This is a genomic window from Brevibacillus sp. AF8 (genome assembly GCF_021270385.1).
GTDB lineage: Bacteria > Bacillota > Bacilli > Brevibacillales > Brevibacillaceae > Brevibacillus.
The window spans coordinates 1-56,260 of sequence record NZ_JAGQDN010000016.1; the positions used below are offsets into that span (position 1 = coordinate 1).

At 45.9% G+C, this 56,260-nt stretch carries 63 protein-coding genes, 2 pseudogenes and 1 other annotated feature (1 of these 66 cut by a window edge); of the genes and pseudogenes, 38 read left to right on the plus strand and 27 right to left on the minus strand.

The genetic code is table 11. The annotated features are described in order from the left end of the window. Positions 1–53 precede the first annotated feature (53 nt). Positions 54–428: pseudogene (locus KB186_RS19225) on the plus strand (sigma-70 family RNA polymerase sigma factor); the annotation flags it as partial. A 156-nt stretch (positions 429–584) separates the two neighbouring features. Here the strand turns inward: KB186_RS19225 and KB186_RS19230 are convergent. Next, complete coding sequence (locus KB186_RS19230; protein WP_232774189.1) at positions 585–707, minus strand: DUF2834 domain-containing protein; 123 nt, start codon at positions 705–707, stop codon at positions 585–587. 832 nt (positions 708–1,539) lie between these two features. Here KB186_RS19230 and KB186_RS19235 point away from each other — a divergent pair. Both KB186_RS19235 and KB186_RS19240 read left to right on the plus strand, forming a co-directional pair. Further along, positions 1,540–3,420, plus strand: coding sequence for a S8 family peptidase (locus KB186_RS19235; RefSeq protein ID WP_232774190.1), 1,881 nt, complete (start codon positions 1,540–1,542; stop codon positions 3,418–3,420). Between the two features lie 151 nt (positions 3,421–3,571). Further along, positions 3,572–3,634 (plus strand): annotated as a pseudogene (locus KB186_RS19240) (sigma factor-like helix-turn-helix DNA-binding protein); the annotation flags it as partial. Between the two features lie 137 nt (positions 3,635–3,771). Here KB186_RS19240 and KB186_RS19245 read toward each other — a convergent pair. The 3 genes from KB186_RS19245 to KB186_RS19255 all read right to left on the minus strand — a co-directional run bounded on the left by KB186_RS19245 (position 3,772) and on the right by KB186_RS19255 (position 5,379). Then, entirely contained in the window at positions 3,772–4,104 is a 333-nt protein-coding gene (locus KB186_RS19245) for a DUF2834 domain-containing protein (protein WP_173611551.1), read from the minus strand. Positions 4,105–4,302: 198 nt separating this feature from the next. Further along, a complete protein-coding gene (locus KB186_RS19250; RefSeq protein ID WP_229088210.1) occupies positions 4,303–4,767 on the minus strand; it encodes a DUF421 domain-containing protein in 465 nt (154 codons plus the stop codon). A 231-nt stretch (positions 4,768–4,998) separates the two neighbouring features. Further along, complete coding sequence (locus KB186_RS19255; RefSeq protein ID WP_173611550.1) at positions 4,999–5,379, minus strand: DUF1259 domain-containing protein; 381 nt, start codon at positions 5,377–5,379, stop codon at positions 4,999–5,001. 770 nt (positions 5,380–6,149) lie between these two features. On the opposite strand from KB186_RS19255, the gene KB186_RS19260 reads away from it, so the two are divergent. Both KB186_RS19260 and KB186_RS19265 read left to right on the plus strand, forming a co-directional pair. After that, positions 6,150–6,575 (plus strand): hypothetical protein, encoded by a 426-nt coding sequence (locus tag KB186_RS19260; protein ID WP_173611549.1) that lies wholly within the window; start codon positions 6,150–6,152, stop codon positions 6,573–6,575. Between the two features lie 357 nt (positions 6,576–6,932). Further along, positions 6,933–8,123 carry a hypothetical protein gene (locus KB186_RS19265; RefSeq protein WP_232774191.1) on the plus strand — a complete coding sequence of 397 codons (1,191 nt, stop codon included), beginning with the start codon at positions 6,933–6,935 and terminating at the stop codon, positions 8,121–8,123. A 207-nt stretch (positions 8,124–8,330) separates the two neighbouring features. Here the strand turns inward: KB186_RS19265 and KB186_RS19270 are convergent, their stop codons facing one another. Beyond that, complete coding sequence (locus KB186_RS19270; RefSeq protein ID WP_173611547.1) at positions 8,331–8,516, minus strand: hypothetical protein; 186 nt, start codon at positions 8,514–8,516, stop codon at positions 8,331–8,333. 115 nt (positions 8,517–8,631) lie between these two features. Here KB186_RS19270 and KB186_RS19275 point away from each other — a divergent pair, with 115 nt between their 5' ends. Both KB186_RS19275 and KB186_RS19280 read left to right on the plus strand, forming a co-directional pair. Next, complete coding sequence (locus KB186_RS19275; RefSeq protein WP_232774192.1) at positions 8,632–9,087, plus strand: hypothetical protein; 456 nt, start codon at positions 8,632–8,634, stop codon at positions 9,085–9,087. Between the two features lie 1,062 nt (positions 9,088–10,149). Next, positions 10,150–10,602, plus strand: a complete 453-nt coding sequence (locus tag KB186_RS19280) for a hypothetical protein (protein WP_232774193.1) — start codon at positions 10,150–10,152, stop codon at positions 10,600–10,602. A gap of 445 nt (positions 10,603–11,047) precedes the next feature. Here KB186_RS19280 and KB186_RS19285 read toward each other — a convergent pair whose 3' ends face one another. Beyond that, positions 11,048–11,476 (minus strand): NucA/NucB deoxyribonuclease domain-containing protein, encoded by a 429-nt coding sequence (locus KB186_RS19285; RefSeq protein WP_232774194.1) that lies wholly within the window; start codon positions 11,474–11,476, stop codon positions 11,048–11,050. 184 nt (positions 11,477–11,660) lie between these two features. Between KB186_RS19285 and KB186_RS19290 the strand changes: the two genes are divergently transcribed. Next, positions 11,661–12,059: a hypothetical protein gene (locus KB186_RS19290; protein ID WP_232774195.1), complete on the plus strand. Its 399-nt coding sequence runs from the start codon at positions 11,661–11,663 to the stop codon at positions 12,057–12,059. A gap of 204 nt (positions 12,060–12,263) precedes the next feature. Here KB186_RS19290 and KB186_RS19295 read toward each other — a convergent pair whose 3' ends face one another. From KB186_RS19295 to KB186_RS19305, 3 genes are all read right to left on the minus strand, one after another. Continuing rightward, positions 12,264–12,509, minus strand: a complete 246-nt coding sequence (locus tag KB186_RS19295; protein WP_173611542.1) for a hypothetical protein — start codon at positions 12,507–12,509, stop codon at positions 12,264–12,266. A gap of 254 nt (positions 12,510–12,763) precedes the next feature. Next, positions 12,764–12,916: a hypothetical protein gene (locus tag KB186_RS19300; protein ID WP_173611541.1), complete on the minus strand. Its 153-nt coding sequence runs from the start codon at positions 12,914–12,916 to the stop codon at positions 12,764–12,766. 423 nt (positions 12,917–13,339) lie between these two features. Beyond that, entirely contained in the window at positions 13,340–14,131 is a 792-nt protein-coding gene (locus KB186_RS19305) for a DUF2935 domain-containing protein (RefSeq protein WP_232774196.1), read from the minus strand. A gap of 177 nt (positions 14,132–14,308) precedes the next feature. On the opposite strand from KB186_RS19305, the gene KB186_RS28315 reads away from it, so the two are divergent. After that, entirely contained in the window at positions 14,309–14,431 is a 123-nt protein-coding gene (locus KB186_RS28315) for a hypothetical protein (RefSeq protein WP_255675679.1), read from the plus strand. Between the two features lie 212 nt (positions 14,432–14,643). Here the strand turns inward: KB186_RS28315 and KB186_RS19310 are convergent, their stop codons facing one another. Further along, on the minus strand, positions 14,644–15,450 hold the full coding sequence (locus tag KB186_RS19310; RefSeq protein ID WP_173611539.1) for a DUF2935 domain-containing protein: 807 nt from the start codon (positions 15,448–15,450) through the stop codon (positions 14,644–14,646). A gap of 131 nt (positions 15,451–15,581) precedes the next feature. On the opposite strand from KB186_RS19310, the gene KB186_RS19315 reads away from it, so the two are divergent. The 5 genes from KB186_RS19315 (at position 15,582) to KB186_RS19335 (ending at position 18,454) form a co-directional block, all read left to right on the plus strand. Continuing rightward, complete coding sequence (locus tag KB186_RS19315; protein ID WP_173611538.1) at positions 15,582–16,076, plus strand: DUF1648 domain-containing protein; 495 nt, start codon at positions 15,582–15,584, stop codon at positions 16,074–16,076. A 135-nt stretch (positions 16,077–16,211) separates the two neighbouring features. Further along, complete coding sequence (locus tag KB186_RS19320) at positions 16,212–16,637, plus strand: DMT family transporter (RefSeq protein ID WP_173611537.1); 426 nt, start codon at positions 16,212–16,214, stop codon at positions 16,635–16,637. 23 nt (positions 16,638–16,660) lie between these two features. Beyond that, complete coding sequence (locus KB186_RS19325) at positions 16,661–17,359, plus strand: Crp/Fnr family transcriptional regulator (protein ID WP_173611536.1); 699 nt, start codon at positions 16,661–16,663, stop codon at positions 17,357–17,359. Between the two features lie 21 nt (positions 17,360–17,380). After that, positions 17,381–17,848, plus strand: coding sequence for a DMT family transporter (locus KB186_RS19330; RefSeq protein WP_173611535.1), 468 nt, complete (start codon positions 17,381–17,383; stop codon positions 17,846–17,848). 102 nt (positions 17,849–17,950) lie between these two features. Beyond that, a complete protein-coding gene (locus tag KB186_RS19335) occupies positions 17,951–18,454 on the plus strand; it encodes a CarD family transcriptional regulator (protein WP_173611534.1) in 504 nt (167 codons plus the stop codon). 65 nt (positions 18,455–18,519) lie between these two features. Here KB186_RS19335 and KB186_RS19340 read toward each other — a convergent pair whose 3' ends face one another. After that, a complete protein-coding gene (locus KB186_RS19340) occupies positions 18,520–19,488 on the minus strand; it encodes a GNAT family N-acetyltransferase (protein WP_173611533.1) in 969 nt (322 codons plus the stop codon). A 150-nt stretch (positions 19,489–19,638) separates the two neighbouring features. After that, positions 19,639–20,706 (minus strand): CapA family protein, encoded by a 1,068-nt coding sequence (locus tag KB186_RS19345; protein WP_229088012.1) that lies wholly within the window; start codon positions 20,704–20,706, stop codon positions 19,639–19,641. A 154-nt stretch (positions 20,707–20,860) separates the two neighbouring features. On the opposite strand from KB186_RS19345, the gene KB186_RS19350 reads away from it, so the two are divergent. Next, positions 20,861–22,027, plus strand: a complete 1,167-nt coding sequence (locus KB186_RS19350) for a UDP-N-acetylmuramoyl-tripeptide--D-alanyl-D-alanine ligase (RefSeq protein ID WP_370646707.1) — start codon at positions 20,861–20,863, stop codon at positions 22,025–22,027. Positions 22,028–22,158: 131 nt separating this feature from the next. Next, positions 22,159–22,509, plus strand: coding sequence for a transporter (locus tag KB186_RS19355; protein WP_173611530.1), 351 nt, complete (start codon positions 22,159–22,161; stop codon positions 22,507–22,509). Positions 22,510–22,568: 59 nt separating this feature from the next. Here KB186_RS19355 and KB186_RS19360 read toward each other — a convergent pair whose 3' ends face one another. From KB186_RS19360 to KB186_RS19385, 6 genes are all read right to left on the minus strand, one after another. Next, entirely contained in the window at positions 22,569–23,330 is a 762-nt protein-coding gene (locus KB186_RS19360; RefSeq protein ID WP_232774197.1) for a FixH family protein, read from the minus strand. A gap of 6 nt (positions 23,331–23,336) precedes the next feature. Continuing rightward, the gene (locus KB186_RS19365) at positions 23,337–23,951 is read right to left on the minus strand and encodes an SCO family protein (protein WP_232774198.1); all 615 of its coding nucleotides are present in this window, start codon (positions 23,949–23,951) and stop codon (positions 23,337–23,339) included. Between the two features lie 33 nt (positions 23,952–23,984). Next, complete coding sequence (gene ctaG, locus KB186_RS19370; RefSeq protein ID WP_173611527.1) at positions 23,985–24,854, minus strand: cytochrome c oxidase assembly factor CtaG; 870 nt, start codon at positions 24,852–24,854, stop codon at positions 23,985–23,987. Positions 24,855–25,027: 173 nt separating this feature from the next. Beyond that, positions 25,028–25,498 (minus strand): thioredoxin family protein, encoded by a 471-nt coding sequence (locus KB186_RS19375; protein ID WP_173611526.1) that lies wholly within the window; start codon positions 25,496–25,498, stop codon positions 25,028–25,030. A gap of 3 nt (positions 25,499–25,501) precedes the next feature. Next, positions 25,502–25,930 carry a disulfide oxidoreductase gene (locus tag KB186_RS19380; RefSeq protein ID WP_047072664.1) on the minus strand — a complete coding sequence of 143 codons (429 nt, stop codon included), beginning with the start codon at positions 25,928–25,930 and terminating at the stop codon, positions 25,502–25,504. 169 nt (positions 25,931–26,099) lie between these two features. After that, on the minus strand, positions 26,100–26,885 hold the full coding sequence (locus tag KB186_RS19385; protein ID WP_232774199.1) for a metallophosphoesterase family protein: 786 nt from the start codon (positions 26,883–26,885) through the stop codon (positions 26,100–26,102). 178 nt (positions 26,886–27,063) lie between these two features. Here KB186_RS19385 and KB186_RS19390 point away from each other — a divergent pair, with 178 nt between their 5' ends. From KB186_RS19390 to KB186_RS19405, 4 genes are all read left to right on the plus strand, one after another. Beyond that, the gene (locus tag KB186_RS19390) at positions 27,064–27,819 is read left to right on the plus strand and encodes a cupin domain-containing protein (RefSeq protein ID WP_232774200.1); all 756 of its coding nucleotides are present in this window, start codon (positions 27,064–27,066) and stop codon (positions 27,817–27,819) included. A gap of 98 nt (positions 27,820–27,917) precedes the next feature. Next, on the plus strand, positions 27,918–28,640 hold the full coding sequence (locus tag KB186_RS19395) for an NAD-dependent deacylase (RefSeq protein WP_232774234.1): 723 nt from the start codon (positions 27,918–27,920) through the stop codon (positions 28,638–28,640). Between the two features lie 264 nt (positions 28,641–28,904). After that, the gene (locus KB186_RS19400) at positions 28,905–30,821 is read left to right on the plus strand and encodes an ABC transporter ATP-binding protein (protein WP_221868925.1); all 1,917 of its coding nucleotides are present in this window, start codon (positions 28,905–28,907) and stop codon (positions 30,819–30,821) included. Positions 30,822–30,911: 90 nt separating this feature from the next. Next, positions 30,912–31,133: a hypothetical protein gene (locus tag KB186_RS19405; RefSeq protein WP_056490961.1), complete on the plus strand. Its 222-nt coding sequence runs from the start codon at positions 30,912–30,914 to the stop codon at positions 31,131–31,133. Between the two features lie 49 nt (positions 31,134–31,182). Here KB186_RS19405 and KB186_RS19410 read toward each other — a convergent pair whose 3' ends face one another. Both KB186_RS19410 and KB186_RS19415 read right to left on the minus strand, forming a co-directional pair. Further along, the gene (locus tag KB186_RS19410) at positions 31,183–31,554 is read right to left on the minus strand and encodes a L,D-transpeptidase (RefSeq protein WP_056491162.1); all 372 of its coding nucleotides are present in this window, start codon (positions 31,552–31,554) and stop codon (positions 31,183–31,185) included. 78 nt (positions 31,555–31,632) lie between these two features. Next, positions 31,633–31,878, minus strand: a complete 246-nt coding sequence (locus KB186_RS19415; protein ID WP_007727802.1) for a hypothetical protein — start codon at positions 31,876–31,878, stop codon at positions 31,633–31,635. 201 nt (positions 31,879–32,079) lie between these two features. On the opposite strand from KB186_RS19415, the gene KB186_RS19420 reads away from it, so the two are divergent. The 4 genes from KB186_RS19420 to KB186_RS19435 all read left to right on the plus strand — a co-directional run bounded on the left by KB186_RS19420 (position 32,080) and on the right by KB186_RS19435 (position 36,543). Further along, positions 32,080–32,838 carry a DUF4931 domain-containing protein gene (locus KB186_RS19420; RefSeq protein WP_173611522.1) on the plus strand — a complete coding sequence of 253 codons (759 nt, stop codon included), beginning with the start codon at positions 32,080–32,082 and terminating at the stop codon, positions 32,836–32,838. Positions 32,839–32,860: 22 nt separating this feature from the next. Beyond that, positions 32,861–33,721 carry a GNAT family N-acetyltransferase gene (locus KB186_RS19425; protein WP_221868926.1) on the plus strand — a complete coding sequence of 287 codons (861 nt, stop codon included), beginning with the start codon at positions 32,861–32,863 and terminating at the stop codon, positions 33,719–33,721. A 102-nt stretch (positions 33,722–33,823) separates the two neighbouring features. After that, entirely contained in the window at positions 33,824–34,954 is a 1,131-nt protein-coding gene (locus tag KB186_RS19430; protein WP_173611520.1) for a virulence factor, read from the plus strand. Between the two features lie 293 nt (positions 34,955–35,247). Further along, complete coding sequence (locus KB186_RS19435; RefSeq protein WP_221868927.1) at positions 35,248–36,543, plus strand: phytoene desaturase family protein; 1,296 nt, start codon at positions 35,248–35,250, stop codon at positions 36,541–36,543. A 106-nt stretch (positions 36,544–36,649) separates the two neighbouring features. Here KB186_RS19435 and KB186_RS19440 read toward each other — a convergent pair whose 3' ends face one another. Then, the gene (locus tag KB186_RS19440; protein WP_173611518.1) at positions 36,650–37,462 is read right to left on the minus strand and encodes a serine hydrolase; all 813 of its coding nucleotides are present in this window, start codon (positions 37,460–37,462) and stop codon (positions 36,650–36,652) included. Positions 37,463–37,573: 111 nt separating this feature from the next. Between KB186_RS19440 and KB186_RS19445 the strand changes: the two genes are divergently transcribed. From KB186_RS19445 to KB186_RS19465, 5 genes are all read left to right on the plus strand, one after another. Continuing rightward, positions 37,574–39,199, plus strand: a complete 1,626-nt coding sequence (locus KB186_RS19445; RefSeq protein ID WP_173611517.1) for a peptide ABC transporter substrate-binding protein — start codon at positions 37,574–37,576, stop codon at positions 39,197–39,199. A 27-nt stretch (positions 39,200–39,226) separates the two neighbouring features. Then, positions 39,227–39,964 (plus strand): gamma-glutamyl-gamma-aminobutyrate hydrolase family protein, encoded by a 738-nt coding sequence (locus KB186_RS19450; protein WP_232774201.1) that lies wholly within the window; start codon positions 39,227–39,229, stop codon positions 39,962–39,964. Positions 39,965–40,234: 270 nt separating this feature from the next. Continuing rightward, positions 40,235–40,675, plus strand: a complete 441-nt coding sequence (locus KB186_RS19455; RefSeq protein ID WP_173611515.1) for a peroxiredoxin — start codon at positions 40,235–40,237, stop codon at positions 40,673–40,675. 73 nt (positions 40,676–40,748) lie between these two features. Then, complete coding sequence (locus KB186_RS19460) at positions 40,749–41,801, plus strand: DNA polymerase IV (RefSeq protein ID WP_232774202.1); 1,053 nt, start codon at positions 40,749–40,751, stop codon at positions 41,799–41,801. 13 nt (positions 41,802–41,814) lie between these two features. Next, on the plus strand, positions 41,815–42,003 hold the full coding sequence (locus tag KB186_RS19465; RefSeq protein ID WP_048032230.1) for a hypothetical protein: 189 nt from the start codon (positions 41,815–41,817) through the stop codon (positions 42,001–42,003). Positions 42,004–42,065: 62 nt separating this feature from the next. On the opposite strand, the gene KB186_RS19470 is transcribed toward KB186_RS19465, so the two are convergent. The 3 genes from KB186_RS19470 to KB186_RS19480 all read right to left on the minus strand — a co-directional run bounded on the left by KB186_RS19470 (position 42,066) and on the right by KB186_RS19480 (position 44,387). Next, the gene (locus tag KB186_RS19470) at positions 42,066–42,503 is read right to left on the minus strand and encodes a GNAT family N-acetyltransferase (protein WP_232774203.1); all 438 of its coding nucleotides are present in this window, start codon (positions 42,501–42,503) and stop codon (positions 42,066–42,068) included. Further along, positions 42,500–43,717: an MFS transporter gene (locus KB186_RS19475; RefSeq protein ID WP_232774204.1), complete on the minus strand. Its 1,218-nt coding sequence runs from the start codon at positions 43,715–43,717 to the stop codon at positions 42,500–42,502. Before KB186_RS19475 ends, KB186_RS19470 begins: the two co-directional genes overlap by 4 nt. Positions 43,718–43,823: 106 nt before the next feature. Beyond that, the gene (locus KB186_RS19480; protein ID WP_142064592.1) at positions 43,824–44,387 is read right to left on the minus strand and encodes a TetR/AcrR family transcriptional regulator; all 564 of its coding nucleotides are present in this window, start codon (positions 44,385–44,387) and stop codon (positions 43,824–43,826) included. 196 nt (positions 44,388–44,583) lie between these two features. On the opposite strand from KB186_RS19480, the gene KB186_RS19485 reads away from it, so the two are divergent. The 9 genes from KB186_RS19485 to leuS all read left to right on the plus strand — a co-directional run bounded on the left by KB186_RS19485 (position 44,584) and on the right by leuS (position 52,643). After that, positions 44,584–45,108, plus strand: a complete 525-nt coding sequence (locus KB186_RS19485; protein WP_088906841.1) for a YqeG family HAD IIIA-type phosphatase — start codon at positions 44,584–44,586, stop codon at positions 45,106–45,108. Continuing rightward, a complete protein-coding gene (gene yqeH, locus KB186_RS19490; protein WP_173611509.1) occupies positions 45,105–46,226 on the plus strand; it encodes a ribosome biogenesis GTPase YqeH in 1,122 nt (373 codons plus the stop codon). The genes KB186_RS19485 and yqeH overlap by 4 nt, the downstream gene beginning before the upstream one ends. 75 nt (positions 46,227–46,301) lie before the next feature. Beyond that, positions 46,302–47,153, plus strand: a complete 852-nt coding sequence (locus tag KB186_RS19495; protein ID WP_047072628.1) for a shikimate dehydrogenase — start codon at positions 46,302–46,304, stop codon at positions 47,151–47,153. 29 nt (positions 47,154–47,182) lie between these two features. Further along, positions 47,183–47,473, plus strand: a complete 291-nt coding sequence (yhbY, locus tag KB186_RS19500; protein ID WP_007727776.1) for a ribosome assembly RNA-binding protein YhbY — start codon at positions 47,183–47,185, stop codon at positions 47,471–47,473. Between the two features lie 14 nt (positions 47,474–47,487). After that, complete coding sequence (locus tag KB186_RS19505) at positions 47,488–48,081, plus strand: nicotinate-nucleotide adenylyltransferase (RefSeq protein WP_173611508.1); 594 nt, start codon at positions 47,488–47,490, stop codon at positions 48,079–48,081. Next, a complete protein-coding gene (gene yqeK / locus KB186_RS19510) occupies positions 48,065–48,655 on the plus strand; it encodes a bis(5'-nucleosyl)-tetraphosphatase (symmetrical) YqeK (protein WP_232774205.1) in 591 nt (196 codons plus the stop codon). Before KB186_RS19505 ends, yqeK begins: the two co-directional genes overlap by 17 nt. After that, a complete protein-coding gene (gene rsfS / locus KB186_RS19515) occupies positions 48,655–49,011 on the plus strand; it encodes a ribosome silencing factor (RefSeq protein WP_232774206.1) in 357 nt (118 codons plus the stop codon). The genes yqeK and rsfS overlap by 1 nt, the downstream gene beginning before the upstream one ends. Before the next feature lie 6 nt (positions 49,012–49,017). After that, positions 49,018–49,767, plus strand: a complete 750-nt coding sequence (locus KB186_RS19520; RefSeq protein WP_232774207.1) for a class I SAM-dependent DNA methyltransferase — start codon at positions 49,018–49,020, stop codon at positions 49,765–49,767. 39 nt (positions 49,768–49,806) lie between these two features. Next, positions 49,807–50,051: a binding site (T-box leader), on the plus strand. 174 nt (positions 50,052–50,225) lie between these two features. Then, the gene (leuS, locus tag KB186_RS19525) at positions 50,226–52,643 is read left to right on the plus strand and encodes a leucine--tRNA ligase (RefSeq protein ID WP_173611504.1); all 2,418 of its coding nucleotides are present in this window, start codon (positions 50,226–50,228) and stop codon (positions 52,641–52,643) included. A 93-nt stretch (positions 52,644–52,736) separates the two neighbouring features. Here the strand turns inward: leuS and comER are convergent, their stop codons facing one another. From comER to asnB, 3 genes are all read right to left on the minus strand, one after another. Beyond that, positions 52,737–53,570, minus strand: coding sequence for a late competence protein ComER (gene comER, locus KB186_RS19530; protein ID WP_173611503.1), 834 nt, complete (start codon positions 53,568–53,570; stop codon positions 52,737–52,739). A gap of 66 nt (positions 53,571–53,636) precedes the next feature. Further along, entirely contained in the window at positions 53,637–54,341 is a 705-nt protein-coding gene (locus KB186_RS19535) for a ComEA family DNA-binding protein (protein ID WP_173611502.1), read from the minus strand. A 120-nt stretch (positions 54,342–54,461) separates the two neighbouring features. After that, positions 54,462–56,260, minus strand: the 3' portion of a protein-coding gene (gene asnB, locus KB186_RS19540; RefSeq protein ID WP_173611501.1) for an asparagine synthase (glutamine-hydrolyzing). 127 nt of this gene lie beyond the right edge of the window; 1,799 of the gene's 1,926 nt are visible here — the last part of the coding sequence; its start codon lies beyond the right edge, outside the window — the gene reads right to left on this strand; it ends in the stop codon at positions 54,462–54,464.

Below are 56,260 nucleotides of genomic sequence, written 5' to 3' on the forward strand. Positions count from 1 at the left end.
TGGAGATATACACGTTCTAAGTCCGTTTATGCTCCTCTTTTGACATTTAGATTGAAATCCTCATGCATCTGAGAAGTTTGAAAAAAACCAAAAAAGATGTTTCCTTGCACGACCCAATCGGGACGGATAAAGAAGGCAATGAAATCACCTTAATCGACGTCCTTGGCACAGAAACCGACGAAGTGGTCGACGCTGTGCAGCTCAAGTTAGAGTCCAGTAAAATTTATCAGCACATACACATCCTCGATGAGCGCGAAAAAGAGGTGATCATCGGCAGGTTTGGGCTGGATCAGGACAAAGAAAAGACACAGCGTGAAATTGCACGTGAGCTGGGCATATCTCGTTCGTATGTATCCCGTATCGAAAAGCGAGCGTTGATGAAGTTGTTTAATGAGTTTTATCGAACGAAACAGCCGCAGGGAAGATAAAAGGTAAGGGAATAAAGGAGAATCATTTGGGGAAATCACCCGTAAGAGAGGCATTCTTTCAGCCAGCCATCTTACGGGTGATTGCTGTGCGAATAGCTCAAGTATGATTGTATCCGCATAGAGTTTTTCAAGAGGAACGATAGCTATCCTTCCCATTTATGGTTTTTTGTCCGATGTAAAGAGCTTGATATCTAATACATTTGCATGAAGGAACGAAATGAAATAACTGTAAGGCAAGACAGCTCCCAAAATTGCCAGTAACAAATATAGGTTTTTCATTCTTTACTTCCCCCTTTTTGGGAGATACCGTCTATTCCTTATCAATGGCGTACCTGAGCAAATCTGTGACCTTAACGAGAGGGGGACATTTTGAGCCTGAAGGCACAAGTTGCGACGAGCGTAGCAGGGAACCATGCAATTATTTCTTTTTTGCATTGTCTTACAGTGGTTTTCAATTTTCGGGAATCTCTCTCGGAACTTGGAACTTGGAAAATCGCGAATTAATCTGCTGGGATTTACCGGACAAGGGACTACATGCGAGGCCTACGGCTCCGGCCACTCGCCCCTTCTTCAGTATCTCTCATATTCGTATACGTCAATTCTGTCTCAAGTGTGCCGAATTACCTGCTGCATCACCTCTACAGCCTGTGACCGCAGTAGGCGTAAGGATTCTCTTGCGGCGGAGGCCTCTGCCGCAAGAGTGGAGTTTTTGATATAGACAAGCGCCTGCCATTACCTCAGAATGGAAGTATAGGGGGTGATATTTTGCCAGAAGTTTATCTTGGAATGTCAATACCTGAAATTGTTGTTAGTTCGAAAATTATTCTTCCAAGTATCGCAGGGGTTTTTGTCACAGCGATACTAATAAGAAATAGTTTAAATTAAGCACCTACGCGGTGCTTTTTCTTTTGAAAACCAAGTTCAATATGGTGGGCTTACTAGGTTGACATTTAATTACATAAGTTTACAGTGCAGTATGATTCTGCAAGCTAACAAGACTCTTTGATAAAATGGGGACAAGCAAATAAGAAATACGCCACTCGGGAACACTGGGTGGCTTTTCTTTTTGCTATCTGATCAGAAAATTCACAAATCAAAGGAGAGAAAATTTATGAAGAAAAAAATTTACTTGGTCTCTTTTAAGGAGAAACCGTTCAAGAGAACGACATTAAAAGAAGTACATGAAAGTAACATGCAAAAGTTAATTAAGCACGGAGCCAAAGTACAAAAAGAACTCAAGAATTTACCTCGTACCTTTATTATCAGTGATCCAGATGAAAGTTTACTTGTTTCGTTAAGAAATGACCCGGACATTCTCGCGGTGGAGGAGAATATTGAAGACCAGCACTTAATGGCACAGAACCCACCAGAATGGCCATCTGCATTAATTGGTTTACCAGAATTCGTTTCTAAAGGATACACGGGTGCAGGTGTAAAAGTGGGTATTATTGACTCAGGTTTCGCAAATCATGAGGACATTGTATATGCAGGCCGTTATAACGCTTATGCAGCAGTCTATGGATATACAACGCCACCAGAGTCTGATTACCTGGGTCACGGTACATCAGTTGCAGGAATTATTGGCGCGCGTAACAATGATAAAGGTTATGTGGGAATTGCTCCAGGAGCGTCTCTTTATTGTGCAAAAATTACCCACGAAACTGGAAATGGTTTGGACGTAGCAGCTCAAATCGAAGCAATAGAGTGGTTGGTTAGCCAAGGAGTAAAAATTATTAATTGCAGCTTTGGTGGAATTGTAGATGTGGAAAACCGTAAGATCGCCTTTCGAGATGCTGCATTGTTTCATGACATTCTAATAATTTGTGGTGCGGGTAATGAAGGAAATGTAGGCGGGGCAATGAATGACAATATGATTTATCCAGCAAGATACGATTTTGTATTATCTGTAGGGTGTCTAAAGGCTAATAAAGAACCTGCCGTATATTCAAGTCGTGGTCCGGAAATGGATGTGTCTGCTCCTGGTCATAATGTGATGACAACCATTCCTTCAAGCGCCAATAGAAATGGGATTAATCATTATGATATTTCTAAGGAGTACGGATTATTTCATGGTACTTCTTGTGCAACTCCTCACGTAACAGGACTAGCTGCCTTGTATTGGCAAATGAATCCTTCTTATACGGCTAGTCAAATTAAAAATTTGATTTTGTCAAATGTAGAAGAGTTGGGGAAAGATGGCATGGATGTCGTCTTTGGAAAGGGAATGGTTATTTCCCCGTGGACCTCACGAAATGCATATACAGGGAAATTAACGTCTAGCGCTACTACCATTACAGGTTCTCATACTAATAGCAATTTAGTTAATGGTGGTGTAAAACATTTTAAATATGTGGCTCCAATATCCGCCAGATACTTGTTTAAAATAACTAATCAAATGAAAACTCATATTCGTGTTTATGATGAAAGTTATAAATTGCTAGGGTTTAGTCCGTATGGAACAGTGACAGGAGTAACGAATGCAGCTGTATTTCTTGATGCTGGAAAAACTGTTTTCATTAGCGTTTCTGGAGAAGATGACTCTCAAACAGGTCCTTTTACATTAGAACTGTATAGCTCAACTCCAACTGTAGTTAAGGAGGACTTTGAAGATGCACAACATGCATTTGACTTCTCGGGCGACTGGGTACGTACCAATTTAGATCGATATGATGGCACATACAGTTTTACCAATAAAGATATTTCCGACGGACAAGAATCCAGAGTTAGTTTTAATTTAAGTATTCCTACAACTGTCTCTAGTGCAATTTTGTCTATGGATTATAAAGTTAGCTCAGAAAGTAACTACGATTTTTTTGAAATTTTGATTGGAGGAATGAAAGTTCTGAGTGTATCTGGTAACGTTTCTTGGTCAAAGTTCGAGACTCCGATTCAATTCGGACTCCATACAATTACTTTAAGGTATGTAAAAGATGGTAGTGGGAGTAGTGGATCTGATTCAGCTTTTGTCGATAATATTACACTAAAATGGTAACGTGCGAGTTTTATCATGACATTTCAAAGAAAGGGAGCTATATTTGAATCCCTAAAAGCTTCCTTATTTAATCAGAAAGGAATTTCATCTACACTCTGACCCGTCTCTGGACGGGGCTTTTTTATTGGGAGGCTTTCGACAGAATCACGACCGTGAGCTGGGTATATCTCGTTCGTATGTATCCCATATCGAAAAGCGAGCGTTGATGAAGTTGTTGAAGATAAAAGGTAAGGGAATAAAGGAAAATCACTTGGAAAAATCACCAGTGAGAGAGGCATTCTTTCAGCCAGCCGTCTTACGGGTGATTGCTGTGCGAATAACTCAAGTATGATTGTATCCGCACAGAGTTTTTCAAGAGGAACGATAACTATCCTTCCCATCTATGGTTTTTTGTCTGAAGTAAAGAAACAGAGGAAAAGCAAATGATAGCCCAATAGTTAAAGTTGCGACTATGTAAATCCACCAATGCTTAATGTGATGCTTTCGAACTTCTTGAAAAAGGAATACCCAGAAAATTAGGCATGAGATAAGAAAATCGGTTGCAAAAAACGAAGAAATGTCGTTTGCAAAAAGTTCCGATGTAAAGAGCTTGATATCTAATCCATTTGCACGAAGGAACGGAATGAAATAACTGTAAGGCAAGACAGCTCCCAAAATTGCCAGTAATAAATATAGGTTTTTCATTCTTTACCTCCCCCTTTATTTTTGGGGATATTATACAGTCAATAAAGAGTCAACTTCAATTCGTTTTAGAGTTATTTTTTTGCAATTTAGGGAATGTTCGCATTGCTCAAAATACTAAATACCATGGTGAACAATTATGTAGTTAACATGAAAAGCCTTGAAGGGATCCAACGAAGAGAGTATGAACAAAATGTGTACTTAGTCAATAACGAAGAAATCATCAGGGAAATAGAGAGCGGCAAAACTATCTTGCAGCCCTGGTAGAATGCGAATGCATGCTTGCTGGAGATTGGTTGGGTGTGGATTTTGATGTCCATATTTAATCTCTGAAAAAATGTTATTGGGTACAAAGGGTTCTGTATGTGGAATTCGGTTCTCAAGAACATCAATTAACCTTTGGATGTCTTCTTTCGTAGCAGGTTGCTTTTCCAATTTAAGTTGATATCCTAAGTTCCCACTAACTTCAATTGTAGCCCACTCAACATCAGAGATACTTGAGATTCCAGCTTGCCGTAGTCTCATTTCAAGCTTATCAGCTGTTAGCCTGAGTTTGCGCATGTTACTTTCAACCAATTGCCCATTTTCAATTACATGAACTGCCTTGCCCGTAATAAAAGTTTCGAATCCGTTAGACTTAATCTCCAGGTATTCCATCAACATCATGACCACGACCAAAACTGCTGCTAATAGAAAAGTTTAATACCTCCGCATTCATGATGGTATAGGTTGCCCAATTGGCAGGAAGAATTTTTAAACCACACGATTTACTAAAAGGGGGGAAGACGATGAAAGTATGTAGCAAGGAGACGAGTAGGCAACAAAACAATCGAAACGATAACGGCAGGCAATGAAAGAGGCGCTAAGCTTTTATACGCTTAGCGCCACTAGGGTTAGTTATTTCAGTACATTCAAAGCACGTCGTAGCTTCTTTGCAAACTCTATGGGGGGTTCAACGGATTCAATATGCAAATACATGAGACGTGGCTTATCAAAGAGCCAGTGATTGTGCAGGGCAGAAACGATAAACCCTTCCTTACGAACAGCGTCAATAAATTTTTGGACTTCGTTTTGCAGGAGTGTAAATTCCCCCGTATTCAAGGTATTTCCTTCTTTATCGAGGGATTCAATGGTAATTTCATGCTCAGTATCATATGGTTTGCCCAAGATTGTTGCATTGAGATTACGCTGAATCGTGATAGAACAAGTATCATTTGACATGCCTGTCCCACCCAGAATTTTGGCTATACGATCGCATAAACTTTTCGGTATCTTCAAGTGTGATCCTCCTTTTCTTGATTTAATGCATTCTATGTAGAAGAGAATAAGAGGTTCTGGACAGAGGTAAAAAAGGGTGCATGTACAAGTGAAATGATAATAGCAATGGGATTACTACATTAATTGCTATTGGAGAAAAGGAATTTGAGACGCGTAGCTGGGGAAGAAGGTATCGAGGAGAAATATCTTAGCTAATCAGGGGTAAAAGATATCAATCCTTTATCTTGAAATGGGTTTGACCAAGGACAGGTATTACGAAAGAAAAAAGATGCTATACGTCAAATTGCTCTGGCACTCGGGATGATCTGAGTGTTTTTTTTATGGCAGAAAGACCGAAAAAAACCTAGATAAAACCCTGAGAAAATCGGGGATAAAAGGCAGGGCGATTTAAAATGGTGCAATCGGTAATTTTGAGTCAAGAGCAAGCGAAAGTAGTATTTCGGAGATACCGTCTATCCCTTACAATAGCGTACCTGAGCGAATTCATGGTGATGAAGAATGTGAACTTACGAACGGGGGACATTCTGAGCAGAGTAAGTTCTTGGCTCGAGTCGGAGACCTTTGCCGAAAAAAATCCTGGAATAATTTTAAAAAATACACTTGTACTATTTAAGGGCGCGTGTTACGATGTTTTTGTAAAAAATGGTAGGAGATGGAAAAAGAAAAAGTTCTCTGTAACATTTGAATGTCGGCAACCAAGTCCACTCCCCCGTTAACTTGCTTCTCTTCTGAGGGCGGGTAAAAATAAGAAATAGAAGGAGTGTTTTTCGATGAAAAAGTTTCTGACTAGTTTAGCAACATTGGCACTATTGACTTCAGCTGTACCTGCATTTGCACAGGAGGGACAGCAATCACCTGCACTTTCTGCAAGCGCTAAATATTCACCATCAAAAATATCTTCTAACGAAGATGAAAAGTATGAAGATATGTTTCAAGACATTGGGGTGAAGTTTAATTATATTCCAGGTGCAGATAGATATAAGTGGGTTCGGTACAATGTAACCGATGGATACGAGGATATGACTGGTACTTCTTACACTACTAGCTCAAAAATTTATAGTTTGAGAATTGGAAAACTATACAGAATACATGCTTATGCTGTAGACGAAAACAATAGAGTACTCGCAGTATCAGCTCCGGTGGAAATTAGAGGGGAAAAAGGTTGGGATACGGTTATTAATTTTTGGTTAAAATAATTGCTAACTGAATATATAGACATAAAAGCACCCACGCGGTGCTTTTTTTTTGCAAAATTAGCTCATTAAGCAAAGGTTCCAGTCCTAGCCTCTTGTTCTGTACTTCTCATATTTCGAATACGCCGATCCTGTCACAATGTGCAGATTTATCTTCTGCACCACCTCTTATAACCTGTGGCCGCAATAGGTATAAGGATTGGCTTGCGGCGGAGACTTCTGCCCGGAGGTTGGATATCTTCGGGGAATTATGGGTGTGATGTAACTTTATTCAAGAAAGGTGCGTCTAACAAATGTATTTTGCAAACACCCGTGAATCAAATTCCGATACCCTTGCCCCAATGAGGAGGTAACAAATACATGAAAAAGGTTGTGTTTATCGCTGCAATCGCAGCCGTTCTGTCTGTCGGGCAGATCGCCTATCCAATTCAAGAGGCAGCAGCGGCAACGGTGGCCTCTTATCGCATTGCCTACAAAATGCCAACGGTCAATACACTGGAAGAAAAAGAAGTTTTTCATTATCTCCTAAAAGGAGCGCTCAAGATCAAAAATCCGCATCCGGCCAGCATCTTGGACAAAAACAGAAGAGACCTCACGGAAATCGTCGGCGATCTAAACGGTACAGACACGCCGCGCGGTTTCATGATCGATGAATTCAGCGTCTCTAAAGATGGGTATTTACTTGCCCTGTACAATGAGATCGGGATATTGGATCCCGTCTATCCCCAAGGATATGATCCGGCTGCCATCAGCAAGCAAATATTGGACCAGCAAGCATCTGGTCAATGGGGAGGCGAGTTGCGGCAAAAGCGGGGGGAAATAGAATTAAAAGCGCGGATAAACGCACTTGTCCAGGCGGGGTACGTACAGCCTGAGGAACTGAAAGATCAGCGGCTTACGAAGCAATTTGTTGCGGAGACGTTGTACCGCATGTACAAGAAAGCGAGGCCTTATAAGGGGAGTGTAGCTCCCAAGGACAGCCAAAGTGAAGCGGTTCGCTGGGCAATAGAGGTGGGAGTGCCGGGATTCCAGGTCGATGCAAAAGGGTATGTGTATCCGCAGTCACAGCCGTACTACACAAATATGCTCGACTTCATCCATCTGTTTTTGCCTAGTAAAAAAACGGCGACTGGATGGGAGTATTTTCAATACGAAGTCAATCAGGACTTATTGCTAGAGGCTGTGCATAACTCTTCAGGCGAATTGTTGCATATCAACAACAAGCCGCTGTCTTCCCTACCTAACTATGTGATGCTATCTGATCTTCCAGAGAAGAAAAAAGCCGAAGCACAGCTCAGCGCCTCTCTTGCACCAAAAGTAATAGAGATGGTGGAACAGGTCCGGCGAGAAGTCCAAAAACCGCGCGTGTGGGACTGGCGAACAGACGTAATCCGGCATCCTTCCTTCACCAAACTTGTGAGTGAGTACCGGAAAACGAAGAGCCAAAAAGCGCTGAATCAGGTATATCAAACAGTCAAGGCCCGCTACAATTTATTCGACCGGCAGGACTCGCCGCAGGTCATGAAAAGCGTCCTGGACCATATTCGGTGAGCTTACGACGCATCTATAAACTTTATGTAAAACATTATGATCTGTACCATTATCAAACAAAAGCACCCGTGTGGTGCTTTTTTTATGTTTCCTTCCTACTTTTTACAAGCCGTATGAGCGGAGGAGGATGGACAAAAAAAGACCCACCCTATAGCACATTCACTATGGGTGGGAGTGGGAAGTGTTACCCTGCCTATGGCTCACTCTTTAGGGATTCGATCCAGTCAGCATGACAGGTATCGCATAATAGTTCATCGCGATCCTGCTTACCTTGGAAAAACGTGATTTGGCGAACGCTGTCGGTTTCACGTTCACAGTAATAACAGCGATATTTCCCCAATTCGTTCCCTCCTTGAAGAGTTTTTCAAGAGTAACGATAGTTATCTTCTCCATCTATGGTGTAATCTAACACACTTGGGATTTTTCAAATGATCACAAACTCACGGTTTAACGACGCTTTTTAACTTTCTCGGGAGTCTTGTTAAATGTAAAAAGGGAGAGGGATAAGATGTTGAGAGGCAAATTTAAAAATACTCTGTTATGTGCTGTTGCTGCTTCCGCTTTAACAATTGGTACTCAAGCTGCATTTGCGAGTGATAGCACACAGAATTCGATCCAGAAACTCAATCAAAAGAAAGTCCAGGCCAATGCCCAAGGTCAGGTTCTTATTTCTTTTGATATTTCTAGAGTAGATCGTTGGCACAACTCAGAAACATTTACGGTAGACTCTACAAAATCAGTAAAGTTGAAAGTCAATACAGCTAATATCATTTGGGCTCCGGTTTATCCAGATTCAAAGGTAAGTATTATTAGACTCGGTGACAGAAAAAGTGTGTCTATGTCGATAGTGGCAAGAGATTATAAGGAGGAGGACTTTATTCTGGAGCCCGGGACATATTACCTGGAGTTTGCTAATTATGCAAGCGTTCCGGTTTATATGAGGGGTTCGGTAGTTGAAAATTAATTTTGGGTGACTTGGAGTATGCCAGCATGTTCACTCAGCAACAGGGGAAATTTACTACACTGATGAAGTGCTTCGTCGGTCGAGTGAGCGACTGGGCTGCATATTGGATCAATGTAGAGGACCTCGTGAGTGTAGTGAAGTAATTGCAAATAAATGAGCTTAAAAAACAAAGGAGGCATGTTGTTTGGACACGTCCCCTTTGTTTTTTAATTGTTTTGAAGTTGTTTTTTTCTAAATGTAAGTACTAAGTCAATCAATAGTCCAAACAAGAAGTAAGTAATGACATGCAGTAGATACCCAGTAGGAAGAATGGTACTATTAGCATCCTGATGCACTTCCATTATCCAATGTTTGAACGATTCCATATAAACGATTTCATTGAGGATGGGGTTTGTCACCATAAATAAGATGTGTTTCGTATCATTCGCTAAAAAATCGAATAGGCAAATCAAAATACTGACCAAAGTTAGCCAAAGACTGAACTTTTTAAGCAGGATCATTTTGTTCTCACTCCTAAATATGGATTCGGATCTTTCGGACTATGGTCATGACATATCACTTTCGTGCGTGTACCAGCATCTTATTACACCGACATGTTAGAAAGCAGGTTTTAAACAAGTAAGTGCAGACGATGTCTTAAAAATGAACGAAATAGTTTTGGATATTTTGATACGTTCATTGATTTGTTGCCGAATACAGGAAACTGGACGAAAGTTAAAAAGCTACTTCAGACTGACTATGTGAGCCAATAACCATCTTGAATCATGAGTCGTTTTTTTTATTGGCACGTTCTTCTCATGTTCACAGGCTAAGACATGCTATTTATCAGCAAAAAAGAAGCGACTTCCAAGAAGAAATTGGGGACTAGTCGTGAAACAAAAGAGAGAATCATTCGTCAAAGTAAGTGGGGAAATTACATATATTTACATGTAGAAATGCTGTAGTATTCTACTTTTTTAACAAAATAGAAACGGAGGAAGTCTCCGTACGCTGGATCCAAACTCTTATTACATGGTTGATATGAGTTCATGTAAAAAAGAAATGGGAAGGACGAAAAATGAAATGAAGAAAAATAGACAATTTATATTATCAACACTAATAGTAGGTTTTCTTTTTGGCGGGGGCTATCTATTTTTAGATTCTTATAAAATCCAAACGATTCGTGCTTACGACCAAACATCTCATAAACCAGCAAAAAGTGATAAGCAGACTATAAAAAAAGTAGATGTATTGGGAGAGGTCGTAGAGGACTTCGACAGTATACAAAAGCTTAATGAAAGCGCTGAAGTGATTGCCAAGGTTGAAATCAATGTATCGGAGAGCTTCCAGTATAAAAACGTCGTATTTACCCTTAGTGATGCAAAAGTCAAACATGTGTATAAGGGTGATGTAGAGCCGGAAAATGTGATCAAAATACTAGAGACCGGCGGATATAAAGATCGAACAGAGTATACTTTTGAAGGTAATGAGGTATTCGAAACAGGTGAAAAAGCGTACGTATACTTAGAAATATGAAGGTCCCGTTGCCAAAGATGCGTACGTAATTAAAGGGGTTTATCAAGGGAAATTCCTCGAAGAAGAAGGTGAATTGCAGTCTCCTAATGGAGTGGCCAAAGGATTGCAGGTAAATAACGAAAGTCAATTACAACTTGATTAAAATTAATGACATTAGACACGTTCCCCCCGCAAAATCGAGAGGGAAAGTGTTTTAATCCTGCAAACCTACTTAATTTTTCCGTATATGATTGCAGCAATTGTAACAGACAATTTAACAGTCGTGTATATAGGAGGACACCGTGACCTGCACAAACATCACAACAAAGCCAGTAATGGTTGGCAGTCCAAAAACGATATGTTCGAATGGAATCTAAAAATAGCTAACCCGTCTCTGTTTTAAGGAGACGGGTATTTTACTGTGAAGTGTTTATTCGTATCAATGCAAGTTCACAAAATAGAGACCTTATTTGTCCAAGATTTCAACCTTGGTTCCATCTGGAAAATCCTCAAGTTGATTGGAAATCCACGATCCAGCTCCGCGATTATCTGAAGGAGATATGTATTCGATATGTGCCCCTGTTCCACCCTCAGCACACATCGCCATCGGCCATTCGTCTCGATCGAACCCCTTTTTTGTAGGTATGCCTTTGAGTGATTCTTCGCGATTTTCATGTGCTCCACTGCGGTCAATTGTGCATACAGCTGACTTCCCAGAGGCAACCGCTTCTTTAATATGCTTTGCAGTCTGAGGGTATCGATCAGACGGAAAAACAATCGTATGGTCTACGTTCCCGTTGCTGACTGTTTTGTTCTCTATTGGAACAAGCCCAAAGAAATAGGCGGCGCCGATCATTAACGCCACAATCAACACCAGCATTTTTTTCTGTGTCATGCTTTTGTCCTCCAATGTAAGTTCTTTATCAATAATAACACCGCCAAACATTATATCGAAGCGTTGTGAATGCTTAAAACCCTCTGTTAACCTTTATCAGAGGTGGGAAGTGTTATGGTTACTTGAGTTATCGTGTGTACTTTTCATTAAGGAAAAAGCTTATTCAAAAAACAGATAAAGACGTATGGTGAATGAAATCACCTTAATCGACGTCCTTGGCATGGAAACCCACGAAGTGGTAGACGCTGTGCAGCTCAAACTGGGGTCCAATAAAAGTGCGCAGAACTCCATCGTCAACGTGGAGTTATTTAAAGGGGGTCCGATCACCGTGGGGATTACAAAAACAGGAGCAGCAGATTTTACGAAAGAAGTTAACACGGGGGAATCGATCAAAGAATCGATAAATACAAAAGAAGGCATAGATTACACGAAGTATATTCGCTTGTTGTATCGGTTCGAAGAGGATATGGCAGAAGATGTCGCGCGTTTTTTGGAGCGAGGAAAGTTAGCACCCGAACAATATGTGGGGATTACCGGTGAAGGATACGAAGCATCCGTAGTTGATCAGCAGGTTGTCGGATAGTCAAACGGATGCTTGAAATAAACTTTGTAATTGATCAAATCCCAAGGAACAATACTTGAAACATCTTGCTGAATAAAAGGAAATGGCGCTCCCATAAGTACATGGTCAAGTTGCTTAACGTCAGTAATGGTGACTGGAAAAATAAGTGGAGTGAAAGCGACTAAATCACAAGAAAACCTTGTGAATAGTATTTCAACAAAAAAGTTATTTTGTAGCGGTGACATAAAACATCTCTGCCAACACGAAAACCTGAAAAGCAGCTACACCAAACAGAGCAAAGGCCATCTTACGGTTTTTCTTCAGTTCAAATGATCCTAAAGAAGCCATGACAACGGCAAGGCATATCATCGTTACTATTCTTAAAAAAGCCACATGTGTAAAAATATTCACTACTGCAATAGAGAAGGCAACGACTGAAAAGATATGGAACCAAAGAGGTCTATTTTTCATAAAGGATCACCAACAATTCCCTTTTTACAACAATTTTAACAGATAGACTGATTAAGTCCACTTAACACAGGGGTAATTATAAATTTTGTCATGGTGAATGCCATTAGACCGATCCATTTAGCAGGTGGATCTGGAAACATAGAAAAATGAAAATGTCAAAGAGAATGGTGATAAGAAAAACTCCCTAATAAGCAGGGAGTGGTAATAGTACAACCAATGCTGGTTAGCATGGTGTTTATTGGAGCAGGCTCACATTACATCTCGCGTTCCGGACACCACCAACCGCACCCATGACGCATGCAAATCCAGATACACCCTCCAGCTTGAGCTGGATAATAAGATGAATATTGCACCAATTGACCATTTACTTTCTTGTATTTCTTAGAATTAGCTTTCTTTTTTTTCATGGGATATGTCCTCCTTTAGGATGGGTCTAAAATAAGGTATTAACATAATTTTCCTTTTGACTGTACGAGTGTTCTCAAGTGACAAAAATGGACGGAATAAACCGTTTTAAGTAATTTGGATCTTTGTAGTAACGGGCATTATGTATTCATATTTGGTACCCAGATTTTCTTAGTTAATAATACAATGAGGCACCATCCTGTCTGATAGGAGGTGCCTCTTCGTGTTTTTTGGTATATTCCATCACTTCAAACCAGGCTAATTGAATCGTATACTTTCCCGCTCCTGTTTTTAGGAGACGGGTTCAAAAGTATCCTATATATCGAAAAGCGAGCGTTAAAGACGTGCTCGTAAGATACACTTTTCATTAATTGACAAGCTTACGGGTGAATTTTATTTAGATTGAAGATGTTCCTCTTGTTTCACTACTTTGCGTGTGTAAGGGATACTTCAAAGGCATCTAAAATCTCTAAAAAATGCGAGGCTTCTCTAAATACATGGTCAGCGAGCAATGGGGGGATTATGCTCTTAATTTTGCATTCCTCAATGAGATCACGAGCTGTTTTTTTGAAGTCACGCAATTGGCGGACAGATACACGATTTTGATCGACAAATTGATTCAGTAGCGGCTTCGTTTGAGACTGGGGACGCATGGAATCAAGATCCTGAGCTTGGAACAATAAGTGATCAAAATCATGGCTGAATTCTCTAGCTTGATCCACTAGCTTTCTTTCGGAAGGATCGAGCAAATGGTTAATAAATTTCGCATGGTCAGCCATGATTCGTAGGAAAAAGACATTTTCATTAATCACCGCATCTGGTAAGGGATCAAGGTTTCCCGTATTCAATTGTTCTAATCGATTCCGAAAATAGGCAGCTTCCCTGCTCACATGATCGACCAACAGCGGAAAGTTGTTACCACCGATTTTGCAATGAATAATAAGTCCGAGTACTTTGCGTTTGAAAGCCCAAATATAGGAAACGGCATTGTGAACAAGCTGATTAAAGTCATAGATTCGTTGAGGGTCGATGTCAGAAGAAAAGGCAAGTGATTGGTTTTCAATTTCTTCAAAAATACTGTAAAAGCGATTCGCTTCTTCAATCAATTTTGTGTCTTCGCAGTTAAAGCCCAATTTGAGAAACAGGGAGTGTTCTTTCATGATACGAGACCAAAAACGTATTTCCTCTAATGATCGATCAACAAAAACATTTGTCATGTAGTACCTCCGGATAGGATTTGAGCAGTTCATAGCCCATTTTCCACTTTTGATCACACATAATGTATGTCTATGCGTTTACCCAGTTTCGTGAATGGGCAGGAGCACAGAATTAAAAAAATTCTGGTGTTTTCTGGCTTGTCCCACGAAAAAAACTCCCTGTAACGGGAGTTTTCCATGTCAAAAACGACGCATCGAATGCATTTGCGTTCTGTGGTGATGGGCCCTCATGCGATGGAAGTGTTCTCTTTCTCGAAAGGTATGATGACGCAGTCGATCATGACGATGTTCAAAAGCTAGAGAGCGAAAACGTTCTGCTTGCCGCATGTGGTGATGCATACGCTGTCTATGATGCTCAATTGGATCCATGACACTACCCCCTTAACGTTGGTACTAATAGGATATGAGGACAGCTTCCTGCTTGCTTATGCATAAGTGGATATCGTAAAGAAAGAATGAAAAAGAGGCGTAAAGCCTTTCGCTTTCGCCTGGTGATGAACAAGGTTAATCTTTTACTCGATTCGCGGTCTGGTGGGGAAACAGTCTGGTGACGGCACGTCGGAAACCTCAGATAGCTTCATCAAATAGTAGCATTCTTCTCGAGACATATGGTCGGCCATGAGCGGGGATAAAACTCCAAGCAATTCATCACGCATCCGCATCTCTTCCAATTCATGCAAAAATACCTGAAAAAGCTTCATTTCCATTTCTGCTTGATGGTTAAAACGGCGTAATGCCGGGAAGTTATTCAAGTTTGTTCGGAGATACCCGGCTAATTCCACCGCTTTTAGGTAAAAATGCTCGAACTGTTTGGTAAATTGTTCACTTTTAAGCTGATAGTCTTTTTCCACCATGTCCAAAAGGGAAGTGATGGTGGCTGCATGCCCGACCGCATCGGATAGCCACAAAAGATGGAGCTCTACCGGGTGATTGGCAGGTGGCAAGCCTCCGGAGAGAAAAGCATGCAAAATTCGTTCATACTCTTCTAGTTCATTGACCATGTGGTTCATAAACGTTGGGGGAAGACTGATCGATATTGTACTGATGAGGTGCCTTTCCAGAATGTGGAGTTTAAAATCACGCAGTTGTTGCGTGAGTTCACTTGCCTGCTGGTTGAGTGTGTGCAGTTCATCGGAAGACAGCTTCTGCCTGGCGTTATCCAGCAAGTTATCGAATGACATGATATAGTATACGGATCTTTCAATTTCCTGCTCTTCATTCGGAGCGAGTGATTGAAAAATAAAGCGGGCATGATCGCCCAGAATTTGTAGCCAGAAACGATGCTCAAACAACATACTTTCTCTTAAAGGTTCATTCACTGTTGTTCCCTCCTTACTCCCCATCAAGATATGTAAAAGCGCCCAGAAGTGTGTGACGGATTGACCTTGACTCCCAAATGGACATAAATGGTAAAATACTTGTAGGAGGAGCAGCGGTAAGGGGGGAGAAAATGAAGAGACCAATCAAAAATATACCAAAGACAGGCAGCGAATGGCTATGGGATGTAGTTGGTTGTTTATTTTTCGTAGGATCACTATTCTTTTTAGTCATTGTATGGAATAAGCTTCCTGACGAGGTGCCTGCCCATTATAATGCTTTGGGGGAAGTAGATCGCTGGGGCTCAAAATGGGAACTGCTTCTTTTACCCGGGATTGGCGTCTTTATTGTTTTCCTCATGAAGGTACTCGAAAAACATCCAGAGCTCCATAACTATCCGGCACGCTTCTCTGAATCGAATGCCGAGCAGTTTTATTTGCACAGTCGAAAAATCGTGAACCAAATAAAAAATAGTTGCTTAATCATTTTTTCCGTAATCCTGTTGGAGTCAGTTTCTATTGCTCAAGGATGGGGAGGCGGCTTTGGGAAGTGGTTTCTGCCGATCACCATCATTGGGATGATCGTTCTGCTTGTAATAGGAATCGTGAAACAAAAAAAGATTCAATGAGAAGCATGAGCGAGGGGGCCTTCTAACGGAAAGGGCCTCTTCTTGGTTTGAAACGAAAATGATGAGGACATATGTCCTTCCCTATCTACCTTGCCATCCTTTTTAATTAGGAACAGATTAGTGTGAGGTGAGAGGATGAAAGGAATTATTTTTGCTATTTTGGGCGGTGTTTTCATTACCTTGCAAGGTGTAGCGAACGCAAGAATCAGTCAAGATATTGGTACTTGGCAGACCGCGACACTTACGCAGTTAACGGGCTTCCTCACGGCTTTAGTACTCCTGTTGTTTTTTCGAGACGGAAAATGGCAGGCATACAGGCGAGTGAAACCGTTATATTTGACAGGTGGGGCATTCGCTGCGTTTATCATTTTTAGCAATGTTACGGCTATCCAGCATATCGGGGTAACCATGACGATTTCAGCTCTCTTGATTGCGCAGTTAAGTCTGACTTTTCTCATTGATAGCAATGGGTGGTTTGGTGTCGATCAACAAAAGATGAGGCTGCCGCATTTTATCGGGATCGGGATGATGATTCTGGGTGTGCTGATTCTGAGGGTCTGATAGCGAGAGGATGAAACAGAGGGATGAAGGAAATCGAAAATCGTGAGCTTTTGCAACAATATCTCCATGACCATCAGTTAGCGACTGTCTTTCATGAGCCTTTTCTGCCGCATTTGTCCTTGTACCAATTTGATCAAGGAGAGCTCATTTGTGCCCAGGGTGAAGCGACCTGTCACCTGTATGTTTTGGTGAAGGGCAAAGTAAAGATTTTTACGACTTCCCCTGAAGGAAAAACACTGATCCTTTCTTTTAAAAAGCCGCTTGAAGTGATCGGAGATATTGAGTATGTCAGAGGGATTTCTTATCTTAATTCGGTTGAAGCGGCCTCGTCTGTTCAGATGATCGGGATTCATTATCGCTGGTTGAAAAAATACGGGACAGACTACGCTCCACTCCTGCAATTTTTACTGCAAATCATTACGAATAAATTTTGTGTGAAGTCCAATACATTAAGCATCAACCTTCTGTACCCAGTAGAAGTACGTTTCGCTCGTTATTTGTTGTCCGTTTCGATAGAGGAGTGGAATCCTGCCAACAAAGAGCAGATCCGTACAAGCAATCTCTTGGATGCAGCGAATATGATTGGAACGAGCTACAGACATTTGAATCGGGTCATTCAACAGTTCTGCAAGGAGGGACTGATTGAGCGTGCCAATGGATTCCTTCTGATCAAGGATAGGGAAGGTTTAGCTAAAATGGCGAGCGAGACTCCGAACGAATAAGGAGACAGGAGTGTCAAAATCATGGTAGTCGGGCTATTCTTCGCGTTACTGGCTGGCTTGTTGGTCAGCCTGCAAAATATTTTCAACAGGAAAGTAAGTGAACAGGCAGGAACGTGGTCTACGACGACTCTCGTGCTTGGGATGGGATTTCTGTCGTCTTTGACGATGGGTCTTATTTTTGAAGGCGATCAGTTGTTTTCGTTTCGAGCTATGCAGACGTGGTACTGGTTCAGTGGCATGATCGGCGTTGGGGTGGTCTTTTGCCTGGTACAAGGAATGAGACTGCTTGGCTCAACGTATGCTATTTCTATTGTTCTCACTGCCCAGCTCGGTTTTGCTTTGTGGTCGGATTCAATCGGCTGGCTAGGGTTGGTTCAAGTGCCGATGACATTTACGCAATTGTTTGGAGTTTTGGTCATTGTCGGGGGTGTCATTGTATTTAAACTAGGTGGCGAATGGCAACAGAAACGCTCCATAAGTAAGATGTAAATTTATTATTGACTTAATTTTAAACGTCATGTTAAAATAAAAAATTTTAAATTCGATTTTTATGTTATAATGGATATAGATTGCTTTGAAGGAGGTGGACGTATGTTTCAAGTTGGAGACAAGGTTTTTTATCCGATGCACGGGGCAGGCGTAATCGAGGCGATGGAGGAGAAAGAGTTTCTGGGTGAAAAACACCTCTATTATGTGCTCAACATGATGCTGAAAGAGTTAAACATCATGGTCCCGGTTGAAAAGATGTCCGCTCTGGGTATTCGAAAGGTGGTCGAAGCCAACATTCTCGAGAATGTTTTGGCCGCCATACGAGAGGGGCAACGCGACACCGCCTTGAATGCAGCGCAGCGCTACAAGCTTCATACAGAAAAAATGAAGAGTGGCGATATTTACGAGCAATCTGAGGTCATCCGCGATTTGTTTGGAATGAGTAAAGAAAAAGTATTGGGAACGAGTGACAAAGTGATGCTGGATAATGCGCAGCAGCTCTTCATTAGTGAGATTGAACTGGTAAAAGACGTAGATACGGAACAGGCAACAGAAATGCTAAAGCAAGCTATTTGCCCAGAAGAAATGTCTGAGATTGTCCCATAAATGCCATACAAGGGAAGTAAGGGGAGTGATTGTTATTGCAATCGCCCCCCTTTTTTGTATATCCGTCAGAGCAACAGGCCACGATCCAGGGTAAATTCTTGGCGACTGGCAAACTGGTGGTATCCAGCACGTAAAAAGGCTTTGGCCATTGGCGTGTTTTTTATATCGGTATCCGCGCGGATGTAAGTTTCGCCAGCTTGTACAAGAACGTCTGTGGCCTGTTTCAGCAATTGATCAATATAACCGTGTCCTCTTTGCTCGGGGAGAACACCGATGTATCCAATCGTAGCAAAGGTAGGGCTGACCGTAGGCATCAAAAATCCAATGAGCTCATTTTTTGCCGTATAGGCAAGTTGCCACCATTCCGGCTCGTATTTCATTTGTTGCAAATCTTGGAACATCTCCTGTGCCTGGGCTCGAGGGCCTTTTTTCAAGCGCTCCTCTGTTATTTGTTGATCATGGGTGAATTGCGAGACACGCAAGATGGCATCCACAAATGCAGCCTCGCCAACCTCAGGAAGAGTGCGGTACACAATCGGATCATGCGTTTTGTTTGACGGTATAGCAGTTGCCTCAATCGGAGCATGCCATTCGAATCGGTTTGTTTCCCGGCTAATCCGAAAGCCAAGCGCGTCCAGAACATTTCTTTGCTCTTGGTGATCCGTTTGCCATTGGGGAGAGGAGGAAGGTGAATCCAGAACATAGCCGATTTTCTCCGTGAGGTTTCCTGCCATGAGTGTGAAGACTTCGCGTAAGAAATGAGCTGCGAGCGAAGGGCATTCTGTCTCTTTCCATGGAAGCTCCCACAATACCAAATCAGTCGCTTGCTTACTGCCAGGCAATGTCCAGAAAGCAAGACGACCAGCGATCTCACCTTGTACCTCCAGAACGAAGCACCAGTCCTGACGCATGGCTCCTTGTGCGAACATTTTATCGAGGTAAGCAGCGATATCATCCCGCACGGATGCAGGGTGATCCGGGAAGGCTAGAAATGCAGGTAAATCCTCCGGGTGGATACGGCGAACGGTGGTCAAGCAGTCATCTCTCCTTTGTAACCATCTAAAGTGAAATGGTTAGTTACAAGTGGATTTTACCAAAATGTTCTGTCAATCGTCAATCGTCGCCTATGTAGAAAAGAGGAAGGGTAGGGAGCATCCTGCCGGCTCCCTCGTTTGCTCCTGTTGTTATTCAATCAATACGCCCCGCGCCCTACCTATGATGCGGGTGGCGCGACTCCATAGCAACTGGAGCTTTTTTCTCTGCAGGGGGCGCACATACAGATCAGGGCTTTTCAGGTAGGAACGCATGGGGATGACGCGAAAGCATACACGTCCTTGACTTACATACCGTTGCGAAAACGTCGGAATGACCGAAATTTGCTCGAGTGAAACCTGATTCCTCTCATCTTTTTCGACGGTAAATCGCAGGATTGCTCCGCACTGGGATTGATCAAACGAGAGCATTTTCTCTGATGTAAAATTGCCCAAAGAATACGCGACTAGTGTTTGTCTCTTTGTCCCGTGAGGAGTCATGATACTCGGGGTGACGACAGGCTGCAGAACATGTGGGTGAGCCCCGAGGATGACATCAGCACCGTTGTCGAGCAGGCTTTGTACGAGCTGACGCTGGCGAGTCGTTGGAGTATAGCGGAATTCAATCCCAAAATGAAGGGAGATGATCACAACATCGACGTGAGGACGAACTTTTCTCAGGTCGGATAATATTGTGTCAAGATGAAGCAGTCGGACGATCCATGGTGTATGAGCGGGGATCACCTGCTTGTTTGTCCCGTAGGTGTAAGCAAGCAGGGCGATGCGAATGCCGTTTACCTCCTTGATCAGGTAGGTATTTGCCTCCTCAAGGCTTCGATAGGTTCCGGTATGGGCAAGCTTGTATCGATCCAAAACATCAAGGGTTCGGCATAGTCCGGTTACTCCGCCATCCAGACAGTGATTATTCACTGTAGTCAATACGTCAAATCCAGATGCTTTCAAGTCCCGAGCCAATTCATCTGGACAGTTGAAGCGAGGGTAACCGGTTCGTGCCGAACCGATTTGATAGGGCTGTGTTTTCCCGGAAAAAGTGGTTTCTAAATTGCCTATTGTGAGATCTGCCGCTGAGAGAATCGGTGTCACGGGGTGAAACATATCTGTAAAAGTGAATTGATCTGTACCAGGCAGTCTGGCAGTTGCCACCTGCTCTTTCCACATCAGGATGTCGCCTACAGCGGCGATGGTGGCCTTCTTTTTCATGCGCTTCACCTCCCCTCCTACTCTATTCCAGAAGTCGTCCGTCTGATTTGGATAGTAGCGGAACGTTTTCATAGATAATGGTCTATACAGGCTGTCTATGTCGTTCATACAATAGGAAAGCTGATCGAGAGAAGAAGAACGAGGCAAAGGGGTGATACCCGTGAAAAAGAAGAGAAGAGCTGTAGCACCTGTAAAGACGCTGATTCTCGACAAGCCAGTTATTGCTGTGACGGGAAGCGCAGGGAAGACCACGACAAAAGAAATGATCTACACCATCCTGAATCTGCGCATGCCCACATATAAATCGATGTACAACAAGAACTTCCTGGGAAATACAAGAGCGCATACCAAAAGAATTCGGGACGAGCACAAGGCCGTTGTGCTTGAGTATGGAATTTATCGAAGCGGTCATTTGCGACAGCACTGCAAAATCATCCAGCCGTCGATGGGAGTCATCACGAATATTGGCACGGCTCATATCGGAAATTTTGGCGGAGATGCCAGACGGCTGGCATTAGCAAAAACGGAGTTAATTCGCCATATGAAACCCACGGGAACCATTTTTCTGAATTGGGATTGTCCTTATTCTCGCGAGTTTATTCAACAGCCTTACCTAGGGTCGTTCACGGGAAAAATCGTGACATTTGGCAAGGAGCAGAAGGCGGACTATAAGGCGGGGCGAACGAAAATAGAAGGCAATGGGTTTCGATTCGAATGTTCTTTGCGTGGAGAAAAGGAGTCATTTTTTGTTCCTATTCCTGGCGAGCATAATTTATACAACGCATTGGCTGCTATCGCAGTTGCACATACGATGGGGATTCCCGTCGATGACATTCGTCGCGGGTTGAGTCAGTTTCGCGGACAGCGAAAACGCCTTACCAGCTATCGGCTCGCGAATAACATTCAGGTGCTGGATGATACCTTTAGCTCGAATCCGGATGCGGCCAAGGCAGCGATTGATGTGCTAAGCCAGGTCGGGCATACCACAAAGATCGCCGTGCTCGCCAGCATGCTGGAAATGGGCAAATACGACGTAAAAGGTCATGAGGATGTCGGGAAATATTTGAGTCAAAAAAATGTAGACTATTTATATACGCTGGGAAGTAGTGCTAGGTATATTGCAAGAGCAGCGATTCGCTCTGGATTTCCGGCAAATCGGGTGAGGCATTGCTTGAGTAAGGCAGGCTTGCATCGGCGTCTAGCAAGACAGCTGAAGCCAAATACAGCCTTTCTCGTAAAAGGTTCAAATCGGTTGAAAATGGGAGAGACTGTACAATTTTTGTGCAGGGTAACTGCCAATCAAAGCATTGGGAAAGAGTGAATGCGGGGGCTGACAAGGATTTATAAACAGGCTATTGCGGAAAAAATAGGTGAATGACGGCGGGCAAACGCACATACCATCTGTGCGTTTGCTGCATTTCCTATAGGGAGACTAGTAGGAGGTGACACGTCATGTCATATCAATTTCCCCCTGGCGGCCGAGATGGTTCCCCAGGTTTTCCAGGCTCCCCTGGTTCCCCCGGATCACCGGGAGGATTTCCCCCTCCACCACCAGGTCCTCCACCGAGCAGGACGCCAAGTGCACCGGGAGCAAGAGGCTATGGCGGAACACGCCGGATTGATGCTGGCGGATTCTATCCCTGTTTATATCGTTACACGTACGTGTGGTTGCGAAATGGTCGTTCTTTTTGGTTTTACCCCGTCTATGTCAGTCGTCACTCTGTAACCGGCTATCGCTGGAGAGGGTATCGATGGGAGTATTACGGGACAGACTTGGATCGAATCGCTTATTTTACATGTTAATTCCATTCACGAGCAAAAAGGCCATTCCCTGAGAGGATGGCCTTTTTATTTTGGAGGACTTATTTTATGGAGAGTGAGAAATCCTTGTGATCATGAATGTCTCCTTTTTCCACATGGATCTTCACTGTATAATCCCCGGCAGCAGGGAATTGTGCGCTGGCTTCATACTGGCCTGCCGCAGTTTCCGTTGCATCAACAAAGCTGTGCTTCTCGGCATTTCCCAGCCAGAACTCGAATTTGACTGTCGCTTTGTCCAACGCTTTGTTGTCTTTCATCAGATGAACAGTGAGAGCAGATGGTGTTGCGACTTGAATATTGTCGGCTGGAGAGAAATGATAATCAACGGTCTCAACATTCGCGTGACCTGCCGCCCCATGATCGTGTGACTGACCTGCGTCAGCTTGAGGGGAAGATGGCGTCGCCCCAGTCTTGCTGTTTACGGTAAACGGGGTCTTCTGCATGTTGTGGAAATCTCGTGCTGTTACATGGTAGTAGACAAAATAAGAGCCTGGCTCACTAATGGTTTGTTGGGCCGTGTAGACACCGTCTCCTTGCAGAGAAGCCGGGATCGTTTCATGCTTTTCTTGCCCATCTTTCCACCATTCGAATTTTACTTCCTTGGCATCATCCACGGGTTGGCCATCTTGTGTGACTTTAACGGAGAAGGTAACTGTGTCGCCCGCTACGAGCTCCTTTGGTTCCAATGTAAAGGCAGCCTTAACGGGAGCTCCGGGTTGAAAAGCTTGTTGCTCGTTTTCTTTTCCACAAGCGGCCAAAAGGAGCATAAGCATGGATAAGAGCAAAATCATCGTACGTTTCATGTTGGATTACCCCTCCTTTTTCAATTTCAACAATTCCTGATAAATTTGTTCGGGATCGAAGTCGTCGCCCATGCCAAATTTTTGAATGACGGTATTGTTATCATCCACGAGATACGTACTCGATGTATGAGAGATAAACCCATCATCCATCTTATTGGCAAAAAAGCCGAGCGAATTTGTAACCGTTTTGATCGTTTCGTCATCACCCCGAAGCAGGGTCCAGCCTTGTTCTTGAATCCCCAACTGCTTGGCATAGTAGCGCATGACATCAGGGGTGTCGTTTTGCGGATCAATCGTGATGGTCAAAAACTCAACGTCTTGCCCCATCAGGTTTGCTTCGAGCAAACGCTTTTGCAACTGAACCATTTTTACCGTTGTCGTGGGACAAATATCTGGGCAACGGGTATAAATCAGCTCCACCAAGCGTAATGTTTTCTTTTGCGGTGCTAGCGAATAGGATTGTCCATCGATGGTTTGCAGAGTCACATCATCAGGCAATTTCGCCTGGGCGTTTTTGGGCCCGAACCAAACCCAAGAAGCGACAAGAGCAACAAGGACAAGGACGGGTAACAACAAGAGCAACCGTCTGATTCGGATAGCGGTAGCAGGGGCGATATTCACGTGTGTGTAACGCCTCCTTTCTGATTCTTTTGGCTATGGCGTTATGAGGCCGTCCTCTTCCTGATTCTTTTCTTTTCGATACCAGGTAGAGAAAATGTAAGCCAGGACGACTCCGTACGTCAGCTCCTGCATGAGCTTCATCACGATTCCACCCAGCCGTTGATCGTCCAGAGGGAGCAGTGGAACGGCAAACATCGATTTATCGATCGGCGTGGAAAAGAATGGAGCGCAGAGCATGGAAGGACCGTCTACATATGTTGCATACAAAGGTGTTGCTGAAAAAATGATCAGTGCGCATGCAGGCGTAATCAAAACGCCGTTCGCAAAAATGTAGGCAAGCTTTTGCAGTTCCGACAGACGGTGAATTTCCGGTATCGGTGCGACAACAGGCATCCACATCAAAATTGCAGTCACCAAAAGCAGTAAATGAATCAAATTATGCAGGGCCAGGTTGTTCATTGCCAGGTCTAAAATAACAGGCATATGGTAAAACGAGAACAGGGCATTAAACATGAGAATAGCAGGTATCGGGTGACTCGCTATGCGCATGAAAAGCTTGAGCCCCCGGCGATAAAACAGGGAACGGATCAACCATGACGGGGTCCCTGCCAAGAGCAGCAAGGGCATGACAAGATAAAGCAATGATTGCTGCAGCATATGGGCACTAAACAAAAAATGCCCGGCTACGTTCAAGGGACTCCCCATACTAAAGTAAAAACCAAGTAAGCCGAGCGTGAAAAAAGTCTTTTGCTTGCGTGTGACAGGTGTGGAGTCTTGAAAAGTTTGGCGTAATGGTCCGGTTAGTGAAAAATAAGCCAGACCGATCAAGAAAGTCAAAAGAATCAGCTCTGGATTCCATGTCGCCCGAAAGCCAAAGGTTTCAGTGAAATAAGTGAGGGTCATGCGATTACCTCCGTTTTCAAGGATTATCCCCAGTACTCATTATAGGCAAATAACTGGAAAAGCCTAATGACTCGTTCGGGCTATTTCTTCCACGGGAACGGAATTCTTCACATATTTGTCACGTATGTCCAATATGAAAAGAGCCTCCCGCAAATCAAGGGAGGCTGCTATCGTTATGATTTTTTCTGTTCTTCCAACCAAGCTTTCCATTCGCTTGCTTCGCGTCCACCGACGAGTCGAGCTACTTCCTTGCCGCCCTTGTAATGAACGAGGGTCGGGGTAAACTCGATCTGATAATCCTGGTAGCTGGCATTGAATTCGAGCAGGTTGTGCTTTTTCATGTCGATATCCAGGCTTTTGACAATCGGCACCAAGACAGGCGTAGTTGCTTTGCAGTGCACGCAGAGTGGACTGTAGAAGTATACAAACATGTCTTCCTGATTATCGAGCTTGGCTTTGAGCTCGTCAGGCATAATGAGATTATCGTACAGAGGGTCACTCAATTGTTCGATAGTAGCCGGGTTCAAATTGGCTTTGCCGTATGGGTTTCCTTCCGCGAGCTGACGGTTCGAAATGTCAGCGTACACGATCGCACCGATCAGGAGCGCAGCCACAAGGATGGATAGAAAGATGACTTTCTTCATGAATCATTTCTCCTTTGCATTTTTCATTACGATGACAAGCAGGATGCTGATCAAGGTGAAGGCAATGAGAGCAAGGAACGGAATCGTGATAAATCCTAGCCAGTTAATATAGTCCGTGTTGCATGGCACAATGCCGCAAGCGCTGCCCAAATCTTGCAGGGCAGGTATTTTTTGAATCGAGTAATGATACAGCGATGTGAGTCCTCCGATAATGGAGAGAATCAAGGCGTACGACGCGATCTTGTCATCTTTCTTCGCGGAGGCAACCCCGAGCAAGATGACGAGCGGGTACATCAAGATTCGCTGGTACCAACACAGGTCACACGGTATGTACTTTAACACCTCTGAAAAAAACAAACTGCCTCCTGTTGCGATGAGGGAGACTCCCCATGCGGCAAACATGGCTTGTTCCACGATTTGCTGACGTTTCATATAAACACCTCGTCCATATCTTAACATATTACAAATCGAAAGTAGATTATAAAAAGTAATAATTTATTGAACGAATGGGCTTGTCTCCTGCACCAGACTGGATGCACTACCCGATGCGCTTGCAGCAGGTAGGAACCAGTGCGAAAGCTCCCAGTTTTCCCGAGCATGATCAGTAGACCCGTACTTGTGGAGAGGATTGCCTATCCCGAATCGGTACGAACATGGTTTGAAGAGATGGCCATTCGACGAGCATGACACCTCGCCAGTATCCCGCGCCACCATCAATGCCGATCATATTGTCTCTGCGCCAAGGACCGTTGCCTGCGTATTGAGGCAATCCTGGAACAGGGGTATGGCCAAAGATGACAGGGAGGTCTCCATCATAATAAAGGTAGAAAGGCTCGCGAATCCATAGTAAATCTTGCGGATTTTGTTCCTGCAAGGGGATGCCGGGTCGAATGCCTGCGTGTACCAAAAGTGCGGCTGGAGCTCCTGTTCGCGGATCGGCTGGCAGCTCAATATACAAAGGAAGAGACGACAAGGCTGGCAAAATTGTTGGATAGCGAGAAAGGATGAATTGCCGGGCTTCTTCTTGCTCCTCCAAAGAAGGCATCCGATTAAGAAAAGCTCGCCGAAGCGCGTGATTTCCTAAGAAAGATCGAATGGTGGCATCGCCGCCGTTGTAGCGCAGGTATAACTCCGGATTGCCGTTGCCGGATAGCCAATCTGCAAGCATTTGCTCGTGGTTGCCTTTTAAGAGATAGACTTGGTTCGGATACGCCTGCCGAAGAGCGAGTAAATCGAGCAATACTTCCTTTGATTCAGGTCCTCGATCGATCATGTCCCCCAATACGAACAGACGATCACCAGCTTGGGGGGAGAAGGAAACGTCCCGCAGCGCCTTTTGAAAAGCCTGATTCTGACCATGTATGTCCGAGACCAAATAAGTAGCCAAACAAAATCACCCTCCTCGATTACCCGTTATGCCTTTTAGTAGGATATGTTTATGCAAAGTAGAGGGTGAAAGGGTGTGTCTCTTTCTCCGGCGTACAAATGGGTGCACATCTTTTGTGAATGGGAATAGAGATGCAGAATGAGTCAAATACCCATACGGTGGGAGGATCAAACGACAGATGGCTACTTCCTATCGAGACTATACATCGCCGAATACTCAGTTCACGTACGATATGAGAAATAATCTGTTTTTCAAAAAGGACGATCGGAATTTTATCGATGCCTTGGGGATTGCACAATTAAATACATTGGGAAACAGCTCGCTGCTGGATATTTTCCTGACAACCGGAAATGTTGTCGAGCCGCACATACATCAAAATGCAGCAGAACTGGTGTATTGCATCGCTGGTGAGGCCATTGTTTCCCTGATTAATCCTTTTACGAATCAATTGCTTAACTACCATATTAAACCGAGACAAGTTGCCAATATCCCGCAGGGCTGGTGGCATTATGAAATGGCTTTGACAGACGATACGCATCTACTGGCTATTTTTGATGCGCCTGTTCCTGAGGTGATCTTTGGCTCCGATATTTTGCGTCTGACTCCTGCGAGTGTGTGGGCACATACGTATTGTTTAGACGAAGCAAAGGTAAAAGAAACATTTGCGCCTATTACCAAAACAGTTGTGATTGGCCCGCCAGCAGGATGTCAGCAACAGGGGCAGATGCCAGATCGAGCTGCTTCAAGCCAGTACCCGTACTATGGCTATTCGAGTCAGTTGCCTGATAGTTACGGTTATTACGATGCCAACTATGTGCAGCAGGGTGGGTATGGACAACACCCAGTCTATCAACAGCCGACTGGTTATTTGCAATATGGTACGGACACTTACCATACCGGATATCCGCCACAACCCATTTATCCATCCTATTGAAGTGAAAGATCGTATCCTGATGGGCAGGTCTCCCAAATCCGGCATTCTTCTATTACAATCAGGAGAAGTACATTTTCAAAGAAGAAGGGGAGACCATGATGGATCATCTGGCATACTGGTTGCGGACATCTTCCTTTACCGTTGTATTCACCGGAGCAGGCATGTCGACGGAGAGTGGCTTGCCTGATTTTCGCTCGCAGTCTGGACTATGGCGCGGCAAAGATCCGATGCAACTCGCGAGTACACGCGCGATGATGGAAAATCGGGAAGCATTTGTAGAGTTTTATCAGATGCGCATTCAAGGACTGTTGTCTTGCAAGCCACACGCCGGACACGAATGGTTAGCAGAGTGGGAGCGTCGTGGATTGGTTCATGGGATCATTACACAAAATGTAGATGGCTTTCATCAAGAGGCGGGAAGCTTGGGTGTAGCCGAACTCCATGGCTCTCTTGCGAAAATCCGCTGTCTAGCCTGTGGGACCGAGTATGCCCATACACGTTATCTGGAGGATCAAGGGACGATTTGCGCATGCGGAGGATTTTTGCGTCCAGGTGTTGTCCTGTTTGGCGAATCATTGCCGCAATCGCAAGTCGATCAGGCCATCTCGTGGACGGAACAAGCCGATTTGTTCATCGTATTAGGCTCTTCACTTACTGTGAGTCCAGCCAATTGGTTTCCGCAGCATGCAAAAGAAAGAGGAGCCAAACTGGTCATTGTCAATCAGGAACCAACCCCATTGGATGCGTGGGCAGATGAGGTCATCCAAAAGGAGCGGATCGGCGACGTACTGCAAAGAATAGGACAGTCGTTAGGAGAATAAAAGCAGGCGTGCTCGATGGAAAGAGTACGCCTCTTCTGTTTGGGCCGGTTGACCTGCCTGATTGCTGGTGACGCTTCCTATTTTATTTTTGTACATGCGCCAATATTACTTACTATTCAATATTTTACCATTAATGAGATACTATTCCAATATTTGCTCCATCCAGTTGAATCACCCTAGAGCTTGCGCGAAAAACATGATACCATCGAGTGTAAGATTCATATGGCTTCTCGATAAGCAAATAGAAAAGTACAGGTGACGTTCATGCAAATATTATCAGTAGAAAACCTCTCCAAAGGCTATGGAGAAAAAGTATTGTTCGATAACATTTCCTTCCATATTGCAGAGCAAGAGCGCATTGGTCTGATCGGGGTAAATGGGACGGGAAAATCCTCGCTCTTAAAAATCGTGGCGGGCTTGGATACAGCGGATAGCGGGAAAATTGTTCACGCGAATCATTTTCACGTGGAGTATTTGCCGCAAAATCCCGATTTTGACGAAAACTCCACGGTACTGGAACAAGTATTTTACGGTGATTCTCCGCTCATTCAGCTTTTGCGTGATTATGAAACAGCGCTAGAGGCTGTTCAGGAATCGCCTGACGACGAGAAAAAGCAGGCGCGATTGTTTGCTGTTCAAAACAGGATGGATGCGGCTGATGCGTGGGAGAGCAACACGCAAGCCAAAATGATCCTGACCAAGCTTGGCCTACACAATTTTTCGCAAAAGGTAGGAGAGCTCTCAGGTGGACAAAAAAAGCGGGTAGCAATGGCACGTGCTTTGATCCAACCAGCAGATCTGCTCATTTTGGATGAGCCTACGAACCATATTGACAATGAGACAGTCGAGTGGCTGGAAGAGTATTTGTCCCGCTACAAGGGCGCTTTGCTGCTCGTCACCCATGATCGTTACTTCCTGGACCGCGTGACGAACCGCACGTTTGAGCTGGATCGCGGCAAACTCTACAGCTATGAAGGCAACTACGCGATGTTCCTGGAGAAAAAGGCGGATCGTGAAGAAAACGAAGCGGCTGTAGAGAGCAAGCGGCAAAATCTGCTTCGACGCGAGCTGGCATGGCTGCGTCGCGGTGCAAAAGCACGGACGACTAAACAAAAGGCACGTGTGCAACGGGCTGAGGAGTTGCGAGATAAAGTCGTAGATGGACCTGCTGCCAAGATGGAGATGGCACTCGGGGCCAGCCGTCTTGGCAAAAAGGTGATCGAGCTTACAAACATCCATAAAGCGTACGGTGAGCGCAAACTGATCAACGATTTCAGCTACATTGTCCTGCCGGGTGATCGAGTGGGGATTATCGGGCCAAACGGAAGCGGAAAAACGACGCTCTTGAACATGCTTGCAGGAAGAATTCAACCGGATAGCGGTTCATTGGAAATTGGGACGACCGTTAAAATCGCCTACTACACGCAGGATAACGTCGAGATGGACGAAAAGCTGCGCGTCATCGAATATGTAAAGGAAGCCGCAGAGGTTATTCAGACGAGCAACGGAGAGTCGATCACGGCCTCGCAAATGCTGGAGCGGTTCCTGTTCTCGCCGCATATGCAATGGACACCGATTTCCCGTCTGTCTGGGGGAGAGCGGAGACGTCTGTATCTGCTTCGTACGCTCATGGGAGAGCCAAATGTGCTGTTTTTAGATGAGCCTACGAATGATTTGGATATTCAAACGCTCAGTATTTTGGAGGATTATCTCGAGCAGTTCCCTGGCGCAGTCATCACGGTATCGCATGACCGGTATTTCCTTGATCGTACCGTAGACCATTTGTTTGCTTTTGAGGGGCAAGGAAACATCCGTCACTACTACGGCAACTACTCCGAGTACCTAGAAGAAAGACGCCAGGAAAAAGCAACACAGGTGCAAGAAGCGGATCAACAGGCAGAAAAGGCGCAAAGCAACAGCGGGGCTAATCGCGGCAACAACCGCACACGCAAACTGTCTTACAAGGATCAGAAGGAATGGGATGCGATTGAAGGCAAGATCGCGGCTTTGGAAGAGCGCAGCGTCAAGCTGAAGCAAGAGATTGCAGCGTCAGGCAGCGATTACGGCAAAATTGAAAAGCTCTACGCAGAAGAACAGCAAGTGGCGGCAGAGCTCGAAGCCACCATTGAGCGTTGGGCGGAATTATCTGCACTGGTAGAGGAATTGGAGCAAGGGAAATAATTAGTGACGTAGCCAGTAATTGAGGGCTGGGAATGCGACGCATCCACCTGTAGACTAGAGTAGATTACTAGAGTAGAGGAGTCGCTGTCGTTGCCTGCCTATAAGTTAGACCCGGAATGGGTTATGTCTTACCTAGAACTGCAAGAACATCAGCTCTCTTCCGAAATGCATCCAGAGGATAAAGAAGTGATCATGAACAAGATCAGGGAAATGACGTTATCGATCATGTACAAGCAAGCGAGAAGATTTCTTGTATACTTGGAATCGGATGAAACGGAAGCAGATAGAACGAAAAAGACTCATCTTATGTAAAGAAGACCCGCCTTGGATAAAAAAGAGGCGGGTCTTTTCATGTTTATGTTTATTGCTGTCTGATTCGAACGGGCGTACCAATGGGCACGATTTTTGCCAGAGCATTCACGTCCTCATTGTACATGCGAATACAGCCGTGAGATACATACTTGCCGATAGAGGAAGGATTGTTCGTGCCGTGAATGCCGTAGTGTGGCTTGCTCAGTCCCATCCAGATGGTGCCGAATACACTTAAAGGACCTCCTGGATAGGAGTTCGGATAGGGGACTTTGTTGATGATGGTAAAATCCCCTCGTGGTGTCGATGTGGCAATTTTGCCCAAGGCAACAGGATAAGAGCGGATGAGTTGGTTCCCATCGAATAGATCGAGACGTAACCTCGCAATCGAGATGCGGATGTTGTAGGACGGCAGCTTCTTCACCTCCCAGCACAAACGATACGAAATGCCGCTCTTACCATCTTATGAAAACCAACGGAACCGGTACCTTTTCTCTCGTGATTAATGTAGCTTGAAATCTAACGAAAACGTATCCGGATAGCGCAGACCGTCACGATAGAACAAGGTTCGCACCCAGACGTACATCCGTAAAGGAATGGAAGGAAAGACGATGGCGAGCTTTCCTTCCTCCAGGACAGGCAAATCGAGTGGGGATTGAATTTCATAGGGGACACCTTCTTGATCAAGCAACGTTTTGTAATGTTGGGCCTCGCTCCAGCTAACAGGATAATAAAATGATTTCTCCATCCAATTCCAACACCTTTCCAGGTTTCACTGCTTCCCATTGTATGTAAAACATTTGAGATAAAAAAAGAAACAAACGCCACAGGCATTGAAAAATAGGCAGTCCAATTATGTTTGTAAAGTGTTGACTGGGCAAAAAACGTCATGATTTTCCCAGAAAATGCGTGTAAAGTGGAAGTAAGCACAAACTGGAGGGACAAGGGAATGAAGCAGACGCACTTGCACTTTAACATGCAAATAGGCAGAAAAAAGCCAGTGAGTGTAAACAACACAGAAACGGCCTGTCCTTTTTGTGATCGAAACAGTCTCACCGATGTTTTGGAGCAGCGGGGCTCCATGATTTGGCTCATGAACAAATTCCCTGTTCTGGAGGATACACATCAAACTGTTTTGATTGAGTCGGATGAATGCCAAGGGGATTGGTCTGTTTACTCCAAAGAACATGTACGTGCATTGCTGGCATTCGGGGTAGAGAAGTGGCTTGAAATGGAGCAAAGCAAGTCTTATCGTTCCGTTCTGTTTTTCAAAAACCACGGTCCGTATTCCGGAGGGAGCATCCGTCATCCGCACATGCAGATCGTCGGACTAAACGACTACAACTATCTGGATCAAGTAAAAGACAGTGATTTTATGGGCATGATTATCGATCAAGAGGCGGGGGTTGAATGCAATCTGTCTACGCATCCCCGTGCAGGTTTTTTTGAATACAATGTCATTCTATCGGACTTTGATCGATTGCCGAAAATGGCAGACTACTTACAAATTTTAGCACATTGGATACTGACTCATGTCAATCCGCGTAACCAAAGCTACAATTTTTTCTTTTACCATTGGGGAGAAAAGCTGATCGCCAAAGTGGTTCCGAGGTTTGTTACCTCGCCTCTTTACGTAGGCTATTCGATTCCGCAGGTCGCCAATAATTTGGAAGATATGGTCGCCCAATTGCAACGACGATACTTCTAATCATAGAAAGGGTGCTTACGCTATGACGTATACGATCACGGCAAAAAAAACACTCACCTCAGAGGAACTGGCACAGATTAAAGAGCTGGTTGCGATTTGCAATGAACAGGATGGGATTGATCTCAAAGTAAACCCGGGGATGCTGGAAAAGCGTTCAGGAGAGCATGAAGAAGACTTTGCCTGTTATGCGGATGGAAAGCTGGTTGGCTTTTTAGGGCTCTACGTGTTTCATGGCGGTGAGGCAGAAGTGAGCGGTATGGTCCATCCAGCCTACAGAAGAAAAGGCATATTTACAGCGTTGCAAGCACAAGCCGCTGACGCATGCAGACGAAGAGGGATTCCGGCGCAGTTGTTTATCGTTCAGCGAGATTCGGAAAACGGTAAGTCATATATGGAGCGAATCGGCGGGGAATATCAATTCTCGGAATACTGGATGGATTTAGGGGACAAGCAAAGAGCAACGGTTTCTGGAAACGTGCTGCTTCGACCTGAGATCGCCAGTGACTACGAAACATTGATTTGGCTGAACGTCCATGGTTTTCAAATGGAAGAAGAACGCGCAAGGGAAATGGCCGAGAACATGGCGGGTGATCCCAAGGCTACCACGCATTTGATGATAGTCGATGATAAGGCCATTGGCAAAATAAGCGTAAACAAGGATGAGGGCAAGGCGTTTATTTATGGATTTTGTGTCCACCCAGATTACCAAGGGAAAGGATATGGACGCCAGGCATTGGCACAAACAATCGAGATGCTGGTGAAAGAGGGATACCACCACGTATCACTGGAAGTAGCCTGTGAAAACAGCAATGCCTTGGGGTTGTATGAATCATGCGGCTTTTTTGTAAAGTCGGCCAATGATTACTACAAGCTGGCATTGTAGCGCGCAAACTGCTTTTGAACATCTCCCAGGTTGGAAAACGCAATAGCTTCCATGCTACGATAAGAGAGAAGCAAGGAGCGTTGTAAAAAGGAGTGACTCACTATGAAACTGTTGTCCATCGAACCGACGCCCAGTCCAAATGTCATGAAGCTGAATGTCGACGAGCGTTTGCCGGATGGGGTCCAACATGTTTATACAAAAAAAGATGCGAGTAAAGCACCAGAACTCATGAACAAGCTCTTGGAGATCGAAGGGGTAACCTCGATTTTTCATACGGCAGACTTTCTCGCGCTGGAGCGAAAGTCCAATGCAGATTGGCAGCGTATTTTGACGGTCGCCCGCGAGGTTTTGCAAGCAGGTGGAGGAGCGGCTGTTCCTGATATGTCTGCGGAGGATGCGGGGGCATTTGGAGAGGCGCAAGTGTATATTCAAATGTTCCGCGGTGTACCGATGCAGGTAAAGGTGACCATGGGGACAGAGCAGATTCGTGCAGCGCTGCCAGAGCGTTTTGGACAGGCAGCCGTGCGGGCGGGATCTGCGTCGCCCAACCTTATCATGGAGCGAAAATGGGTCGAGCATGGCGTTCGCTATGGCGATTTGCGCGAGATTGGCGAGGAGGTCGCATTGGAAGTCGATGCCTCCTATCCAGAGAGCCGTGTGGAAGAAATCGTGCAACAGGCCATGGCGCTTGGTCCCGGGGAAACTCCAGAGCCAATCGTGCGTGAAAAGAAAGTCGTTACGCTGGAGATGCTCGATGATCCAGATTGGCAAAAAAGATATGAAGCGCTGGATCGGATGGAGCCTACCGAAGAGGATTTGCCTGTTTTGGAAAAAGCGCTTCGTGACGGCAAACCGTCGATTCGCAGGCTGGCGGTTGTGTATCTGGGCATGATTGGCGGCGATGATGTTTTCCCGCTGTTGTTTGAAGCGCTCCGAGATGATTCCGTCTCTGTACGACGTACAGCAGGCGATACCTTGTCTGACTTGGGTGACACCCGCGCAATTCTGCCGATGTGTGAGGCGTTGAAGGATAAAAACAAGCTGGTACGCTGGCGTGCTGCTCGCTACTTGTTTGAGGTGGGGGATGAAACCGCCTTGGACGCTTTGCGTGCCGCACAGAACGATCCCGAGTTCGAGGTCAGCTTGCAAGTCCAAATGGCCGTCCAGCGCATTGAAAGCGGCGAGGCGGCTAGCGGTACCGTTTGGCAGCAAATGACTCGCCGAAACGATTAGTCGCTGCTTCCAGTTGCATAAGAGCCCTCTATCAAGCAGGCTGAAGTGAAGTGCCCCCTGCTAAGAGGGCTTTTTTGTTCGTGTGTTCGTTGGTTGGATATACGGCGAATAGCGGGGCATACTGCTTCAAGAAGAGTGGTAAACAAGTTGGTTTATTAGGTAAATATTGGTATAAGTCAGTATAAAAATAGACACAGTTCAATAATAGTTGACTTCCACCTTATCCATCCCTTAGACTAGGAAAGGGTTTAGCTTATGTTATCAACATCGCTAGTGCGTAGGGGAGATTGTGTATGACAACCAATCACTATGACGTTGTTATTGTAGGTGGGGGACTTGCTGGTCTTTCCAGTGCCGCCTACCTGTCGTCGAAAGGCAAAAAAGTTGCAGTTTTGGAACGCGGTCAATTGGGTGGACGTGCCGTTACACTGAAGATCAAAGGATTTAACTTCAACTTCGGTGCCCACGCCATTTATGCTCGCGACAGCTCCGTTTTGAGAACGTTTGAAAAAGAATTGGGTCTGAGCATCGATTGGCAGGATTTCAATCCGACAAAAGCCAAGTACGATATTGGTAGCGATCTGACTGCAGTTCCGGCGAATGTACAAGGACTTTTCCAAACGAAGCTCTTAAAAGGCATGGACAAAGTATTGTTTACGTTTGAGATTTTGAAAACGATGCTAAAAATGGAGAAAGGCCATCCACATATGTCGATTCAAAAGTGGATGGAGAAAAAGCAAGTCAACGAAGAAGTGCGAGAAATGATGTTGACGCTTGCTTCTTCCAACTTTTTCACACGTGAACCTGAAAAGATTCCTTCTGACGTCTTCTTTTCTTACTACAGCCGTTTGTTTACAACGAATAAACCGGTAGCGTATATCGGTGGTGGCTGGCAAGCATTGATCAATGAATTCGTGCGTGTGATTGAAGCAAATCAGGGTACGATTCTGATCAAAACCAAAGTAGAAAAGTTCCAAGTAGAGAATGATCGTGTGGTTGGAGTGGTGACACCGGAGGGCGAATTTACGGCGGATGAATTTATTTGCTGTATTCCGCCGAAGGAGATGGCGAAAGTCTTTGCAGAGACTCGCCTGGAACATGCAATTGCACAGCATGCTGAATACGAGCCAACGGTTGTTATGGTGTATGACATTGGCTTGAAAGAGCGAATTGACGTACCGTTCTCCTACATCTACGAAAAAGCAAACAATATTTTCATTACCGATATCTCGTATTATGACCGCACTTGTGTACCTGAAGGCGGGCAGTTGCTGCAGGCGACTGCTTACATGCGTCAGGATGAAGTAGGAAACAAGGAAGCGGCCGAAATCCGCAAACAAGAGATTGAAAACCTGTATGACAAACATTTCCCGGGCTGGCGTGAACAACTGGTTGTGCCACGCGTTTCTGCTCGTGCAGTCGTACAGGAGATCAAATGGACCATGAATCAGAAGCCAATGCCGATTTTCATGCCGGATTACCGCAACCTGTTCTTCGCGGGTGACTGGTGTGAAGGACAAGGCCAGCTGTCTGAGCTGTCTTTCTCTAGCGCGATGAACGTTGCCAAGCTGATTTTGGAAAAAGAATAAGTCAATGACGAGCGGGTGTTCCTTGAAGAAGGAATGCCTGCTTGTTTTTTCTCAGTCAACGTTTCAAAAAGAAAAGCCCGCCAATGGAGATGGCAGGCCACATGGATTACGCTTTCTGACTATATACGTGATAAACGAGATTGCCGATTTGCGCCATGACGTTGGCAGCATCCTTTTGTTCGAGTCCCTTGTTTAAAATGGACAAAGTGACAGCATGAGAACCGGTGTAGAGGATGCCGACATCATGCGTGATTTTGGTCACAGAGCCAGTCTTGTTGGCGAATTCCCATTTCGGAATCATCCCGATCACATCGCCGTCTGGGTCAGGCAAAAGGAAGGGAATGCGGTCACGGTGCTGCTGAGCCTTCAAGATGGCGACCATTTTTAAACAGCTGTCGTAGGAGATGACTTTTCCTGTTGCCACGTATCGGAGGTGACTTCCCATGTCTTTTGCCGTTACCTCATTGTATCCTTCCAATTCGGCTGGGACGACCATGAGCTTGTTGTAGAAGTGACTGTTTGTCATTTCGGTTTTTTGCATCGCATTGCGGATGCTCTCTGTTCCGACGAGATCAATCATCATGTTCGTGGCTGTATTGTCGCTTTGGATGATCATCAGGGTAACCAGGTCGCGAATCGTAAATTCAGTGCCGGGGGTCATATGCTGAAGAACACCTGCACCGCCAACGAGATCCTCTGCACGCAGTTTCATTTTGTCCTCTAAGGCAAACTTGCCTGCATACGCCTCTGCAAAAACAGCTGTCATGATCGGGACTTTGATTACACTGGCTGCATAAAAGCGTTGATCTTCGTTGATGGATAATGTTTCACCGGTTTGCAAATCTTCGAAAAAGATTCCCCATTCTCCTCCAGCGTCCTTGATCAGACTGGATATTTGGGCAAAAAGACTGGATAACATGCAGACCCATCTCCTTTTGTTTCGATGTAGACAAAATTTTCTCAAGATAATATTATTTAGTCATGCTCCTAACAAGCAAGAAGAATTATTCCTAAGATGGGGGTTTTGCTGTTGCATAAGTGGAAGAAACTATCATTTTGTGCTGTTCTGTTAACCAGTTTAGCGTTCGCTGGCTGTGGAACACCGCAAGCAAGCACCACGGGGGAGACGACAGGTGCGAAGCAGGAGCAGAGTAGCGCCCCCCAAGTGATGCAGGTCAACCTGAACACTGGTGAGCCAAGCACGATCGACCCTGGACTGGCAGAAGATATCCCTTCGATGTCTGTTGCCCGTGCAGCATTTGATGGCCTCCTGCGCTTGAATGAAAAAGGCGAGCTGAAAGAGGCGGTCGCAGAGAAGTATGAGGTTTCCGCTGATGGTCTCACGTACACCTTCCATTTGCGAGAGTCCAAATGGACCAATGGAGATCCGGTTACGGCTCATGACTTCGAGTACGCATGGAAACGGGTTCTCGACCCGAAAACCGCTTCGGGTTACGCGTATCAGATGTACTATTTGAAAAATGGGCAAGCTTTTAACGCCAACAAGGCAAAAGCCGAAGATGTCGGCGTGAAGGCAACTGACGACAAGACACTGGTTGTTACACTGGAAAACCCGGCACCGTTTTTCCCGGAACTGGTTGCGTCTGTCACCTATTTCCCAGTCAACAAAAAAGCGGTTGAGGCCGACAAAGAGTGGGCTTCGAAGCCAGAGACGTACATTACAAACGGGCCATTCAGCTTGAAAAATTGGGAGCACAAATCAAAGATTGAATTCGAAAAGAGCGATTCTTACTGGGATAAGGACACTGTCAAATTGTCCAAGCTGACGTTGAACATGATCGAGGATGCCAATACAGAGCTGTCGATGTTTGAAAAAGGTGATCTGGACTGGGCGGGCTCGCCACTGGGCGATTTGCCACTGGATGCATTGGATGCTCTAAAACAATCCGGAAAGATGCAAGCTCAAGCGACAGCGGGTACGTACTGGTACATTTTCAATACGACGCAAAAGCCGTTTGACAACAAAAAGATTCGTCAGGCATTTGCTACGGCAGTCAATCGTCAGGAAATTTCCGATAATGTCGTACCATACAAGAGCACGCCAGCGACGGGTATTCTCCCGCCGACCATGGCACTCACGCCAGAGGGCTACATCAAAGACGGCGATGTAGAGACCGCGAAGAAGCTATTGGCAGAAGGTATGAAAGAAGCGGGGATCAAAGAGTTGCCACCGATTACGATTGCATACAATACGTCAGAGGTCAATTCACGTATTGCGACAGTCATTCAGGATCAATGGCGCAAAGCGTTTGGCATCGAAGTCAAACTGGTTAACAAAGAGAACAAGGTTCACCGTGAAGACATGAAGCAAGGAAACTTCACCATCGGTCGTGGTAGCTGGATTGGCGATTTCAACGATCCGATCAACTTCCTGGAGGTATTCAAGGGTGGACTGAATACATCCAAATGGGAAAACAAGGAGTTCCTCGATTTGCTCGCGCAATCTGCCAAAGAAGGGGATGCAGCGAAGCGTAAGGAAATCCTCAAGAAAGCTGAACAAATCGTCATGGATGAAATGCCTGCGTTGCCAATCTACTATTTCACCTATGCGTGGGTGAAGCAGGATAGCGTAAAAGATGTGGTAGTAGATGCACTCGGGTTCATCGACTTCAAGTATGCTTCCAATCAAAAGTAATCATGAGTCTGTGAGGGAGTGACTGGCGTGCGTCCGATCATTGGTGTGGCATGTACGAAAATGTATTTTCCAAAGAACGATCTCGACCAGTTTTTCTATGTAGGTTCAGGCTATGTGAACGGAATTGCCCGCAGTGGCGGTACTCCACTGATCTTGCCACTGCTGACGATTCAGGATGCTCCGTTTCGTGAGATGATCGAATCCCTGGACGGCTTGATTTTGTCCGGCGGTGAAGATCCTGCGCCGCATTTGTACGGCGAAGACCCGCAGCAAGGGCTGGGCGATATCAATTACGAAAGAGACATCACAGAGCTTGAGATTATCAAGATTGCGCTGGAGCTGAAAAAGCCAATCCTGGGCATTTGCCGCGGAATGCAAATTTTGAATGTGGCGTGTGGCGGCACCCTCATTCAAGATATCCCGAGCCAAGTACCAGGAGCATTACAGCATGCGCAGAAGGGTTCACGGCAATACGGGGCGCACAAGATTACGCTGCAACCTGGCTTTGTAGCGGATGCCCTCGGAAAGATAGAGGTGCTCGTGAACACCTCTCACCACCAAGCAGTCAAAGACATAGCACCGGGCTTTAAAGTCACAGGATGCGCGGCTGATGGTGTGATTGAGGCGATGGAAAGCCTCGACGGGCTACATGTAGGCGTACAGTGGCATCCAGAACGGATGTGGGCACACGACGACGACATGTTGAAGATTGCCGAGGCATTTGTTGCTCGGGCAAAGCAGTTGAAGCTGCAAACGACTAATTAGAATAGCAATGAGAGAAACCGTTTTGGGATTGCCCAGAGCGGTTTTTTGCATGCGGGAGGGCTTCCCCGTGCGGGTTGCTCCAGCCAATGGTAGAAGTGTAGTCAAACAAGGATAAATGTCAGGCAGGCAGAATCGAACTTCACGTAAGAGAATGGATTTTCGTGAGGTGAGTTTTTGAAGAAAATAATTGTAGTTATTTTGCTGAACGCGAAATGAAAATGATTTTGACATTCCGGAAGCCCTTGTATACTGAGCATAGAGGTGAGAGAAATGTTAAAGGTCGGAGACTCGGCTCCCGTCTTTACTGCGGCGAGCACAAAAGGAACCGTTGATCTTAGGGATCACATCGGCAAAGAAAATATCGTCCTCATTTTCTATCCGGGAGATGACACCCCGATTTGCACGAAGCAGCTATGTGCGGTTCAGGATCACTACACCAAAATCGAACGAGCAAACACAGTCGTTTTTGGCGTCAATCCAGGTGGCATGGACAAAAAGCGCTCATTCGCCGATAAGTTCCGCTATGAATTTCCATTGATCATGGATGAAGATGAATCCATTCGAAAAGCGTACGATGTTGGAAAAGTTCTCGGGCTGTTTTTCCAACAACGCATCGTGTACATCATCGGAAAAAACGGAACAATCTTATCTGCCAAAAAAGGAAATCCTCCAGTATCAGAGCTGCTACAGGTAATCGAAAACCAAACCTAGGACGTTCTCGCTTGCGTCAATGGAAAAAAACAGGGATAATAGAAATGAGAATGTATGTTTGGTGGGTATCCCTATGAAAAAAATTCTTCACTTGGATATTGACGCATTTTTTGCGAGTGTAGAGCAGTTAGATCGTCCAGAACTGCGGGGGAAGCCGGTCATTGTCGGGGGAACTGGCAATCGAGGTGTGGTATCGACCTGCAGCTACGAGGCACGCAAATACGGTGTTCGCTCCGCAATGCCTATCGCCATGGCGAGGAAAAAATGTCCGCAAGGCTTTTATTTGCCTGTCCGCTATAGCCGTTATATCGAAAAATCTGTTGAAGTCAGACAGATATTTACTTCTTATACAGAGCGTTATCAAACAGTAGGTTTAGACGAGGCTTATTTAGACGTGTCCCATTATGAAAATGCGGTACCCATTGCCCGTGATATCAAGAGGCGAATCAAACGAGAGACCGGACTTACTTGCAGCATCGGACTTTCCTACAATATGTCGTTGGCGAAAATCGCCAGTGATTTGAAAAAGCCGGATGCCTTTGTCATCATCCGACCAGAGCAGGCTTTGGATGTGCTGCGGTCGTTGCCAATTGGTACCTTGCATGGAGTTGGTAAAAAGTCACAAGAGCTGCTCGCGAAAAAGGGGATTGAGACGGTAGAAGATTTTTGGCGGCTTTCACTTGATGAGGCCACTACGTTATTTGGGAAGTTTGGTCGTTCTCTCTATTACCGGGCGAGAGGAGAAGACAATCGCGAAATCGAAATGGACCGCGCTCCGAAATCATTGAGCCGTGAAACGACACTGCCATTTGATTTGTTTGACAGGGATGCGATTGCTCCGATTGCCATCTCCCTCTTGCGTGAGGTCGAAGAGGACATCCGCGAAGAAGGGGTCGAACCCCAGACGATAACGCTCAAAATCAAGTACGCGGACTTTACACAGCGGACCAAGCAGCACAAGGCTGTGGCAGGGGCTAACTGGCAGGAGCTGTTGGACGATTTGCTCGACGTTTTTGACTATACAGCGGGCGTTCGATTAGTTGGCGTAGGGTTTTCGAATTTTGCCGAGCAACAAGGGGAGCGGTACGAGCAGCTATCGATGTTTTCGTGGAAGCTCGGAAAGTAAGGGAGGGAGAACGGTGGAGACAGAGAATGCCTTTCATTGCTGTGCGACCTGTATTCATTTTCGTGTGGAAAAAGGGACGGGAGGAGTCAGCTATCGATGCTCTCGTCTAACCTATGAGACACGTCCGGACTATCGATTTCAATGCTGGACTCCGACAGAGAAGGTCAAGCGACTGATGGAAGCACGGAAAAGTCAACGATAGCGACAAAAAGAGGCACCCCCTTCGTTCTGATCGACAAAGGAGGTGCCTTTTCTATTCATGTGTCAGGTCGAGAGGACCATCACTTCCTCCGAACCATCCATTTCGCCATTTGAAATAAAGCCGAACGACTCATACAGCTTGCGAGCGAACTCGTTTTCAGGATGAATACTCAAGTAAATGCGCGTACAGCTGTAGCGTCTGCACATTTCTTCAACGAGCATGTTCAAAAATTGTTTGGCGTAACCCTTACCCTGATGGCGAACATCAATCATAAAGCGGTCCAGCCAAATTCGACCATTCTCTCCTTCGATTCCGTGCATGGCATAACCGACAGCGATGTCTTTGTCATACAGACCGCATGATATCCATTCCGGTTCAAAACCTGATTGGGCGATGGAAAAAGCGTTGCTCTCGATGAAGGAGTGTTGACCTTCCTTTACAGTCAAGCAGGCAATTTGGCGCCAATTTTCTTTCGTAATTTCACGAATAGACAAGCTCAAAATTTCATCTCGCTTTCCTTTGTGCCAAGACTGGCAGAATTGCTTGCTTTTAATTGGACAAAAAGGAAAATGCCGAAGCCAAGGATGGATGCTGCCACAATCAGGAGGGCAGAGGATACAGGAAGTAAATCCGTCAATATTCCCCCTGCCAGTGGGCCTGCCACCATTCCGATTCCATGAAACATATTAAAGAGAGAGTACGCCGTGCCGTATGCGCCGCTTCCACCTTGGTCAATGATGGCTCCCAATGTAGCCAAGGTTGGCGATAAGGTAAAACCAATGCTCGCTCCAACCAGGGCCATTGCGAGCATTGCTTGCCAGAGGGAGTCCGCCCACGCCAAAAATGGCAGAAACACAGCCAGCGTCAAGATTCCGCCAAACATGAGTTTATACGGATTCATGCGGCTAGAAAGGGAGCCGGCAACTGGAGCGATCAGTCCGTATGCGAGTGTCATGACCCCAAACAAAAGACCAATCGATGTCGGCGTCATGCTGAGTTTCTCTGTAAAAAATACGGGCAACGTCGGTTCCAGCAAACAAAGGGAAATCTCAGCCAACAGGACGATTCCAGCGATAAAAATGACTTGCGGATTGCGGATGAATCCACCGACATGAAGCTTTTCACTGACACTTCTCGTCGTGTCTTCCTTCAAGAACAAGTAAACCAGCACAATGTTGATCACGGTAAAGGCTGCTGCTGCCAGGAAAGGCATACGATGGTCACTGATTTCAAACAACCATCCGCCAATCGGCGCTCCGAGCAAGGTACCGGTCGAAATCGCCGTCAATGCAATTCCCATAACAGCTCCGCGCATTTTGGATGGGAACAAATCCGCCAGGAGGGCAAGGGCAGTTGGCCAAGTAGCCGCAGCAGCAATGCCTTGAACAAACCGTGCGGTAATCAACAAGGCCATTGTGTCAGAGAAAGCAAACAATAACGTGGAAGCGGCGAGACCGAGCAACCCGATCAAAAGCATGGTCCGTCTGCCGATCCGATCAGATATCGGCCCGAAAATAGGGGTGGCAATGAGCATCGCGACCGCATAGCTGCTAAACAGCACGCCCATCATCGTGGAGGATGGCTGCAGATTTTCCGTAAAATAAGGAACAATCGGAATCAACAAGCTGTACAGCAGCATGTCGATGAAAAGGATCAGGATGACAAACAGTAGTCCGATTCGTTGTTGTTTGGTCATTTGTGTAAAAATGGACATGATGGAACACCTCTTAACTATAAAAACTATTTTTGTTTTATTGGTTTTCATGCAAAGAACAATATCGTGGTCTTCCAAAGGTAGCGGGATGACCACGAATCATTTGTTATCTTTTATCCGCTGGTACCAATCCAAACAAGAGGACATCTACAATAGCGGAAAGCGCCTCTGAGACAGTAATCTGGTTTTTCATGTAAAAGCGCTGGTCGAGTGTAGAATTCAGCGCATCGACAATAACCTTCAGCATGAGGGTGACGTCCATATTGACGATGAGCCCTTCTCGAATCGCTTGCTCGAGAAGAACGCGCAGGGTCTGCCAATCCTCGGATAAAGACGCCTCGACTTGGGCATATTGCTCAGGATAATATCGCTTCATCTGTTCGAGGATGCGCAAATCATAAAATTCATAGTGTGTCGGTAAAACCATCATGACGCCTTTGATTTTATCGATAAGAGAGAGACTGTCGTCTGCGAGAATTTGCTGTGTTTTTTCATCGCCCTCTTCAAAGGACTGTTGAATGATTGTTTCCAGAATTTCCACCTTGGATGAGAAGTGCTCGTACAACGTGCGTTTGCTGATCCCGAGCCGCTTCGCCAAATCATCCATGGAGAATTTCATGCCTTTATCGCGAATCTCTTCAATAAAACCTTTCATGATCCGGTTTTTAATTGCAATCAACCCCCCAGCTCAGCATAAAATAAAACTGTAAAAACAAAAATAGTTTTCTTGGTAACGTTATTTTACACAGGTTGGCAGAGCAATGCAAGTGGTGATCATGCTTTTTGTTTTGCAACCAAGTGGTCGATTATGGTATAGTAGGTGCCGAAATCGCGGTTGATTGCTTCACATCATTTGGAGGTGCCCCGTGTTTTTAGAGAAGCTGATGCCTAGTCAGTTCGTCGAATCAATCCATCACATTGACATAGATCAATTGAAACGAAATAACATCCGTGCGGTGATTACAGACTTGGATAATACCTTGGTGGAATGGGACAGGCCACATGCAACCCAGGAGGTCATTAATTGGCTTGCTCGCATGCATGAGGCAGGTATACAGGTCACTGTTGTCTCCAATAACAACAAGGAGCGTGTAGACCGCTTCTGTGCCCCATTAAATCTCGGGTTTATTTATGCGGCTAAAAAGCCGACAAACCGTGCCTTTTTGCAGGCAGTGCGGCAGATGAATGTAACCATCGCTGAGACTGTTGTCATTGGCGATCAATTGTTTACCGATGTGCTGGGAGGAAATCGATTAGGATTTCATACGATCCTGGTTGTTCCTGTAGCCCAGACGGATGGTTTTTGGACGCGCTTTAATCGTCAGATGGAGCGTGTGGCCCTTATTTGGATGGAGAGGAAAGGAATGGTTTCGTGGAGGAGAAAAGCATGACGGAACAAACGCATGGCTCCTGTGCTGGATGTGGGATTGCCATTCAGACAGCAGATGCAAAAAAGCCTGGCTATGCACCTGAATCGGCGCTTGGCAGAAAGGTAGTCATTTGCCAGCGGTGTTATCGCATCAAGCATTATAATGAAGTAGCTCCTGTAGGGATGGGCGATGACGACTTCCTCAAGATTTTGGATGGCATCGGTTCTACGGAGTCGCTTGTCGTGATGGTGGTCGATATCTTTGATTTCCAGGGCTCCTGGCTCAAGGGTTTGCCACGATTTGTCGGGAAAAATCCGATTTTGCTCGTGGGTAACAAGGTCGATCTGCTGCCGAGAAACATCAACCTGAACCGCGTGCGCAACTGGATGCAGCACGAAGCAAAAGAACGCGGACTGCGCCCAGAGGATGTCGTACTGATCAGTGCGCAAAAAGGGCTTCATATCGATGAACTGTTGAATCGCATTGGAGAGCTGCGCAAAGGCCGAGATGTTTACATTGTCGGTGTGACCAACGTAGGAAAGTCGACCATGATCAACCGCATCTTGCATGACTACGGTGCGGCTGAGCTGGAGATTACGACTTCGCCATTCCCTGGTACAACACTGGACAAAATTGAGATTCCGCTTGAGGATGGCCGCTCCATTTTCGATACGCCGGGAATTATTAATCGCGACCAGATTGGACATATGGTATCCCCAACTGATCTGAGAAAGATTACCCCGACTAGCCGGATCAACTCCAAAGTGTATCAGCTCGATAATGGACAATCACTCTTTTTGGGTGGTTTGGCCCGTATCGACTTCGTACGTGGGGAGAGACAACCGTTCATCATCTATGTGGACAACGATCTGTACATTCACCGGACGAAGCTGGAGAAAGCAGACGAAGTAATGCAAAAGCACCATGGAACCTTGCTGGTACCGCCAACAGGGGAGGAAGCTGCGAAAGCACTTCCGCCATTTGTGAAGCACACCTTTAAAATCAACAAGTCCACTACGACGACTGACATCGTAATTTCCGGTTTGGGCTGGGTCAGCATCCAAGGAAAACACGAAGCGAGTGTTGTCGTGCATGCACCTAAAGGCGTAAGTGTTGGGATACGCAAAGGGCTGATCTAGCTTACACAAGAAAAGTCGAGATAGCCTTGCCCCTTGCCATATGCTATAGAGAGACGTCCGGGGAGGAAGAGCTCCATGATTACAAGCAAAACACAACTGGTTGGCCTGTTTGGGCATCCAGTTTCCCACTCGCAATCACCGATGATGCACAATACAGCTTTTTCCGAGACCGGGTTGGGGTTTGCCTATGCTGCGTTCGATGTAGAACCGGAAAATCTGGAAGATGCAGTCGCGGGTATTCGCGCGTTAGGCTTGAAAGGGATTAACGTCACGATCCCCCACAAGGTTGCGATCATGCCGATGCTGGATGAAATCGATCCGCTTGCCAAGCGAATCGGTGCCGTCAATACCGTCGTTTCTCGTGATGGACGCTTGATCGGCTACAACACAGATGGTATGGGCTATGTTCGTTCGCTTGTGGAAGAGACGGGAATCGTTCTTGAAAAGCAAGTGGTAACCATGGTAGGGGCTGGTGGCGCTGCCCGTGCAGTCGCGTTTACCTTGGCTGAACAAGGAGTCAAGGAAATTCGCATCATCAATCGTTCCAGGGAAAGAGCCGCGGTATTGGCTGAGCATGTCGGAACGATTGTACCTACGAAAATCGTAGAACAGGGCGAAGGGGAAGCAGCTATCGCGGACTCATCGCTGTTGATCAATACGACATCGATCGGAATGCTGCCAAACGTACAGGAGACCCCTGTGCCAGCAGAATGGCTTCATTCTGGTTTAACTGTTAGCGATCTGATTTATAACCCGCTCGAAACACGTCTGCTCAAAGAAGCGCGTGCCATCGGAGCCACTGTTCATTCCGGAATCGGTATGTTCGTGAATCAAGGTGCACTGGCATTCGAACTGTGGACGGGCGAACGAGCACCGACTGGGGTTATGCGTGAGGTCGTCTTGCAACAATTAAAGAAAACAACCTGATTGGCAGGATGTAAAAGGAGGCATTGCCGATGTTGACTGGCAAGCAAAAGCGCTTTTTGCGCGCAGAAGCACATCATCTCACCCCTATTTTCCAAGTTGGAAAAGGCGGCGTAAATGAAAACATGATCACGCAGATCAAAGAAGCGTTAGAAGTACGTGAATTGATCAAGGTAGCGATTTTGCAAAACAATAATGACGATAAACATCAAGTGGCAGAAGATCTGGCAGCAGGTGCTGGAGCAGAGCTTGTGCAGTTGATTGGCCATACAGTTGTCTTGTACAAAGAGTCCCGGGAGAACAAGACGATCAAGCTGCCATAAGTGACCTGCATGCGATGAGACAGCCAATCAAGCAAGTAGGGATCATGGGAGGAACGTTTGACCCGATTCATTGCGGGCACTTGCTGGCGGCTGAACAAGCCAGAGAGCAAGCGGGGCTGGATGAAGTCTGGTTTATGCCTACACACGTTCCACCGCACAAAAAGAGAGAGAGTCTGACGCTGGCGCATCACCGCTTGCAAATGGTTCAGCTTGCCGTGTCTGATTATGAAGTCTTTCGTGTAACAGATGTGGAGTTCGAAAGAAAAGGCCCATCGTACACGTATGATACGATGGCTCAGCTCATCAGGCAGTTCCCGGATTGCCGGTTTTCCTTTATCATGGGGGGAGATATGGTAAAAATCTTGCCCAAATGGTACCAGTACCAAGAGCTGATTCATATGGTACGCTTTATAGGTCTGGCGAGGCCAGGAACCGAACTGGACCTGAAATCGAGCGAGGACGTCACATTTGTGGAGATGCCTGTTTGGGACATTTCCTCCACGATGATTCGCGAGAAGGTAGCTGCCAGGAAAAGCATCCGTTATCTTGTACCTGATGCCGTGGAGCGCTATATAAAGGAGAACCGAATCTATGAAACTTTTGGATAATCGGGAAGAGCTTCTCGTTCGCGTACGGCAACAAATGCATGAAAAACGCTACAAGCACACGCTAGGGGTCGCTGCGTCGGCTCGCGAACTGGCTGAGAGATTCGGGGCTGATCCCGACAAAGCCGAGCTTGCTGGACTGTTGCACGATTACTGTAAGTGCTGGCCAGTGGAAAAAATGTTTGAGATACTCGTTCGCCACGATATGCCTACAGAGCTTTTGGAAGGGGAAAAAGAGCTGTGGCACGCCTTTGCAGCAGCGATTGTGATCCAGACAGATCTAGGCGTAACGGATGCAGATATTTTACAAGCCGTTCGCTACCATACAACGGGTCGGGCTGGCATGTCCCTGTTAGAAAAAGTCGTTTGTGTGGCAGACTATATAGAACCGAACCGAGTTTACCCTGGTGTCGATTTTATTCGCGCCAAAGCCATGTATGATTTGGATGCCGCCCTGGCCCTCGCCTTGGGAGGCACGATTCAATTTTTGATAGAGAAGCAAAAGACGGTTTTCCCGTTGACATTGACGGCATATAACGATTTGGTTTCCCGCAAAGGGAGAGAAGGAGGGTTTTGATGGTTAAAACAGTAGAAGATTTGGCCCAATTGATTGTGAAGGCAGCGGAGGACAAGAAAGCAGAGAACTTGAAGGTGCTCGATATTAAAAAGCTGTCCGTGATCGCAGACTATTTCATGATTTGCCACGGAAACAACGAGCGTCAAGTACAGGCAATTGTTCGCGAAATCCGTGACCAAGCCCACAAAAACGGCTTTGACGTCCGCGGTATCGAGGGAGCGGATGAAGGTCGCTGGGTACTGGTTGATCTGGGCGATATCGTCATTCATGTTTTCCATCGCGAAGATCGCGAGTTTTACAACCTGGAGCGCCTGTGGAAGGACGCAGAGGAAGTTTCCTTCAGCGAGCAAGGGTAAGGTCAGATGGCATACGCACACATGGCCGCTGTATATGACAGGCTGATGGCGGATACTCCTTATGACCAGTGGCTCGACTGGGTCGAGCGTCATTGGGCAAAGGGAGAGAAGCCTGTGCGGGTCATTGATCTTGGTTGTGGGACGGGCACGATTGCGATCCCACTCGCCAAGCGGGGATACCGCGTTACTGGAGTGGATCTCTCTACAGAAATGCTTGCGATTGCCTATGACAAAATGAGGCAGGAGCAAGTGGATGTAGCGTGGGTGGAGCAGGATATGCGGGAGCTGTCCTTGCCGGAAGCGGATGCGGTCATCTCCTTGTGTGATTCATTGAGCTATCTTACAGAGGAAGCGGATGTGCAGGAAACGTTCAAGCGCGTTTTCGCTCATCTCGCGCCTGGTGGGAGCTTTCTGTTTGATGTGCACAGTCCGTACAAGATGCTGCACATTTTCGGAGACGAGACGTTCACACATGTAGAAGATGAAGTTTCGTACATTTGGCAATGTTTTTGCGACCCACTGCGTCTCGAGGTAGAGCATCAGTTAACGTTTTTCATTCGTCAGCCAAACGGATTGTACGAGCGGATGGAAGAAGAGCATTGGCAACGGGCTTATCAGCCTGTCCAACTGTTGCGCTGGCTGACAGATGTCGGCTTCACAGACATCGTCATCACTGCTGATTACTCGGATATGCCGCCACAAGAAGCGAGTGAGCGCCTATTTTTCTCAGCCCGCAAGCCGAAAAGTTTGACATGATTGGTTCGGATTGACTATAATGGCGTTATAACTACAGATTTCGACGCGTTTAAGAGGAATAGTAGGTATAGGATTCGAGCACTCACAGAGAGTTGACGGATGGTGCAAGTCAACCCGAATCTATCTGAACTCACCTCCCAGCACTTGCCCCCAAGGTCATTTACGCCATGATTGTGTAAGGGTGAGCGGCTTATCCCCGATACGGATGAAACAAGTGGGTGAATGCTTGTCATTTGCCAATCTGGGTGGTACCGCGGGAATGTAAACAACCTCTCGTCCCTTTCGCAAGAGCGATCTGGGATGTGAGGTTTTTTTATAATATCGGAAAGTATATTCTTCTTTGGGTTTCTTCCCGATATTACGGAAAACATTCCGCTCATACGCGATCGCTCAACCTTGAGCAATCCTCGATAGAGGTTTTCTTATTTTCACCTATTTTAAGATGGGAGTGCTTTACCATGGTATTCAGTCATCAAAATGTCGAAAAGAAGTGGCAGCAATATTGGGAGCAGAACAAGACCTTCAAAACCTCCGAGGATGAAGGCAAGAAAAAGTTTTACGCACTCGACATGTTCCCGTATCCATCTGGAGCTGGCCTGCACGTAGGACATCCAGAGGGCTATACGGCTACTGATATTTTGTCCCGCATGAAGCGGATGCAAGGATATAACGTTCTCCATCCAATGGGCTGGGATGCGTTTGGTTTGCCAGCGGAGCAATACGCGCTCGATACAGGAAACGATCCAGCGGAATTCACCGAGCACAATATTAACACCTTCCGCCGCCAAATTAAGTCGCTCGGATTTTCCTACGACTGGGATCGCGAAATCAATACGACCGATCCGAACTACTACAAGTGGACACAGTGGATTTTTACGAAGCTGTATGAGCACGGCTTGGCTTATATTGACGAAGTAGCTGTAAACTGGTGCCCTGCTTTGGGAACGGTTTTGGCAAACGAAGAAGTCATTGACGGAAAAAGTGAGCGTGGCGGACACCCAGTAGAACGCCGCCCAATGAAGCAATGGGTCCTGAAAATTACTGCATATGCGGAAAGACTGCTCGCTGACCTGGATGAACTGGATTGGCCAGAGAGCATCAAGGAAATGCAACGCAACTGGATCGGTCGTTCTGAAGGGGCAGAAGTAACCTTTGGTATCGAAGGTCATGACGAAACCTTTACCGTCTTTACGACTCGTCCAGACACTCTCTACGGAGCAACTTATGCGGTACTGGCTCCTGAGCACAAGCTGGTTGAGCAAATTACCGTACCAACTCAAAAAGAAGCAGTGGAAGCGTACCTGGATCAAGCGAAACGCAAGAGCGATCTGGAGCGTACTGATCTGGCGAAAGAAAAGACAGGAGTATTTACCGGAGCGTATGCGATCAACCCGGTTAACGGCGAGCGTCTGCCAATCTGGATTGCAGATTATGTGCTGATCAGCTACGGAACAGGCTCCATCATGGCAGTTCCAGCGCACGATGAACGCGACTATGAGTTCGCGAAAACGTTTGATCTGCCAATCAAGCAAGTAATCGCTGGTGGTGATATCTCCAAGGAAGCATATACTGGCGACGGAGAGCACATCAACTCCGGCATGCTCGATGGTTTGAACAAAGAACAGGCTATCAGCAAAATGATCGAGTGGCTGGAAGCGGAAGGCAAAGGAAATCGCAAGGTAACGTACCGACTGCGCGACTGGCTGTTCAGCCGTCAACGCTACTGGGGTGAGCCAATTCCGATTCTCCATCTGGAAGACGGCACGATGAAAGTCGTTCCGGAATCCGAACTGCCAATCATGTTGCCAAAAACAAAAGAAATCAAACCATCCGGTACAGGTGAATCGCCATTGGCAAACATCTCGGAGTGGGTTAACACTATCGATCCGGAAACAGGCATGAAAGCACGTCGTGAGACAAACACGATGCCGCAATGGGCGGGTAGCTGCTGGTACTTCCTGCGCTTCATCGATCCACACAACGACAAGGCATTGGCTGATCCAGACAAACTGAAAGAATGGCTGCCAATCGACATTTACATTGGTGGTGCAGAGCACGCGGTACTGCACTTGCTCTACTCTCGCTTCTGGCACAAGTTCCTGTACGATATCGGTGTCGTACCAACCAAGGAACCATTCCAAAAGCTGTTTAACCAAGGGATGATCTTGGGTGAAAACAACGAGAAAATGAGTAAATCCAAAGGCAACGTCGTAAATCCTGACGATATCATCAACAGCCATGGTGCCGACACACTGCGCATGTACGAAATGTTCATGGGACCACTGGATGCTTCGATCGCTTGGTCGACAAAAGGCTTGGATGGTGCACGCCGCTTCTTGGATCGTGTATATCGTCTGTTTGTGGGCGACAACGGTGAACTGAACGAAAAAATCGTGGAAACCTCCAACGTGGCTGGCATGGAGCGCGTGTACCACCAAACTGTGAAAAAAGTAACAGAAGACTACGAGGGCCTGCGATTCAATACAGGTATCTCTCAGTTGATGGTATTCGTCAACGAAGCATACAAAGCGGAAGTTCTGCCGAAGAAATTCATGGAGGACTTTGTGAAAATGCTGTCTCCTATCGCTCCGCACTTGGGTGAAGAGCTATGGGAAAAACTCGGTCACAGCGAGAGTCTGGCTTACGCAGCATGGCCTACGTATGACGAAGCGAAGCTGGTTGAAGACGAGGTAGAAATCGTCCTGCAAATTAACGGTAAAAACAAAGAGAAGCTGCTCATCGCTTCTGATTCGACCAAAGAACAGATGGAAGAGATGGCGAAAAACAACGAGATGATTAAAGAGCTGATTGAAGGAAAAACGATCGTCAAAGTCATCGCTGTTCCAGGCAAACTGGTGAATATCGTCGTTCGTTAAGAAAAGGACGGCACGGAAATAAGAAGAGGAGTGGGGCCTGCGAGTGACAGGTATCCACTCCTTTTTTTGTAAATATCGCTTCTTCGTTTTGCGCTAATGCGGCTGATTGTTTAAATTTCGTGCAACCAGTTCCTGATCCTCGGCAAACTTCGCTTGTGTGCGGCGAAACACTTGGGCGAAAAGCCCGGGAATCCCGTCTTGCAAAGGAATCAGACCTTCCCCCGTAATTCCACCGGGCACGCAGACCCTCTTTTGCAAAGTAGGGAGGGTGAATGCTTCTTCGCGTAAAAGATCTGCCATTCCAATTAGCATTTGCGTGGTCATGTAAGTAGCAGCTTCTGCGGAAATGCCAGTTTCTTCAACAGCTTCTTGAATCATTTGCTGCAAAATATAGCTGATAAACGCAGGACCACAACTGACAATGTCAGAAGTAATTCGTAAAAATGGCTCCGAAATCTCTACAGGGGAGCTAATGTGGGCAAACAGACTTCGTATAAAATGACGTTGTTCCTCTTGGATACGTGATCCAAATTCACATAAGCTGACTCCGCTCATTACAGCATTTGTTATTGAAGGAACAACTCTGGCAACGGCACAAGGAACTTGAGACTCCAAATCGGCCAGCTTGATCGGACTGGTGATCGTAATCAACAGGTGTTCCGGCGTTAGTGCGGGAGCAATTTGTTCGAGCATCACGCTATATTCCAGTGGCTTGACGCACAGAACGATTGTAGCAGCTTCTTTGACCAAATCGGCATTACTGTGCGCGACAATGAGCCCGGGATGTTTTTCTGCCAGTTGCTGCGCCTTCGCAGGGGTTCTGTTGCTGATAATGATATGACCAGGACTAAGCGCCTTGGCCGACAGCAATGATTCAATCAAGATACTGCCCATGCTGCCCGTACCAATGAACCCAATTCTATTCATGGGCATACCTCCCTCCAATATTCTTTTCCCATTCTATGTAGGAGTGTCTATGATCATGACCAGATCTCATTGTACCACCAGCCGATCCTTTATCCGTGTAAACATCTTGTCGCCAATTCCTTCAATCTGTTTCAGGTCATCCGCCGAACGAAATGGACCTTGTTTTGACCGGTAATCCACGATTGCCTTGGCACGCGCTTCTCCAATGCCGGGAAGGCTCATGAGCTCTTCTGCAGTTGCCGTGTTGAGATTAATGGCTGAGGAGGCACCAGTGGTGGATACGCTGGCAGCAGATTGTACAAGGCCAATGGATGTAGAGACTGGCTCGCTTGCCCCTTTAGCCGGGATGACAAGAGCTGCTCCATCTGTGAGCGGCGCTGCCAAATTGATCTGGACAAGGTCAGCATCAGGTAGTGCTCCTCCTGCTTTTTCGATGGCATTTGCGACACGTGTACCTGGTTCAAATTGGTACAAACCGGGATTTTTTACTCGCCCTTTCACATCGACAAAGAGAGGAGGGGAGAGTTGTTTCTTATCCTTATCTGTTTCCGGTGTCGTTTTTACAGGCTTGGCAGGTTGAGCAGTTGCTGAATCATCAGTCCCTTCTTTTGTTTCAACATCCGATGCCGCATAAGCAGGAGAATGCAACGGTAGTTCGCCAGTCTTATGCGATTGGTCGCGTTGATATAACCAAAAGCTACAACCGACAAACAGAACAGCCGAAGTCAACAAGATGAAACGACGATAACGCTCCCACCACTCCAGCACCATAACAAAAAAACCTCCCGTCCTTCACATAGCAATACGTGCATAGAGAGAACTTGTTCTCTATTAACGATGCTACGAAAAGTAAGAGAGGGTCTGCAAATTTATTTATTGTGTTTGCGCTGTTTAGCCGATATGCTGCAGCGAATTTTTCTTGCGACGAAGGTCTACATTCGGGCTGACATAAGGCTCAAAATTGTGCTTTTGCTCAATGAAGATTTGATGCCACAGCATGAAGACCAGGATCGTCCAGATTTTGCGGCTGTAATCCGCATTGCCTTCGCGGTGTTCATCGAGCATGTACAGCACATAGGCCTTATTGATCAAATTATCCACCTTGGATTCGAAAATGATCTCTTTTGCCCATTTGTAAAATTCGTTTTTGAGCCAATGACGAGTCGGAACAGGGAAGCCCAGTTTCTTTCTCGTTTGGATCTCAGGTGGCAAGAAGTCTTTCATCGCTTCACGAAGCACGTGCTTGGTCGTGCCGTTGGCAATTTTGTACTTTGTTGGAATGGTAGCGGCGAATTCAAACACCTTCAGATCAATGAAAGGCACTCGCAACTCCAAAGAATTGGCCATGGTCATCTTGTCGGCCTTCATCAAAATGTTGCCTCTGAGCCATGTATGAATGTCCAAGTATTGCATCTTGGTCACATCGTCGTATTCAGAAGCGCGTTTGTAAATCTCTTCAGTAATGGTGAAAGGAGATACATACGATTCCGAGCGGGTAATATCTTCCATGACGACACGCTTTTTCATCTCTTCGCTGAAAATCAGTGCGTTTCCGAAGAAGCGTTGTTCAACCGTTTTCGATCCACGGATGAGGAAGTTTTTCCCTTTTACCTGATCGGGGAGGCGTTCTGCCATGTATCCGATGGATTGACGCATCCAGCCCGGCATCCCGGAAAACATTTTGAGAGAATGAGGCTCTCTGTAAATATTGTATCCGCCAAAAAATTCATCTGCACCTTCACCGGACAATACGACGGTTACGTGTTCACTCGCCATCTGTGCTACGAAATAGAGCAGGATGGCAGATGGGTCCGCTACCGGTTCGTCTTGATGCCAGATCAGTCGTGGCAATTCATCCATGTACTGCTTGGCGTTTATCACGCGCTCGAAATGCTCCGATCCCAAATATGCTGCGGTTCGCTTCGCATAATCGAGCTCGCTATAACCAGGAATATCTGAACCGACAGAAAAAGATTTGACTGGCTCGAATGTACGCAGCATCCCAACGATACTGCTTGAGTCAACACCACTAGACAAGAAGGCACCACGAGAAACTTCGCTAATCCGGTGTTTGTCGACAGATTCGAGCATGACACTGCGCGTACCCTCCACAAAATAAGAGAACGGCTTGCTTTCATCAGGCTTGAATTCTACATCCCAGTACCTTTCCAGCTTGATCAGGTCATTTTCAATTACGAACGAGTGTGCAGGCGGTATACGGTAAATGCCAGCAAACATCGTTTCAGGATCAGGTACATATTGGAACGTCAAATAGTGATAAAAAGCGGTTGGATTCACTTCACGCTTGAATCCTGGCAGCTCCAGCAAACTCTTAATCTCGCTGGCAACCCCGATCGAATCATTCGTCTCGACATAGTAGAGAGGCTTGATTCCAAAATGGTCACGTGCCCCAAACAGACGTTTTTTACGGGAGTCGTAGATTGTAAAGCCAAACATCCCGCGTAAATGCTTAGGTGCATCTGTTCCTACCTCTTCATAAAGGTGGAGGATGGTTTCAATATCAGAATCGGTATGGAAAACGTGACCGATGTCCTTTAACCATTGTTGTAACTCTTTGTAATTGTAGATTTCGCCGTTACCAATAATCCAGATGTCACGTGTTTCGTTAAACAGCGGTTGATGTCCGCCTTCCACGTCAATGATGCTTAAACGACGAAAGCCCAGGGCGA

Coding starts and splice junctions, on each gene's coding strand:
- KB186_RS19230 (WP_232774189.1), bottom strand. CDS start 707: ATGAAAAACCTATATTTGTTACTGGCAATTTTGGGAGCTGTCTTGCCT.
- KB186_RS19235 (WP_232774190.1), top strand. CDS start 1,540: ATGAAGAAAAAAATTTACTTGGTCTCTTTTAAGGAGAAACCGTTCAAG.
- KB186_RS19245 (WP_173611551.1), bottom strand. CDS start 4,104: ATGAAAAACCTATATTTATTACTGGCAATTTTGGGAGCTGTCTTGCCT.
- KB186_RS19250 (WP_229088210.1), bottom strand. CDS start 4,767: ATGATGTTGATGGAATACCTGGAGATTAAGTCTAACGGATTCGAAACT.
- KB186_RS19260 (WP_173611549.1), top strand. CDS start 6,150: ATGAAAAAGTTTCTGACTAGTTTAGCAACATTGGCACTATTGACTTCA.
- KB186_RS19265 (WP_232774191.1), top strand. CDS start 6,933: ATGAAAAAGGTTGTGTTTATCGCTGCAATCGCAGCCGTTCTGTCTGTC.
- KB186_RS19270 (WP_173611547.1), bottom strand. CDS start 8,516: ATGGAGAAGATAACTATCGTTACTCTTGAAAAACTCTTCAAGGAGGGA.
- KB186_RS19275 (WP_232774192.1), top strand. CDS start 8,632: ATGTTGAGAGGCAAATTTAAAAATACTCTGTTATGTGCTGTTGCTGCT.
- KB186_RS19280 (WP_232774193.1), top strand. CDS start 10,150: ATGAAGAAAAATAGACAATTTATATTATCAACACTAATAGTAGGTTTT.
- KB186_RS19285 (WP_232774194.1), bottom strand. CDS start 11,476: ATGACACAGAAAAAAATGCTGGTGTTGATTGTGGCGTTAATGATCGGC.
- KB186_RS19290 (WP_232774195.1), top strand. CDS start 11,661: ATGGTGAATGAAATCACCTTAATCGACGTCCTTGGCATGGAAACCCAC.
- KB186_RS19295 (WP_173611542.1), bottom strand. CDS start 12,509: ATGAAAAATAGACCTCTTTGGTTCCATATCTTTTCAGTCGTTGCCTTC.
- KB186_RS19300 (WP_173611541.1), bottom strand. CDS start 12,916: ATGAAAAAAAAGAAAGCTAATTCTAAGAAATACAAGAAAGTAAATGGT.
- KB186_RS19305 (WP_232774196.1), bottom strand. CDS start 14,131: ATGACAAATGTTTTTGTTGATCGATCATTAGAGGAAATACGTTTTTGG.
- KB186_RS28315 (WP_255675679.1), top strand. CDS start 14,309: ATGTCAAAAACGACGCATCGAATGCATTTGCGTTCTGTGGTGATGGGC.
- KB186_RS19315 (WP_173611538.1), top strand. CDS start 15,582: ATGAAGAGACCAATCAAAAATATACCAAAGACAGGCAGCGAATGGCTA.
- KB186_RS19320 (WP_173611537.1), top strand. CDS start 16,212: ATGAAAGGAATTATTTTTGCTATTTTGGGCGGTGTTTTCATTACCTTG.
- KB186_RS19325 (WP_173611536.1), top strand. CDS start 16,661: ATGAAGGAAATCGAAAATCGTGAGCTTTTGCAACAATATCTCCATGAC.
- KB186_RS19330 (WP_173611535.1), top strand. CDS start 17,381: ATGGTAGTCGGGCTATTCTTCGCGTTACTGGCTGGCTTGTTGGTCAGC.
- KB186_RS19335 (WP_173611534.1), top strand. CDS start 17,951: ATGTTTCAAGTTGGAGACAAGGTTTTTTATCCGATGCACGGGGCAGGC.
- KB186_RS19345 (WP_229088012.1), bottom strand. CDS start 20,706: ATGAAAAAGAAGGCCACCATCGCCGCTGTAGGCGACATCCTGATGTGG.
- KB186_RS19355 (WP_173611530.1), top strand. CDS start 22,159: ATGTCATATCAATTTCCCCCTGGCGGCCGAGATGGTTCCCCAGGTTTT.
- KB186_RS19360 (WP_232774197.1), bottom strand. CDS start 23,330: ATGAAACGTACGATGATTTTGCTCTTATCCATGCTTATGCTCCTTTTG.
- ctaG (WP_173611527.1), bottom strand. CDS start 24,854: ATGACCCTCACTTATTTCACTGAAACCTTTGGCTTTCGGGCGACATGG.
- KB186_RS19375 (WP_173611526.1), bottom strand. CDS start 25,498: ATGAAGAAAGTCATCTTTCTATCCATCCTTGTGGCTGCGCTCCTGATC.
- KB186_RS19380 (WP_047072664.1), bottom strand. CDS start 25,930: ATGAAACGTCAGCAAATCGTGGAACAAGCCATGTTTGCCGCATGGGGA.
- KB186_RS19390 (WP_232774200.1), top strand. CDS start 27,064: ATGGCTACTTCCTATCGAGACTATACATCGCCGAATACTCAGTTCACG.
- KB186_RS19395 (WP_232774234.1), top strand. CDS start 27,918: ATGGATCATCTGGCATACTGGTTGCGGACATCTTCCTTTACCGTTGTA.
- KB186_RS19400 (WP_221868925.1), top strand. CDS start 28,905: ATGCAAATATTATCAGTAGAAAACCTCTCCAAAGGCTATGGAGAAAAA.
- KB186_RS19415 (WP_007727802.1), bottom strand. CDS start 31,878: ATGGAGAAATCATTTTATTATCCTGTTAGCTGGAGCGAGGCCCAACAT.
- KB186_RS19420 (WP_173611522.1), top strand. CDS start 32,080: ATGAAGCAGACGCACTTGCACTTTAACATGCAAATAGGCAGAAAAAAG.
- KB186_RS19425 (WP_221868926.1), top strand. CDS start 32,861: ATGACGTATACGATCACGGCAAAAAAAACACTCACCTCAGAGGAACTG.
- KB186_RS19430 (WP_173611520.1), top strand. CDS start 33,824: ATGAAACTGTTGTCCATCGAACCGACGCCCAGTCCAAATGTCATGAAG.
- KB186_RS19435 (WP_221868927.1), top strand. CDS start 35,248: ATGACAACCAATCACTATGACGTTGTTATTGTAGGTGGGGGACTTGCT.
- KB186_RS19440 (WP_173611518.1), bottom strand. CDS start 37,462: ATGTTATCCAGTCTTTTTGCCCAAATATCCAGTCTGATCAAGGACGCT.
- KB186_RS19455 (WP_173611515.1), top strand. CDS start 40,235: ATGTTAAAGGTCGGAGACTCGGCTCCCGTCTTTACTGCGGCGAGCACA.
- KB186_RS19460 (WP_232774202.1), top strand. CDS start 40,749: ATGAAAAAAATTCTTCACTTGGATATTGACGCATTTTTTGCGAGTGTA.
- KB186_RS19475 (WP_232774204.1), bottom strand. CDS start 43,717: ATGTCCATTTTTACACAAATGACCAAACAACAACGAATCGGACTACTG.
- yqeH (WP_173611509.1), top strand. CDS start 45,105: ATGACGGAACAAACGCATGGCTCCTGTGCTGGATGTGGGATTGCCATT.
- KB186_RS19495 (WP_047072628.1), top strand. CDS start 46,302: ATGATTACAAGCAAAACACAACTGGTTGGCCTGTTTGGGCATCCAGTT.
- yhbY (WP_007727776.1), top strand. CDS start 47,183: ATGTTGACTGGCAAGCAAAAGCGCTTTTTGCGCGCAGAAGCACATCAT.
- KB186_RS19505 (WP_173611508.1), top strand. CDS start 47,488: ATGAGACAGCCAATCAAGCAAGTAGGGATCATGGGAGGAACGTTTGAC.
- yqeK (WP_232774205.1), top strand. CDS start 48,065: ATGAAACTTTTGGATAATCGGGAAGAGCTTCTCGTTCGCGTACGGCAA.
- rsfS (WP_232774206.1), top strand. CDS start 48,655: ATGGTTAAAACAGTAGAAGATTTGGCCCAATTGATTGTGAAGGCAGCG.
- KB186_RS19520 (WP_232774207.1), top strand. CDS start 49,018: ATGGCATACGCACACATGGCCGCTGTATATGACAGGCTGATGGCGGAT.
- leuS (WP_173611504.1), top strand. CDS start 50,226: ATGGTATTCAGTCATCAAAATGTCGAAAAGAAGTGGCAGCAATATTGG.
- comER (WP_173611503.1), bottom strand. CDS start 53,570: ATGAATAGAATTGGGTTCATTGGTACGGGCAGCATGGGCAGTATCTTG.
- KB186_RS19535 (WP_173611502.1), bottom strand. CDS start 54,341: ATGGTGCTGGAGTGGTGGGAGCGTTATCGTCGTTTCATCTTGTTGACT.